We start from the raw sequence: 57,241 nt of genomic DNA, 5'->3' as shown, positions 1-57,241 counted from the left end.
GCCGGTGCCCGCCCCGGCCATCACGGTGGCCTTCACGGTGCTGTTGGCCTCCGGGGTGTAGGAGTAGGGGATCGCGGCCACGCTGCCGGGGTTGCGTACCTGCTCCGTACCCGAATTGACCTTGTAGTTGTTGAGGATCTTGATGTTGCCGGGGTCGGACTCGGCGACGGTGGTGATGGTCGGCTTGGCCACGTTCTCGAAGTAGTTGCGTTCGACGTAGACGCCCGCGTTCATGGCCGAGCCGACGCCGTACGAGCCGACGTTGCTGTAGTAGTTGTTGAGCACGTGGACCGGGTTGGCGAAACGCACCCGGGGGTGGCGCTGGTTGGTGCCGTCGAACCAGTTGTGCACGTAGGTGACGCGCAGGTGCCCGAGGTCCTCGGCGCCGTTGTCGTCGGAGTGCCCGAGCAGCATCGACTTGTCGTGGTCGTGCAGGTGGTTCCAGGAGACGGTGACGAAGTCCGAGCCGCGCTTGATGTCGATCAGTCCGTCGTAACCGTTGGACAGGTCGTTGTGGTCGATCCACACGTTGGTGGTGCTGGACTGCACGTTGATCGAGTCGTCGCCGGCGTTCTTGAACACCAGGTTCCGGATGATCACGTTCTTGACGCCGGAGAGGTTGAAGCCGCCGCCGGTGACGCCGGAGCTCGCGCCGGAGCCGAGGATCGTCTTGTTGGAGGCGACCGAATACATCCCGGAGATCGTGATCATCCCGGAGATCTTGACGGTCTGCGAGGTGCTGGCGGCCAGCGCGGTCTTGAGCGCGGCCGCGGTGCTCACGGTCACGACGGTGCCGCTCGAGCCGCCGGTGGTGCCGCCGTTCATGCTGGCGAAACCGACCGGGCTGGACTCGGCGGCGGACGCGTCGAGCTGCCCGAGGGCGAACACGGTGCCGGCGGCGAGGACGGTCGCCGCGACGGCAGTGATGGTGACTGCTTTTCGTTTCATGGGGATCTCCCTGGAGGACGGGTAGGAGCACCTAGTAGTGCGACCGCCCGGCGGGAGATAACGAAAAACGTCAATTTCGTTGGCGCGCCATCCACTCCCAGTAGTGCGCGTCGTTGCGGGCCACGTAGATCCACGACCAGTGGCCGGGGAACTGGTAGCCGTTCCGGATCACGTGGTCGTAGAGCGTGATCTTGGAGCGGGGGATCAGGTCGTGGGCGTGGACCGAGTTCGCGATCGGGTCGACCGTGTCGTCGTCGCGGGAGGCGACCAGCCACGTCGGGGTCGTGATCCGGGCCAGTTCGGCGTCGGGAATCACGGCGGGTGCGACCACGCCGCAGATCGGCACCGACGCGGCGAACAGGTCGCGGTAGACCGTGGTCATCTCCAGGCTCATGTAGCCGCCGTTGCTGCACCCCACGACGTAGATGCGCTGCCGGTCGACGTCGTGCCGGCGGCTGACGTCGCGGATGATCTCGCGGATCAGCGGGGCGAAGCGCGGGCCGTCCTCCAGCCAGTACGAGGTGCTCTGCGGGGCGACGACGTGGGCGCCGCCGAAGATCCGCTGGGCCTCGCGGGTGGCGAACCCGAGGGCGCCGCGGTTGGCCCGCAGCGTGGTCTCGTTGTCGTAGTAGTTGTCCGGCAGGGACGCGCCCTCGCCGCCGCCGTGCAGCCAGACGATCAGCGGCTTCCTGGCGGCATGCGCAGGGGAGTAGAGCCGGTACTTCATGCCCGAACCCGAGGTGTGGTAGCCGAACGCGTCCACCTCCGGGTTGACCAGCCGGCCCTGCGCGAAGCGGGAGATCGTGACCGGGCCACCGTGCCGCCGGGCGAGCGGCGTGTTCTGCGTGATCGTGTAGACGAGGTCGAGCCGCACGTTGCGGCCCTTGCTCGCGATGTAGCCGAGGGTTCCGCCGCCGGCCTGGCCCTCGGCGTAACTGAGCTCGAGGACGATGTTGCCGTGGTGGTCGAGCCGGGCGGCGGTCACCGGGCGGTCGAGGTCGTACTCGCTGAAGATCTGGTCGCCCGGGGCGATCGGGATCGGGCTGGTGGCTTTGGCGTGCACGCGGAAGGTGCCGGTGGTCAGGCTCGCCGGGTCGATCGGCCCGAGCCGGCCCAGGTCGAGCGTGACCGCCGTGACCTGTTCACCGCCGTCGAGAGTCACGGCGTTGAGGACGAAATGCACGGCGGCGGACGAGCGGCCGGCGGCGGGCGTGGCGCCGGCTGCCTGGGCGGCGGCCGGCAACGTCAAGCCGGCGGCGGCAGGCAAGAGCAAGCCGGCGCCGCCGGCCAGGACGGAACGACGGCTGAGAGGCGAGGTCATAGGGGAGTCCTATCGGTAGGAGAGACCGAAACCGCGGGGGAAGAGCGGGTGGGCGGAGTCGTCCGGGACGTCGGCCTGCTGGGCCGCCACCGCCGCCATCGACGACGGCAGCTCGAACGGCAGCCGGCCACCCGGCCGGCGCTCGCCGAGGATCGTCTCCAGCAGCACCTCGTCGGAGACGCCATAATTGGCCAGCACCGCTGTCGCACGGTCGGCCACATTGGTGAGAATGAGCGGGCGGTCGAGCTTGGGCACGGCCACGGTCGGCACGCCGGCGTCGATCGCGGCCTGCATCGCGCGGTAGTCGGCCTCCGCGCCGGTGAAGTTGAGATCGGTCAGATCGGTGCCGCCACGCGGGTCCGTCAGCCGGACGATCGCCAGGTCAGCATCCTCCGGGCGGGCGACCGAAGTGAATCCGGATTCGGCCAGCGCGGTTGCCGATATCCCGTAGGCGTAGACCTTTGTGCGGCGTACCGGGAGCAATTTGCCCTTGTTGGTCAGCAGCGTGAGCGAAGCCGCCTGGGCCTGGTCGCCGAGAGCCTTGAAGTGTGCATTGCCCGAGAGAGAATGCGGGTCGGCGTAAGGGTTCTCGAACAGGCCGAGCTCGAACTTCTGTTCGAGGATCCGCCGGGCCGCCTGGTCGACGCGGCCGCGCGACAGCAACCCGCTGCCGACCGCCTGAATCACGTAGGACGGCTCGTCGGATCCGCCGATCTGATCGACCCCGGCGTTGATCGACAGGGCGAATCGCTGCAGCACGGTGCGGTCCTCGACACCCCACGGCATGCCTACGCCCCACGGGCCGATGAATGACGCGGGCGGCCGGTTGTCGCGGCACGCCTGCGGGCAGTCGCCGGTGATGCCCCAGTCGGAGACGATCACGCCGTCGAACCCGTATCGACCCCGGAGAAGATCTTTCAGCAGGTACGGGCTGAAACCCGCGCCGGTCTGCGTGATGCCCTGAAGTATCGAGTACGTCGGCATGACGCCGGCCGTGTCCGCGGCGAAGGCGCCGGTGAACGGGATGATGTGCGTGCGGAACCGGTCGCCGGGGAAGATCGCGAACCGGCCGTAGTAGTAGTGGCTGTCGTAGCCGTTGGCCTGGGCGCCGTAGCCGACCCAGTGCTTGGTCACGGCGGCAACGCTTCCCGCGCCGCCTTGCAGGCCCTCGACGTACGCCTCCACCTGCTTTTTCACCGCGATAGGGTCGGCGCCGAAGGTGCCGTTGATTCTCGTCCAGCGCGGTTCGGTGGCCAGATCGGCCTGCGGTGACAGGCCCTCGGTGATGCCGACCGCGCGGTACTCCTGCCGGACGATGTCGGCCAGCCGGCGGGTCAGCCGCGGGTCCCCGGCCGCGCCGAAGCCGATCGCGTCGGGCATGGCGGTGGTGCCGACCCGCGGCACGGTCTGCCCGGCGGTGACCGAGAAACCGTTGCGCGGATCGGTGGAGACGACCACCGGAATGCCGAGCGGTTGTCGCTCGGCCAGTTCCTGCACGGAATTGTTCGCGGTGGCGAGCAGGTCGGGGGCGGCGGCGAGCCGGGTGATGAACGTGGTGATGCTGCGGTCGGCGACCAGCTGGCCGACACCGGCCGGGTCGTAACCGGTGCCGGCCACCGGCAGCGTGCCGTGCACCATGAGGCCGGCCTTCTGCGCGAGGGTCATCCGGGGGAGCAGGTCGGCGGCGCGCTTCGCGGCGGGCAGACGCCAGTCCTCGTACGGGGTGAGCCGGCCGTTGCGGTCGAGGTCGCGGAACTTCAGTTTGCCGATTTTGAGGATGGGCGCGCTGCGTGAGCCGAGAACCGGCTGGCGCACGTCGTGCGGGTGGTGGAGCGCGGCACCGGCGGTCATGACGACGGCGATGAGAAGTCGGCCGTTCATGAGCGTGAAGTTACGCCGCTGTTACAACTGTGTACATAGCTGCTCGTCGATCTTCCGGGGGCGTGGGGGAGCGGGGCGGCGCTGGCCGAGGAGGATTCCGGCGAGCACCAGGACGAGGCCGCCGGCCTGCCGGGCGGAGAGCGCCTCCCCGGCGACCAGGGTGCCGAGCAGGACGCCGGTGACCGGGTTGAGCAGCCCGACCAGGCCGACCGTCCCGGCGCTGAGGTGGCGAAGCCCGGTGAACCAGGCCGCGAAGGCGAGGGCGGTCGCGATCACCGTGACGTAACCGAACGCCGCCAGGGCCGGAGCGCCGAGCGCGGGCGGCGCTCCCTCCACCGCGACCGCGGCGACGGCCAGGATCAGGCCGCCCGCGATGAGCTGCCACGAGGTCAGCGAGAACACGTCGACGTCGGCGCTCCACTTCTTGGCGAGCACGTAACCCAGCGACGACATCACCATGGCGGTGACCGAGGCGAGCACACCGCGCATGTCGACCGCGACCGGGCCGCTCAACAGCATCAGGCAGACGCCGGCGACGCCGATGCCGGCGCCGGCCAGGTGCAGCGGCTGCGGTCGCTCGGCCAGCGCGAGCCAGGCGAACAGCATGAGCACGACCGAGGAGCTCGCCATGATCGTCGAGGCGATGCTGGTCGGGAGCAGCTGCGCGGCCAGGTAGATCAGGGCGAAGAACGCGCCCATGTTGAGGAAGCCGAGCACCAGCGACTTCCACCACCACGAGCCGGTCGGCAGCCGGCGGTGGACGAGCAGGAGCAGCAGGCCGGCCGGCAGGGCCCGGATCGCCGCGCCCCACAGCGGGAAGTCGGCCGGCAGGTAGTGGTGGGTGACGTAGTAGGTCGTGCCCCAGGAGACCGGGGCGAGCGCGGTGATCAGCGTCCACCGGTATTTAGCTTCCATGGAAGCTACTGTAGCTTCCCGGGAAGGTATCTTGGAAGCATGAGTTCTGACCACGTGGCCCGGATCCAGGCGGAATGGGCGCGGGAGCGGCCCGACCTCGACGTCACGCCCCAGGGGGTGATCGGCCGCCTGCATCGCCTGGCCGGGCATCTCACCGAGCAGCTGCTCGTCGTCTACCGGCGCTACGGGCTCGGCGAGGGCGAGTTCGACGTGCTGGCCGCGCTGCGGCGGGCCGGCGAGCCGTTCGAGCGCGCGCCCGGCGAGCTGGCCGCGTTCACCATGGTCACCACCGGGGCGATGACCAAGCGGATCGACCGGCTCGAACGCGACGGCCTGGTGACCCGGCGGCCCAGCACGACCGACGGCCGGGGCCGGGTGGTGGCGCTCACCCCGGCCGGCCGGGAGCTGATCGACCGGGCGTTCACCGACCACATGCGCAACGAGCGCGCGCTGCTCGACGCGCTCCCGCCGGCCGACGCGGCCCGCCTCGAGGCGATCCTGACGACCTGGCTGGCCGGATTCGAAAGCCCCCGGTGAGAGGGGCCCGGTGAGAGGCCCCGATGATCTGCAACCACGCCGCAACGGTGCGGAAGCTCACACCGGATGCGGGATCGCCGAAGCCTTCGACATGATGGCGAAGCTGGTCGGGGCGCTCCTGGCGGTCTTTGTCGTGTTCTGGTTCGGCGGCTGGGGCGACGAGCACACCCGGCGACTGATCACCGACGCGACCCATATCCCGATCATGGTGGTCGCCACCCTCTACGGCCTGCGGCTCGCGCGCAGCCAGGCGGGACGCAGCCGCCGCGCCTGGATGTTCATGACCGCGGCGTACGCCTGCCAGGTCGTCGCCGAGATCTCCTGGTTCTTCGAGGAGATCGTCCTCGGCACCCCGCCGTTCCCGGCCTTCGCCGACTACTGGTTCCTGGCGTTCACGCCGTTCATGTTCGCCGGGCTGCTGCTCCTGCCGGGCGCCCGGCGCACCCGGTTCGAGCGGCACAAGCTGATCCTCGACTCGCTCATCGTCGGCGCCGGCACGTTCATGGTGCTCTGGTACCTGGTGATCGGCCCGATCATGCCGGCCGGCGGCCAGGTCACGTACCCGATGGTGTTCTCCGCGATGCTCCCGATCGGCGACCTGCTGCTGGTGCTGGCCCTGGCCGCGGTGCTGCTGCGCCGTCCGCCCGGCTCGCGGTCGCCGCTGCTCCTGGTGGCCGGCGTCGCGATGTACGTGGTCGGCGACCTCGGCTACGCCTACCTCTGCCTGCACGCCCAGTTCACCGGCGGCACCTGGCCGGACCTGTTCTGGATGACCGGAAACTCCCTGTTCGTCATGGCCACCCACCGCGCCTGGCAGGAGCGCGACCTGCCCCGCCGCGAACGACCCAGCAAAACCCGGACAAATTTGCTTCCGTACGCCGCCGGCGTGCTCGCCTACGCCCTGCTCGCCTTCCTCGCGCACGACGTCCCGCTGTTCCCGCTGGGCGGCGTGATCATCGGGGCGATCGTGCTCACCTTCCTGATGATCGCCCGGCAGATGTACGCGCTGCGCGAGAACCGGATGCTCGCCGTCACCGACCCGCTGACCGGGCTGGCCAACCGCGCGCTGATCAACGAGCGCCTGGCCGAACTGGTCACCCAGCCGTCGCGCGAGGGTCGGCTGGGCGCGGTCCTGCTGATCGACCTGGACCGGTTCAAGCCGATCAACGACGCGTACGGCCACGAGGCCGGCGACGCCGTGCTGACCGCGGTCGCCACCGCGCTGCGGGCGGCCGTCCGCTCCGGCGACACCGCGGGCCGGCTCGGCGGCGACGAGTTCGCCGTCGTGCTGCCGAACCTGCCCGACCGGGACACCGCCGAGCGGATCGCCCAGCGGGTGGTCGAGGCCCTGCGCACCCCGGTGATCTTCGGCGACCTCGTGCTGGGCGTGGAGGCCAGCATCGGGGTGGCGTTCCACGACGGCAGCGACGCCGACGCGCTCCTCGCCCACGCCGACACCGCGATGTACGCGGCCAAACGGTCCGGCCGGGGCCGCTACCACGTGTTCACCGCGGAGCTGGACACCCGTGCCCGGGACGCCGAGCTGCGCCGGGCGGTCGAGCATGGCGAGCTGGTCGTGCACTTCCAGCCGATCGCCGACTTCGCCCAGGACCGGGTGGTCTCGGTCGAGGCGCTGGTGCGCTGGAACCACCCGGAGCACGGTCTCCTCATGCCGGACACCTTCATCGGGCTGGCCGAGGAGACCGGCGCGATCGTCGGGGTCGGCGAGTGGGTGCTGCGCGAGGCCTGCCGGCAGGCGGCGGACTGGCCCGCGGAGGTCTCGCTCAGCGTCAACCTGTCGCCGCAGCAGGCCGCCCAGAGCGGACTGGTCGAGATCGTCCGCGGCATCCTGAACGAGACCGGCTTCCCGGCCGGCCGCCTGGTGCTGGAGCTGACCGAGGGTGTCGTGCTGCAACCCGACGAGGCGACCGTCGAGCGGCTCGAGGCGCTGCGCGAGATGGGCATCCGGATTGCCGTCGACGACTTCGGCACCGGCTACGCGGCGCTGAGCTACCTGCGCCGGCTGCCGGTGAGCATCCTGAAGATCGACAAATCGTTCGTCACCGGGATCGACACCGATCCGCAGGCGTACGCGGTGGCCGAGGCCGTGGTGCGGCTGGGCCACGCCTTCGAGATGCGGGTGATCGCCGAGGGCATCGAGACGGTCGCGCAGTCTCGGCGGCTGCTCGAGATGGGCTGCCGCTACGGCCAGGGCTTCCTCTTCCACCACCCGGAGCCGGGCGACGTGATCGCCGCCCTGCTGCGCGACGCGGACACGCCGCTGCGCTGGGCCGAGACCGCCCGCCGCCGCTCAGTATCGGCCGTGTCGTAGCACGACCGGCAGGGTAGCCGCCGCAGGTTGCCGTCCGTCCACTGTGACCGGAGTCCGGGGTTGTCGATCTGGTGACAGTGGCCGGCCGCCGCGTGGTCTAGAAACAAGGCATGTCGTTCAGCTTCTTCGTCCTCATCATCGCGCCGCCGGTGGCCGGGGTGCTGCTGGGCTATCTGAGCGGCGGGCGGCTGTCCGGGTTCCGCACGGTGCGGGTGCGCGCGCTCTGGCTGGTCTGGCTCGCGGCCGCGGTGCAGTTCGCGCAGTACTACGTGCCTGGCGTGCGGCACCTCGTCGAGGACCGGGCCGGCCTCCCGATGCTCGCGCCGGTCTTCGCGATCGTCTTCGCCTGGCTGGCCGTCAACCTGCGCAACTGGCCGGGTGCGATCCGCGTGGCCGGCGTCGCGATCGTGCTCGGCGCGGCCATGAACGCCCTGGTCATCGGTTTGAACGGCCGCATGCCGTACGACCCGGCGGCGGCCGTGGCGGTCGGCAGCGCGCCCGACGCCGAGGGCCCGAAGAACGCTCCGGCCGGCGACCGCACCCGGCTGGCGTCGCTCGGCGATGTCATTGAAGTGCCGGTGCTCCGCAAAGTGGCGAGCCCCGGCGACGTCCTGATCAGCGGCGGCACGGTCGCGCTGGTCGTCCTGGCGATGCGCAGAGCACGCCGCGACGACGAGAAGCCGGCCCCCGCCGTCGTCCCGATAACCGCCTGAATGGGAGAGAGCTCCATGACCGCTCAACTCACCTGGCAGCGCCTCGTGCTGGCCGCCGCCACCCTGGCCACCCTGGCCCTGCTGCTCTACACCGTCGGCGCCCCGAGCCAGATGTCATGACCCACGCGATCTCCTGGCGAACCGTCGTCCTGGCCGCCTTCACCGTCGCCACCCTGGCCCTCCTCCTCTACACCGTCGGCGCCCCGAGCGAGATGAGCTGACCGCAGAGGTCCGCCGGATCTGCATTCGGCGGACCCCCGGCCGTTCGGCGGGAAGAATCCGTAGGCGTGCGCCCCCTGACCGTGGCGGCCGTTGTCTTCGCTGTTGCCACCGGCATCAGCGCTGTCGGTGCCGGGCTCGATGTGGCGCAAGTGCAGCACGGTGCCGAGGTGGCGGCGATGCTGGCGCTGGCCGTCTGCGTCGCTCTGGCCGGGGCGGTGGTGCCGCGGCCGTTGCGCCGGGCGCTGCTGATCTTCTGTCTGCTGCTGGCGGCCTCGGCCCTGGTCGACGTGATCGCCCATCAGCTGCACCGTCCCGCTCTGCCGGCCAGCGGCTCGAACGGCTGCCGTGTCGACTCCGGCTACTGGCGCAGCCGGCTGCGTTACGGGCAACTGGCCGAGATTCTGCGCTTCGTCGCCCTGGCGTGCGCGTTCCAGGCGATCCGCATGCTGCCCCGGTCGCCGCGACGGCGCCTCTGGCTGATCGTCACCGCGCTGCTGCTGACTCCGCCGGCGCTGATCGGTCTCTCCCCGTTCTCCTCGGGGTACCAGGCATCCGAGATTCCGGGCCTGCTGCGCGCGGCCGCGCCCGGCGTGCTGACGCTGGCGGCGGCGCTCGCCCTTGCCGCCCTGACCGTGACCCGGATCAGCGGCCGCCGCACGGAGAACGCGCAGCTCATCACCGGCGTCGTCCTGATGCTGCTCCCCGCGGTGGGCGCGGTGGAGACGCTGGCCGGCTCCTATCGTCAGGTCCTGTTCGCCGAACCGGGGGGCCTACTCACCTATTGCCTGGACTCCGTCGTTGTCATCCCGGGGCCCGCGGTTCCGGCCGTCGTCCTCGGGATCGCGGTAGCCGCGCTGTTCGGGACCGCCCCCGCCCTGATCGCGTTGTCGGCGCTCCGAGACCGCGAATAGAGGAATGCGATGGCACCGTCCGGATATTGCTTTTCCGCCAATCGTCCAGTGCATGATCAGCCGTCCGGATGACCTATGTCGGAATTGTTGAAAGATGCCTTCGACCGGCGAAAACGCCCAGCGAAAAGGACTTTGGTCCTCAGTTCGTGTCGTCAAGATCACAGACGATTAAGTAAGTGCACAGGTTCCTATTATCTTCCTCTGAGATTCGCGCCAGGGCGCTTGCCCGTCGCTTTTGCATGGGGGAGAAGCAGCATGTCGCCATTCCATCGAGAACCATTACTTGGATCGCGCGAATCGTGAGCACCACCTTTGCGACCCACCCCGAGGGCAGTGACAGCCCGACCCAGGTGATCACGCTCGACCGGGTCGTCCCGGCCGAGACGTCGCCGCCGGCCCGCCGTGACCCGGTGTGGCGGATTCTGCCGTGGGTCGTGCCGGCCCTGGTGGCCGTCGTGGTCCTGCACCGGTCGGGAACGCCCGATCGGCAGACCGCGCTGTACGCCGCCTACTTCGCCGCCGCCGTCATGCTGCCGGGCACGCTGGTGATGCGCGGGCTCTTCGGCAGCCGGGGTAACTGGCCCGAGGACCTGGGCCTGGGCGCGGCCGCGGGCATGGTGGTGCAACTGACGGGCTGGGCGCTGGCCGCCGCGACCGGGCTCCAGTCCCTGCTGCCGGTCTGGCCGGTCCTGGTGGTGCTGCCGTTCCTGCTGGTCGGCAAGCTGCGCCGGCATTGGCGGATCGCCTCGCCGCAACCGCTGCCGGTGGCGTGGTCGTGGGGCGTCGCCGCCGCGCTCGTGCTGGCCGGGCTGCGGGCGGTGAGCATCTTCCAATCCGTTCCGCTGCCCCCGGTGACCTTCACGTACTACCAGGACATCCTGTATCACCTCGGCCTGGTCCACGAGATGATGCGCTCGATGCCGTTCCAGGCGCCGCAGGTGGCCGGGGACACGCTGCGCTACCACTACCTGTCCGACGCGGACATGGCCGCCGCCAGCATGATCACCCACATTTCGCCGGAGACGGTCTACTTCCGGCTGTGGCTGCTGCCGGTGGTCGCCACCGCGATCGTGGTCTTCGCGGCGCTGGCCCGCACGGTGAGCCGGCGCTGGTGGGCCGGCCCGGTGGCCGCGCTGGCCGCCTTCGCCGGCGAGGCGCTGTCGCTCGGCGGCCCGATCGCCCCGTTCGGCGCGAGCGCGCCGGTCTCGCTGCTCAGCCCCTCGCAGACCTACGTGGTGCCGCTGCTCGGCCTGTTCGCGCTGGTCGCCATCGAGGCGTTGCGGGGCAGACGGCTGGGCTGGGCCTGGGCGGTGCTCCCGCTGCTGGCGGTGGCCTGCGCCGGATCGAAGTCCAGCGCGCTGCCGCCGCTGCTCGCCGGCGTCGCGCTGGCCGGGCTGGCCCTGCTCGTGACGCGCCGCCGGATGCCGTGGACCGCGGCCGGGCTGCTCGCCACGATCGGCTTCGGCATGGTCGTCGGCCTGCGCCTGTTCGCCGGCGGCGGCGCCGGAACGCTGGAGGTGCAGCCGCTGGGCCTGCTGCGCATCATGGCGCCCTACCAGCTGACGCTCGGCGGCGAGGACGGGATGACCCGGGGCGGGCTGCTGCCGCCGGGCGTCGCCGAGGCCGGCCCGGCCGGGCGCTGGTTCGTGGCCGGGATCGTGCTGTGGTGGGTGCTGATGGAGGCGCCCCGGCTGCTCGGCGTCGTCCTGCCCGCGCGCCGGACCGGCCCCCGGCCGGAGCGCGATGCCGGGTTCTGGGTGCTGGCCGGGATGGTCGTGGCCGGCGTGGGCGCGACGTGGGTCTTCTGGCACCCGTCGGCCAGCCAGGGCTACTTCTTCGCCGGAATCATCCCGATCGGCGCGGTGCTGACCGTCTGCGCGCTGGCCGAACGCACGGCGAGCCGCCGCGCGGTGATCGCCGCCGGGGTGGCCGGCGCCGTATGGGTGTTCGTCGGGCCGGCAACCGACCGGCCCATCGTGAACACACTCTCCGGCTGGGCCTGGGCGCTGGCTCGTCCGCTGCTGATAACCGCGGCGGTCACGGCCGTGGCCTGCGTCATCGTCATCGCTATAGGGAAAGGCCGGGCCACTCGGGCGCTGCCCGCGATGCTGATCGCGGCGATCGTCGGCGCCACCATCGCGACCGGGGCCGGCACCACGGCCGAGTCGCTGACCCGGCCGCAGCCGCCGGTGAACACCCGGGTGGCGATCAGCAAGGCCGAGATGCGCGCCGCGTTCTGGCTGGACACGCACGCCGGGCGGGACGATCTGGTCGCCACGAACGTGCACTGCATGCCGATCGACGCCAAGAAGGTCTGCGATGCCCGGGGGTTCTGGGTGACCGGGTTCGGCGGGCGTCGCGCCCTCATCGAGAGCTGGGGATATTCGGACGCCTCGGTCGCCGCCAACGGCGTGAACGGGCTGCGTTACACCCAGCAGCCCGCCCCCGACCGCGCGGTCTTCGACCTCAACCAGCGGGCGTTCGCGACCGGCGACGTGACGGACGTCGAGCGGCTCCGCGACGAGTACGGCGTGCGATGGCTCTTCGCCGACACCCGGGCCGGCCCGGTGGCGGACGCACTGACGGAGTCCGCCGACCTCCGGCTCGTCAGCGGCACCGCCCGGATCTACGAGATCCGCCCGGCCGCCTGACCGCCGTACCCCTAAGTCACCAGAAAGGTCGTCCCCATGCTGGCGTCGCCGATGACGTTGTCGGTGGTCACACCGATGTTCAACGAGCGCGAGGCGGTGGATCACTTCGTGGCCCGGCTCCGGCCGGTGCTCGACGGGCTCGGCGCGACGTATGAGGTCGTCGCCGTCGACGACGGCAGCACCGACGCCACCGTCTCGCGGTTGCTGCAACTGCGGGCCGACTGGCCCCAGCTGCGGGTGGTGGCTCTGCGGCGCAACGTCGGGCACCAGACGGCACTGCGCGCGGGCCTGCGGGCCGCGCGGGGTGACTACGTCGTGAGCATCGACGCCGACCTGCAGGATCCGCCCGAGCTGATCGGCGAGATGCTGAGCAAGGCCCAGACCGAGAAGATCGATGTGGTGTACGGCGTGCGCAGCGACCGCAGCACCGACACCGTGTTCAAGCGCCGGACCGCCGGCCTCTACTACTGGATGATGCGGCGCCTGGTCGGGCCGTGGGTCAGCGACCAGGCCGGCGACTTCCGGCTGATGAGCCGCGCGGTGGTCGACGTGCTCAACGACCTGCCCGAGCCCCGGCCGGTCTACCGCCTGGTGGTGCCGTCGCTCGGCTTCGCCAGTGCTGAGGTCGGCTACGTCCGCGAGGACCGCGTCGCCGGCCAGACGAAGTACCCGCTGAGCCGGATGATCCGGCTCACCGTCGACAGCGTCACCGGCTTCTCCGCCTCGCCGCTGAAGATCGCGACCTGGGCCGGGCTGCTCAGCTTCCTGCTGTGCCTGGTGCTGATCATCGCCGCCCTGGTGGCCTGGGCGGTCGGGGCCACCGTGTCCGGCTGGACCTCGCTCTACATCGCGGTTCTGCTGTTCGGCGGCATCCAGCTGATCTGCGTCGGCCTGCTCGGCGAGTACGTCGGCCGGATCTACGCCGCCACCCAGGGCCGGCCGGCGTTCCTGGTGGCGCTCGACACCGCGCAGCTCGACACCGCGCAGCTCGACACCGCGCAGCTCGACACCGCGCAGCTCGACACCGCGCAGGCGGAACCGGCCGGGTTCACCGCCATCCACCCGATCCCGGGCGGCCGGCCGCAGCGGGAACACGAAGTGATCTCCTGACCGAGGACCGGTAGGCACGGCTGAATAGCCGTGCCCACCGGCCGGGCGATCAGAAGCCGGAGTTGCCGGCGCCGCGGATCACGGTGAACGTGCTGCTGGTGTTGCTGAGGCCGCCCGACGGAGTGCCGGAGACCTTGGTGTTGCTGAAGGTCGCGCTGCCGGAGACGTTGTCGATCACGATGCCGTAGGTGCCGGTGTTGGCGATCGTCACGTTGGTGAACGTCGTCCCGGTGATGGTGCGGCCCCAGCTGAGCAGCACGCCCTGGTAGGTGCTGTCCTGGATGCTGACGTCGGTGACCTGGATCGGGGTGGTGATGTCGGCGGTGTCGGCATAGATCCAGAGCGCGCCGAGCTGGCTGCCCCAGTTGGGCTCGAAGCCGCCGGTGCGGGTCAGCGTGTTGCGGGCGACGACGGTGGTGCCGGACAGCGGCACCGGGTTGAAGCGGGTGCCGACCGCGATCCCGGCCGAGGCGGTCACCGTGTCGGACATCAGGTTGTCGGTGATCCGGTTGCCGTTGCCGCCGTAGATCCCGGCGGTGTTGGCCAGCATCGGCAGTTGCAGGGTGTTGAAGGTGAACGCCGAGTTGGTCACCGCCGATCCGTCCGACCACATGGCCAGCGCGTCGTCGCCGGTGTTGCGCACCGAGGACTGGTCGATGCGGGTGTTGCGCACGTTGCCGTGCAGGTTGACGCCGTCGGCGTAGGTGTCGCGGATGCGGGCGCCGACTACGTACAGGCCGTCGGTGCCGTTGTCGGCCCACAGCGCGACCTTCGAGTGGAAGACCAGGACGTTCTGCAGCATTGACCCGGTCCCGAAATTGCCCTCGAACGCGGCGTCGTCGCCGCTGTCGTTGCGGACGGTGGAGTCGCCGGAGACCGCCAGGTCGGAGATCTGCACGTTGCCGCCGGTGGCGAAGAAGCCGCCCTTGCCGTTGACTCCCTTGAGGATCGTGTTCCAGGGGCCGGCGCCGCGGATCGTGACGCCCTGCACGGAGATCCGGCCGGAGATCGGGTAGGTCCCGGCCGGGATCCACAGCCCCTTGCCGGCCGACTTCGCGGCATTGATCGCGCTGGTCAGGGCCGCGGTGTCGTCGCCACCGCCGGGCGCGGCGGCAACGGCGAACCCGGCCGGCACGGTTTCGGCCACCGCTTGCTCGGCATCAAGAAGATCGATGGTGTACGCCGAGGCAGTGTCGCCGGCGTCCTTCTGCAACTTCAGCACGGTCCCGGCCGGCCAGTCCCCGATCAGGGTGCGGCTCTCGTCGTAGAAGCGGTGCGCGTTCCCGTTCGCCGGGTCGTTGTTGTACGGGTAATCGCCGTAGACCCACGCGTAACGCGAGGTCAGCGCCAGGTCCCGGACGTGCGCGCCGTTGGCGTACAGCGAAAGGGTGGCATTGCTGCCGTCCGGAATGGAGTAGCGGACGGTGAGCGCGTTGGCCGGCTTGGTCAGAACGATCTGCACGTACGAGCCGGTCGCGCTCAACTGCACGGCCCGCCGCCCCGACGACTCCGAGGCGATCGTCTGGTAGGTGCGGTCGGCAGCGAGGATGGTGCCGTTGGTGGCGCCGCTCTCCGCCTCGTACTCCACATAGGGCAGGGTCGCGCCGCGCGTGGCCAGGGCCAGCGCCCCGGTGACGTTGAGCCGGTCGATCGCGACGTCGCCGCTGTCGGCCGCGTCGCGCTGGTAGGTGATGGTGTTGAGCCCGGCCCGCAGGGTGACGGCGGTGCCGGCGGTCAGCCATCCGCTGCCGGCCGGCAACTGCACCTGACCCGCCTTCACGCCGTTGGCGTAGACCGACAGCGTCCTGGTCGCGCCGCTGGTGTTGCCGTAGCGCAGGGTTGCCGTCCGGGCGCCGGCCGCGGGCAGGTTAGCGGTGAAGACGACCCGGGCGCCGGTCGCGCCGAACCCGGTGACGCTGTCGGCCCCGGCCGTCGGGCCGCCGGCGAAGAAGCTGGCTTCCGCCTCGAGGTTCGGCCCGTCGGAGCCGGTCGGTGGGGGAGTGGTGGTCGCGGTGGCGGTGCCGACGGTCAGGTTGTCGAGGTTGACGTTGCCCGAGTCGGTGCTGTCGAACCGGATCGCGATCGAGTTGGCCCCGGTGGCGAGCGTCGCGGTCGCGCCGGTCGTCGCCCAGGTGTCCCAGGTGGCCGTGGCCGGCAGCGCGAGCTGCGAGACCTTCGCGCCGTTGACGTACAGCGAGAGCGTCTGGGTGGCGCCGGTGCCGTTGGCGTAGCGCAGGGTCAGCGGGGCGCTGCCGGCGACCGTCGCGTTCGCCGCGAACGTGGTGGCCGCGTTGCCTTTGTTGCCGTCGATGAAGCCGCCGACGAAGCCGGTTCCGGTGTAGCCTGGGTGGTCGGTCTCCACTCGGGCGCCGCCGCTGAGCGCCGCCGATTCGGCCTCGAACTGCCCGGCCGGGGCCGCGGCGACCGGCGTGACGGTCAGGTCGTCGAGGTTGACGTTGCCGGAGTCGGTGCTGTCGAAGGCGTACGCGATGGCGTTGTTGCCGTTGATCAGATTTGCGGTCGCGCCGGTGGTGGCCCAGCTGTCCCAGTTCGCGGTAGCGGCGAGGGAGATCTGCTGGGTGCGAGCGCCGTTGACGTACACCGAAAGGGTTTGCGCCGAGCCGGTGCCGTTGGCGTAGCGCAGGGCGAGGATGTGCGGGCCGGCCGCGGTGGCGGTGACGGTGAAGCCGGTCCGGGCTTTGCCTTTGTTGCCGTCGACGTAGCCCCCGACGAAGCCGCTTCCGGCATAGCCGGTGTGGTCGGTGGCGACCACGGCCCCGCCGGCGAGGGTGGCGTTCTCGGCCTCGTAGACGACGGTGGCGGCGGAGGCGGGTTTGATCAGGACGACGGCGGTGAGGACGGTGAGGACGGCGGCCGAGACGGTGAAGATCTTCCTCATGAGGACTCCAAGAAAGAACGGGGATTGGGCCGGACATTAATCACCGTCAGTTCCTGGCCGCAAGAAAAGAGATGACCTTGCGAAAATGGCAGTCAGAAAAGCAGCAAGTTTTTGACTACCACGCTGACCTCGGGAAACACTGGGCCTGAGCTGCTTTCGGCGTCACGTAATCGCACGGCAACGCAGACGAAATTACGTTGTTTCCGGTGCCGGGCCGGTCGATCCACGAACGACCAGCTCGGGCTCGTGCAGCAATTCCTTGGGTGCGGTCGTGGTGGTCCGGCTGCCGATCTGGTTGACCAGCAGGGTGACCGCCGCCCGGGCCATCGACTCGATCGGCTGGCGCAGCGTGGTCAGCGGCGGGTCGGCGAAGTTCATGAACGCCGAGTCGTCGAAGCCGACGATCGACACGTCCTCCGGGACCCGCTTGCCGAACCGGCGGGCGGCCCGGGTCGCGCCGAGGGCGAGCACGTCGCTGCCGCAGATCACGCCGGTGGCACCGGCCTCGATCAGGTCGGTCGCGGCGGCGTGGCCGCCCTCGAACGAGAACATGGCGTGCGAGATCAGGCCGGAGACCGCCCCGTCCGAGCGGGCGGTCAGGTCGCGCATCGCCGCCACCTTGCGGTGCGACGGCTCGTGCCCCTCCGGCCCGACCAGCAGCCCGATCCGGCGGTGGCCCAGCGAGGTCAGGTGCCGGTAGGCCATCTGCACGGCCGCGACGTCGTCGGTGGACACCCGCGGGAAGCCGGGATAGGCGTTGGCGGCGTTGAGCATCACCACCGGCACGCCCCGGCTCAGCAGCTGCTCGTGTTCCTTCTCGGTCAGGCCGCCGCAGAAGACGACGCCGGAGACCTGCTGGTCGAGCAGCATCGTCGCGTACTCGGCCTCGGTCAGGCCGCCGACCGTGCGGGTGCACATCACCGGGGTGAGGCCGAGCTGCACCAGCGCGCCGCCGACCGCCTCGGCCAGGGCCGGGAAGATCGGGTTCTGGAGTTCGGGCAGCACCATGCCGACCAGGCGGGCCCGGACCCCGCGCAGCTTGGTCGGCCGCTCGTAGCCGAGCACATCGAGGGCGGTCAGCACCGACTGGCGGGTGGCGGCCGAGACGCCGGGCTTGCTGTTGAGCACCCGGCTGACCGTGGCCTCGCTGACCCCGACCTTCGACGCGACCTCGGCGATCTTCCTTGTCATGCCCGCAGCGTATTCACCGTCGCCTTTGTGACGACAGATTTCGAGACTTCTTGCGCGAAATTCAACGGTAATTACACGTCCTTGTCGTTCCGTTGCGCATTTCGAGCAAGTGACCGTAACTTGGCGCCACCGTCCTCCCACTCCCAGGAGCAGCGATGAAATCCCTCATATCCGTCGCGGCGACGGCGAGCCTCGCCCTCACGCTCGCCGCCTGCGGCTCCGGCACCGACACCGACACCGACGCGTCCGGTCAGGTGACGATCACCGTCAACAACATGCCGCCCGACACCGAGGCGTTGCAGCGCAAGAACTTCCTCGACGACGTGGCCGAGTTCGAGAAGACCCACCCGACCATCAAGATCGACCCCAAAGAGGGGAAGATGGATCCGGCGACGTTCTCCGCCAAGCTCGCCGGCGGCCAGCTGGAAAACGCGTTCTACGTCTACTTCACCGACCCGGCCGGGCTGATCGCCCGCAAGCAGGCCGCCGACATCACGCCCTACGTCGCCGGCTTCCCCGACATCCAGCAGATCAAGCCCAACCTGCTGCAGGTGTTCGGCGACGGCAAGGGCAAGACGTACGGCCTGCCCGAGGGCAACTACACGATGGGCCTGGTCTACAACCGGGCGCTGTTCACCAAGGCCGGCCTCGACCCCGACAAGCCGCCCGCCACCTGGGACGACGTCCGGGCGTACGCCAAGAAGATCGCCGCGCTCGGCGGCGGGATCAACGGCTACGGCGACTACAGCAAGAACAACACCGGCGGCTGGCACTTCACCGCCGAGATGTACACCCGTGGCGGCGCCGTGGCGAATCAAGGCAGCGACGGCAAGTGGAGCGCGGCGTTCGACAACGACACCGGCCGGGCCGTCCTGCAGCAGCTGCACGACATGCGCTTCACCGACAAGTCGATGGGGGAGCGGCAGCTGCTCGAATGGGCCGACCTGCTGCAGCAGATGGGCGCGGGCAAGCTCGGCATGTATCTGGCGACCGCCGACAACATCCCGACGATCGTCGCCCAGTACAAGGGCAAGGCCGAGGACTACGGCTTCGGCCCGGTCCCCGGCGGGCAGGGCACGCTGGGCGGTGGCGGCGGCTACATGTTCAGCCCCAAGAGCAGCCCGGCGCAGATCAAGGCGGCCATGGCGTGGGTGCTGTTCCGGCACGCGAACCCGGCCCGCATCGCCTTCGGCAAGGAACGCGACGCGCAGAACAAGCAGCCGGTCGGGCTGCCCGAGCCGGACATCTTCACCGGCGCGGCCGAGCAGTCGTACGTCGAGGCCGGCAAGAAGTTCGCCAACGTGCCGACCCAGAACTTCGCCCCGTTCGTCACCGCCCAGCCGAATATCCCGCTGAAGCTGGAGCCGCCGGAGGCCCAGAAGATCTACGCGATTCTCGACCCGGTGATGGCGAGCGTGCTGACCAAGCCGGACGCCGATGTGAACGCTTTGCTTTCTGACGCGGCGAAGCAGGTCAACGCCATCCTGGCGACCGTTAGATGAGTGCGGCTACCGCGGTCGCGCCGGCCCGGCTGCACTTGGCTCGCGGCCGGCGCCGGCTCGGGGACAACCTCACGGCGTACACCTTCCTCGCCTCCGGTCTGGTCTGTTTCGGTCTGTTCTCCTGGTACCCGCTGGTCCGCAGCATCACGCTGAGCTTCCAGCAGGACAACCTGGTCACCGATCCGGAGTGGGTGGGCCTGGACAACTACCGGGCCCTGTTCGCCGACCCGCTGCTCGGCACCGCGATCCGCAACACCCTCGAGTTCACCGGGCTGGCGCTGATCTTCGGGTACGCGGTGCCGGTCGCGATCGCGATCCTGCTCAACGAGCTGCGCCACTTCCGGACGTACTTCCGGCTCGCCGTCTACCTGCCGGTGATGCTGCCGCCGATCGTCTGCGCCATGCTCTGGCAGTTCTTCTACGACCCCGGCCAGGGCCTGTTCAACACCCTGCTGCACGGCGCGCATCTGCCCACCTCGCAGTGGGTGCAGTCGCCGCGCACCGCGATGCTGTCCCTGGTGCTCGTCTCCACCTGGTCGAACATGGGCGGCTCGACGCTCATGTACCTCGCCGCTTTGCAATCAACACCGCCTGAGTTGTACGAGTCGTCCGAGCTGGACGGCGCCGGCCTGTGGCGGCGGATCTGGCACGTCACGCTGCCGCAGTTGCGCTTCGTCATGCTGGTGATGCTCCTGCTGCAGATCACCGCGACCATGCAGGTGTTCATCGAGCCGTTCCAGCTGACCGGCTTCACCAACCCCGACACGATCACCGTGCTGACCCTGATCTACCGGTACGCGTTCGCGGTCAACCAGGACTTCGGGCTCGCCGCGGCACTGAGCGTGCTGCTGTTCGTGGTGCTGTCCGGGTTCGCCGCGCTCTACCTGCGGATCACCCGGGAACGGGCGGTCTGATGCGCACCCTGATCTCCGACCTCGCGCTCAAGCGCCCCCGCACCCGGGTCGTCTATTTCAGCGTCCTGGCCCTCACCACGGTGGTGGTCGCCGCGGTGTTCCTCTACCCGGTCTACTGGATGGCCACCTCAGGCCTGAAAACCCCGGCGGCTTTCGCGGCGAATTCGGTCACCCTCTTACCCCACGACCCCAGCGGTACGGCGTACGCCGACGCCTGGCACCACCTGCGCATCCCCCACTTCTTCCTCAACACCGTCTACTACGCCGCCGGCGGCTGGCTCGTGCAGCTCGCGGTGGACGTCAGCACCGCCTACGCGCTGTCCCGGCTGCGACCCGCGTTCGGCAAGGTGATCTTCGCCGGGATGCTGGCGACGCTCATGCTGCCGGTCGCCGCCCTGCTGGTGCCGGCCTATCTGACCGTCAGCGACCTCGGCCTGCTGAACAACCCGTGGGGGCTGTGGCTGCCGGCCGCCGCCAACGGCTTCAACATCTACGTTCTGAAACGCTTCTTCGACAACATCCCGCACGAGATCCTCGAGGCCGCCGCGGTGGACGGCGCGTCGCCGCTGCGCACCCTCACCCGGATCGTGCTGCCGCTCTCCCGGCCGGTCCTCGCCGTCATCTCGATCTTCTCGGTCATCGGCATGTGGAAGGACTTCCTCTGGCCGATGCTGATCATGCAGGACCCGGAGAAGCAGACCCTCTCCGTCGCGCTGCAGCGGCTGTCGGCCACCAGTCAGGTCCCGCCGACCGAGATGATCGCCGGCATGACCCTCGCGGCCGTCCCGATGGTCGTCGTCTTCGTGATCTTCCAGCGCCACATCCTCGGTGGCCTGGCCGCCGGCGCCGTCAAAGGCTGAACCCCCCTTTTCTTCCCAAGGAGCTCCCATGTGGTGGCGTGATGCCGTCATCTACCAGGTGTACGTCCGGTCGTTCGCCGACGCTGACGGGGACGGCGTGGGTGACCTCGCCGGGGTCCGGCAGCGCCTGCCCTACCTGGCGGCGCTCGGCGTGGACGCGCTGTGGTTCAACCCCTGGTACGCGTCCCCGCAGGTGGACGCCGGCTACGACGTGGCCGACTACCGCGCGATCGACCCGATCTTCGGCGACCTGGCCGAGGCCGAGGCGCTGATCACCGAAGCACACGACCTCGGCCTGAAAGTGATCATCGACGTCGTCCCCAACCACGTCTCCGACCGGCACGCCTGGTTCACCGAGGCGGTCGCGGCCGGCCCCGGCTCGCCGCAGCGGGACCGGTTCTGGTTCCGCCCCGGCCGCGGCGACCAGCCACCCAACGACTGGCAGTCGGTGTTCGGCGGGCCGGCCTGGACCCGGGTCGCCGACGGCGAGTGGTACCTGCACCTGTTCGCGCCGGAGCAGCCCGACCTCAACTGGAACAGCCCGGAGGTGGCCGCCGAGCACGAGGACGTGCTGCGCTTCTGGTTCGACCGGGGCGCCGACGGCGTGCGCATCGACTCCGCCACCATGCCCGCGAAGGACCCGGCCCTCGCCGACTTCGACCCGGCCGACCCGCCGCTGCCGCACCCGTTCATCGACCGCGACGACGTGCACGACATCTACCGTGCCTGGCGAGCGGTCGTCGATGCGTATGACCCGCCGCGCGCCCTGATCGGCGAGATCTGGCTCGACAAGCCGGACCGGCTGGCGCTCTACTTGCGACCGGACGAGATGCACACCGCGTTCAACTTCGACTACCTCAACTGCGCCTGGGAACCGAAGGCGCTGCGGCACGTCATCGACGCCACCCTGGCCGCGCACGCCCCGGTCGGCGCCCCCGCCACCTGGGTGCTGTCCAACCACGACGTCACCCGGCACGTCACGCGTTACGGCCGGGCGGACAGCTCGTTCGGCCACAGCATGCGCCAGCACCGCGCCCCCGCCGACCTGACCGCCGGCACCCGCCGGGCCCGCGCCGCCCTGCTGCTGAACCTGGCGCTGCCCGGCTCGGTCTACCTCTACCAGGGCGAGGAACTCGGCCTCGAGGAGGCCGAGGACATCCCCGACGCGTTGCGCCAGGACCCGATCTTCCACCGCACCGGCGGCCGCGACGTCGGCCGCGACGGCTGCCGGGTCCCGCTGCCGTGGTCCGGATCGGCCGCCCCGTTCGGCTTCAGCCCCGAGGCCGCCGCCGCCCCGCCGTGGCTGCCCCAACCGGCCGGCTGGTCGGCCCGCACCGCCGAGATCCAGGCCGGCGACCCGGGGTCGATGCTGGAGCTCTACCGCACCGCCATCCGCCTGCGCCGGACACATCTCACCCCGGTCGCACCCACCCTCGACTGGCTACCCACCGACCCGGAGCTGCTGTCCTTCACCCGCCCCGGCGGCTTCACCTTTGTGGCCAACCTCTCCGACCACCCGATCCCCCTGCCCACCGGCACCCTGTTGCTCTCCAGCGCCCCCCTGCCCGAAAACCTGCTCCCCCCAGACACCGCCGCCTGGCTACACACCCGGCCGACCCCGCACGCACGCACCGGCGGCGCCCTCCCGGCCGCCGCCGGCTGAACTCCTCCCGAAGCCAGGCCCCGTCCCGCCCCTCCCCGAGCCCTACGTCCCGATTTCCAGGAATCCAGGATCGCGGGGCCTGGACCCGTTGTCGGCGGCCGGGGAGGGCGTCGGGGCCGGGCCCGCCCGTAGCGGGCGCGCGGAGGGTGAGCTGCAACCTGCCGGGACCGACTGTCACGGGAGCAGGGCACCACGTACGCGAAAAGAGAGCGTGAGTGGAACGCGCGACGCCGCGGCAGGCCTTCAGCCCGAGCTCGGGAGACGCCACCTTTCTTGAATCGGGCCTTCGTGAGCCTCCGGGCGGAGCAGAGCCGGCGTGCGGCGCGCATGGGAGAGGGGAACCCGACCTTGACGGCGAAAAGTGCCTAGAACCGCTCTGCCGGGAGCTGCCGTCTGGCTGCGCGGTTGAGCCGCCACGTGCCGAGCAGGTTCGGAACTACACACCACAGGAGGACGACCACGGCGAAGGCCGGCACCGACGGTCTGCCCATGAGCAGAGCATGGGCATTTCCGTATGGCGTGAGCCACCGCACCAGGCCACCGCTGGGATCGATCGTTCCCAGCAGGACGGTTACGCCCATCGGCACGACGATCGTCGCGGCCATGGCCAGGGCGGGACGCCATAGCAACAGCCCGCAGCCGGTTCCGACCAACTGCGCGATCATCTGGACCAGGACGGAGGCCAGAAGCAGCGTCGCCGCTCGCGAGACCGGCGGCCACCCGGTCGCCATCGCGGCCAATAGGGTGCCGGCCACCGCGAAGCCGGCCGCAAGGCCCAGCGGCACGAGCAGCCGTGGCACGAGCAGATGGGCCGCGGGTGGTTGGGCTGCGGGTGGTTGGGCTGGTGGTGGCTGGGCTGTGGGTGGCTGCGGTGCGGGCCGGGGGTTTGTCGGTGGGCGGTGCAGGGTGGTTACGGCGAGGACGCCGAAGAACGGCACCAGGACTGACGTCGCCAGTTGCACGGGCTCGAGCACGTCGCGGAAGGCGGGGTGCGAACGGGCGGACAGCCATGCCGTCGCGGCGGCCAGCGGGAGGGTGGCGGCGGTGAGCAGGACGCCGCGCCGGGGCGTGATGTCGGTCCAGGTCATGTGGTGAGGGTGCGTTGCCGTCGGGGCGGTGTCGTCGTCTGTCGGTAGTGTCTGCCCCCTACTTCGGTAGGGGGCGTGCGCGGGTCTATCCGATTAGCCTGGCGGGGTGATCGGTGACGGGGTCCGGGATGTCGTCGCCGTCGTGGCCGCGCTGGCCGGCGGCGCGCTTCTGGTCGCGGTGGGGGATCCCACCGGGCCGGTGTCGGGTCTGGTGCCGTGGCCGGTGGATGTCGCGATCGGCGTGCCGGCCTGCTTCGCGTTGCTGCTGCGGCGACGATGGCCGCTCGGCCTGGCGCTGGTGGTGGTGCCGTTGAGCGCGGTCTCGGTGATGGCCGGCGGTGCGGTCCTGGGTGCGATCTTCGGGCTGGCCCTGCGCCGGGCGCTGCGGGTCGCGATGGGGTTCGCGGCGCTCTATCTCGCCACCATCCCGGTTTACCTTCTCTTGCAGCGGGATCCGCACCTTCCGCTGTGGACCGATCTGGTCGTCCGCGGCGTGCTGGTGACGGCGGCGGTGGGCTGGGGGCTCTACGCCCGGGAGCGGCAGGCGCTGATCCGGCACCTCGACGAGCGGGCGACCCGGGCCGAGACGGAGCAGGTTGCGCGGGTCGAGCGGGCCCGGCGCGACGAGCGGGACCGGATCGCCCGCGAGATGCACGACGTGCTGGCCCATCGGCTCTCGATGATCAGCCTGCAGGCCGGTGCGCTGGAACTGCACCCGGCCATGGCCCCCGAACTGCACACCGCGGCCGGTGTCATCCAGAGCGGCGCGCACGAAGCGCTCGACGAGCTGCGGGCAGTCATCGGTGTCCTGCGGCACGACGCCGGCGATCGGCCCGAGCCGCCGCAGCCGGGGCTGGCGGAGGTCCGCGAACTGGTGGCCGACGCCCGGCGTTGCGGCAGTGACGTCCGCTTCGACTCCGGCCTCGGCGCCCGGCAGCCGCCCGGCGTCACCGGCCGGATCGCCTACCGGGTGGTGCAGGAGGCGCTGACCAACGCCCGCAAACACGCGCCGGGCAGCCCGGTGCGGCTCGTGCTGGACGGTGGCCCCGGGGACGGTCTGCGCATCGAGGTGAGCAACCCGGTCGCGGCCGGCGCCGCGGTCGTCGCGCCGGTGCCGGGAAGCGGACTCGGGCTGGTCGGCGCCGCCGAACGGGTCGAGCTGGCAGGCGGCCGGTTGACACACGGCCTGGCAGCCGGCCGGTTCCGGCTGGAGGTGCGACTGCCGTGGCTCGGGTGAGACAGCCATGACCGACGTGACCGGCGGCGGGCCGGGGCGGCCGGTTCGGGTTGTGGTAGTCGATGACGATCCGCTTGTGCGCAGTGGGCTGCGACTGCTGTTCGCCGGCGCGCCCGACCTGGAGATCGTCGGCGAGGGTGCGGACGGTGCGGACGTTCCCGGGCTGGTGGACGCTCATCATCCGGACGTGGTTCTGCTCGACGTCCGGATGCCGCGCGTCGACGGGCTGACCGCGGTCGAACGCCTTGCCGCGCGGCCCCGGTTCCCCTACGTCGTGATGCTGACTACCTTCCACGCCGACGCGTTCGTGCTGCGGGCGTTGCGGGCCGGCGCCTGTGGCTACCTTCTCAAGGACGCCCCGCCGCGGGAACTGATCGACGCCGTTCGCCGTGCCGCCGCGGGCGAGCCGATTCTCAGTCCGGCCGTGACCCGCCGCCTCATCGAGCAGGTGGCCGATCCGGTCAGCCACGATCGCCGGGCGGCGGCCGTGGAATTGCTCGGCCGGGCGACCGGCCGGGAGCGGGAGGTGGCGGCGGCCGTCGCTCGTGGGCTGTCGAACGCGCAGATCGGCGCCGAGCTCGGCATGGGTGTGCCGACCGTCAAGGCGCATGTCTCGCGCCTGCTGACCAAGCTCGACCTGGACAACCGGGTGCAGCTCGCGTTGCTCGTGCATGATGCCGGGCGCTGACATCGTTCGATGCGGTGGCGCACGGCACAGGCCCAGGTCGGCGGCGAAATTGGACAGGAAGGAAAGTTAGCCTTACCTTACCGACGTGCGACCCAAGACCATCGGAAGACTCGGCGTCTTCGTCGTGGCGGTGGCCGTGCTCGGCGTTGTTGTCGTCCTCAGCCTCATGGTGGGCCGGCAGGCGATCTCGCCCGGCGAGGTCATCCGTGCGCTGCTGCCCAGCGCCCACGGCGACGCCGCTGACATCGTGCGCGGGCTGCGGCTCGAGCGCACGATCATCGGGCTGGTCGCCGGTCTCGCGCTGGGCGGCGCCGGCGCGCTCATGCAGGCGCTCACCCGCAACCCGCTCGCCGACCCCGGCCTGCTCGGCGTCAACGCGGGCGCGGCCGCCGCGGTGGTCACCGGGTTCTCGTTCTTCGGCATCTCCAACGGCTTCGCCCAGACCGGTCTCGGCCTGGCCGGGGCGGCCGCCGCGTCGGTCGTGGTCTACCTGCTCGGCAGCGGCGCCCGTGCGGCCGCCACGCCGGCCCGCCTCGCGCTGGCCGGCACCGCGCTGACCGCGGTGCTGTTCTCCTACATCAACGCCCTTGCCATGCGCGACCAGGCCAGCTTCGACCAGTTGCGGTTCTGGGTGGTCGGATCGGTCGTCAACCGCGGCTACGACCGGCTCCTGATCGCCCTGCCGCTCATCGTCATCGGCATCGTGGTCGCGCTGCTGATGACCCCGGCGCTCAACGCCCTCGCGCTCGGTGACGAGAGCGCCCACGCGCTCGGGCTCAGCGTCGGCCGGGCGCGGGTGGCCATCGCGGTGTCGATCACCCTGCTGTGTGGCGCCGCGACCGCGGTGGCCGGGCCGATCGTCTTCGTCGGACTCACCGTGCCGCACGTCGCCAAGATGCTGTGCGGCGCCGACCAGCGCCGGGTCATCCCGATGTCGATGCTGCTCGCGGCCGCGTTCCTGGTGCTGTGCGACACCCTCGGACGCGTCGTCTCGGGTGGCGCCGAAGTGGAGGTCGGCATCGTGACCGCCGTACTCGGCGCTCCGGTCTTCATCGCTCTTGTTCGCCGCCGGACCTTGGTGGCCGCATGAGCAAGCCCGGCGGCATGATCAGCGTGCCGGTGGTCAAGGCGGGTCCGTGGACGGTGCGGGTCCGGCGGCGGGCGGTGCTGGTCTCCGTACTCCTGCTGCTTGCCGTTGTTGTGATGATCGTCGTGTCGTTGTCCGCCGGGGTGAACTCGTTCCCGATCCCGCGGGTGATCGACGCGATCATGGGCAACGGCAGCCCGGCCGAGAAGCTCATCGTCGCCGAGCTGCGGCTGCCCCGGGCGGTCACCGCGGCGCTGGTCGGCATGGCGCTGGGCATCTCCGGGGCGATCTTCCAGTCGCTGACCCGCAACCCGCTCGGCAGCCCGGACGTCGTCGGTTTCACCACCGGCGCCTCGACCGGCGCGCTGGTCGTGCTGCTGATCCTGCACGGTGGCCTGGCCGCCACCTCGATCGGCGCGGTGGCCGGCGGCGCGATCACGGCCGGCGCGGTGCTGGTGCTCTCCTCTCGGCACGGCGTGGCCCCGCTGCGGCTGGTGCTCGTCGGGATCGGCGCCGCCGCCATGCTCAACGCGCTGAACTCGCTGCTCATCGTGCGGGCGCAGGTCTACGACGCGCAGAGCGCCTCGGTGTGGCTGGTCGGCAACGTGGTCGGGCGGGACTGGACGGACGTACGGCTGATCGGCGGGATCCTGGTGATCGGACTGGTGGCGTGCTTGGCGTTGTGGCGGCCGCTGTCGCTGAGCGAGTTCTCCGACGAGCGGTCGATGAGCCTGGGCCTGGCCGTCGGCCGTACCCGCCTGGTCGCGGTGGTTGTCGGCGTCCTGCTCGCCTCGGGCGCGGTCGCGGTGGCCGGCCCGATCCAGTTCATCGCGCTCACCGCGCCGCAGGTGGCCCGGCGGCTGACCGGCGCGCAGGGGGCCAACCTCACCGCCTCCGGGCTGACCGGCGCCCTGCTGCTGCTGGTCGCCGACCTGGCCGCCCGGGAGGCGTTCCAGCCGCGGCAACTGCCGGTCGGCGTACTCACCGGCATCGTCGGCGGTGCCTATCTCGCGTGGCTTCTCGGCCGCGAATGGCGAAGGGGAAGGACATGACCGCCTGCACCGAGCGGCACCGCCGCAGGTTGCCCACTCCGGCCGCAGGCGAGGGGGCTCAGGCGTGACACACCGTCTGGAGACCGCGAACGTCGCGCTCGGCTACGACGGCCGGCGGATCGTGCACGACCTCAGCCTGGCCATCCCGGACGGCTCGTTCACCGCCATCGTCGGCGCCAACGGCAGCGGCAAGTCGACGCTGCTGCGCGGGCTGGCGCGGCTGCTCAAGCCGGTGGGCGGCACCGTCCTGCTGGACGGCAAGGCGATCCACGACTACCCGGCGAAGGAGGTCGCCCGGCGTCTGGGCCTGCTGCCGCAGTCGCAGACCGCGCCGGAGGCGATCAGCGTCGCCGACCTGGTGGCCCGCGGGCGTTACCCGCACCAGTCGCTGCTGCGCCAGTGGTCGCCCGCCGACCAGGAAGCGGTGACCACGGCGCTCGAGCTGACCGGCACCGACGACCTGGCCGGCCGCCCGTTCGACGAGCTGTCCGGCGGTCAGCGGCAGCGGGTCTGGCTGGCGATGGCTCTCGCCCAGGAGACCGACATCCTGCTGCTCGACGAGCCGACCACCTATCTCGACATCGCGCACCAGATCGAGGTGCTCGACCTGTGCGCGCGGCTGCGTGCCGATCGCGGATCCACCCTGGTCGCCGTCCTGCACGACCTCAACCTGGCCGCCCGCTACGCCACCCACCTGGTGGCGATGAAGGACGGCGCGATCGTCGCCGAGGGCGAACCGGGCGTGATCATCACCGCCGAGCTGATCGAGCTCGTCTTCGGACTGCCCTGCCGCATCATCACCGACCCCGAGTCGAACACCCCCCTGGTAATCCCGCGGCACAACCCTGAGAGGACCCCCGTACCGTGAATAGCCGATTGACCCGCCTAGCCGGCGCCGCCATGGTTTTGACCGTGTCGTTCGCCCTGACCGCCTGTGGCGGCAGCGACGACTCCGCCGAGCCCGCCGCGAGCGCGACGGCGTCCGGTCCGTTCGAGTACAAGGACGCTCTCGGCAAAGACATCAAGCTCGACAAGACGCCGGCCACGGTGGTCGCGCAGAGCAGCGTCGCCGCCGCCCTGTGGGACGCCGGCTTCCAGGTCAAGGGCGCCTACGGCGAGCTCAAGCCGGACGCTGCCGGCAAGCTCAGCTACCAGGCGGGCTCGCTGGACCTGAGCAAGGTCACGGTCATCGGCAGCACCTACGGTGAGTTCGACACCGAGAAGTACGCCCTGATGAACCCGCAGCTGATCGTCGACTACACGTTCGACAACAAGAATCTCTGGTACGTGCCGGAGGCCCAGTCCGCGAAGATCCTCAGCCTGGCTCCCGGTCTGGCCGTGCCCGGCAACTACCAGACCACCGACGAGGCCATCGAGACCATGGTCGGTCTGGCCGGCAAGCTCGGCGCAGACACCAAGAGCGCCGCGCTGACCACGGCCAAGACCGACTACGCGGCCGGCCTCACCGCGGTCGGCGAGGCCGCGAAGGCGTCCGGTCTCAAGGTCGCCATCATGTCGCCCGGCAAGGACAGCCTCTACGTCGCGGACCCGGTGCAGCTGCCCGAGGGCAACACGCTGAAGAACCAGGGCCTCGACATGGTGAGCCCGCCGAACCCGAAGAAGGAGGTCTTCGCGCAGCTCAGCTGGGAGAAGGCCACCGACTACAAGGATGTCGACGTCATCCTGGTCGACGCCCGCACCTACGACGCGTCGAAGGCCGACCTCGCCAAGATCGCCACGTGGGCCAACCTCCCGGCGGTCAAGGCCGGTCAGATCTACCCGTGGTACGCGGCCGCGCCGTACTCGTACCAGGCGTACGCGAAGATCTACAACGAGCTCGCCGGCCAGCTGAAGACGGCCAAGAAGCTCTCCTGATGAGCGAATCCGAGTCCCGCTTCCTGACCCTCGACGGGGGTCGCCGCCTGCACTACCGGATGGCCGGCGACGGCGACGTCACGGTGGTCTTCGAGGCGGGACTCGGCATGTCCGGCGTGTGCTGGGGCCTGGTCGCCCCGGAGATCGCCACCCAGGCCCGCACGGTGGTCTACGACCGGGCCGGCATCGGGTCCAGCGACGACGGCCCGAAGCCGCGCACGCTCACCCGGCTCGCGGCCGACCTCGGCGCGCTGCTCGATGCCCTCCCCGGCCCGTTCGTGCTGGTCGGGCACAGCTGGGGCGGCCCGATCGTGCGCCTGCGGGCCGCTCGCGCCCGGGCCGTCGTTCTCGTCGACCCGTCCGACGAGTTCGCCACCCGGCCGGCCGCGTGGCAGATGGCGATCGCCGGACCGCTCACCCGCACGCTCGCCGCCGCCGGGATCTACCGGGCGGCGGCCCGGATCGGCAGCGCGCTGCCGCCCGAGCTGTTCGCACAGTTCCGCGACGAGAACTTCGGCCGCCGGGCCGCGCGGGCCCTGCACGACGAGGTGCGCCATTTCCGGCCCGGCCTGGCCGGGCTGCGCGCCACCCCACCGGACCGCGGCGGTGTGCCCCACACGATCATCTCCGCCGGGAACGGCGCGGCGCACACCGAGGTGGACCGGCACGTCATCGCGGCCGGGTCCGGGCACAACGTCATGTTCGACGATCCCGGCCTGGTGATCGACGAGATCCGCCGGGCAATAGCTCAGTAAGGGTCCTGCCAGCCGCCCGGGTCGACCATCGCGGCCGCCTCCGGCTTGCGCACTCCCAGCGGCAGCGCCGGCCCCTCGACCGTGGACCACGCGTGCGGGCCGTAGGTGATCACCCGCCGGATCTTCGGCGGCTCCTGGGCGGACCGGTCCAGCCGGATCGACCACACCGTCAGCTCGCCCGACGGCCCCACCTCGTACCGGTTGGCGACCTCGCGCACGCGTGGCTCGGATCCGCCTAGGTGGTGGTGCACGACGCCGTCCTTCAACTCGACGATCACGTCGAGAAGGTAGCCCTCGTCGACCTTCGCGAGTTCGCCGTGCAAGTACCGCTTGATCGTCGGCCGGCCCTGGTTGTCCGCTTTCGCTGGCTGCACCATTCAATGCTATGCACTGACGATGCGATCCAGTCTGGAGTTGGTCGTTGCCGTCGGTATCACCATCCTTGTGTGCAACGGTGCCGCGCGCCGATTGAGGGCGGCGCCGCCGGTGCCGCTGCTGCTGGCCGGGCTCCTGCTCGGCTTCCTGCCCGCGCTGCGCGCCGTCCACCTGCCGCCCGAGGCAATTCTGCTGCTGTTCCTGCCGGTGCTGCTCTTCTGGGAGGGCTTCACCTCCTCGATGCGGCAGATCCGCCGCGACCTGCGGGTGATCGTGCTGATGAGCACGGTGCTGGTGGTGCTGACGGCGGCCGGCGCGGCGGTCACCGCGCACGCGCTGGGCGCGGCTCGGCGCCCGGCCCCGCGCCGTGATGGCCTCCGCCGGCTTCCGGGGCGCGGTGTCGATGGCGGCAGCCCTGTCCGTGCCGGACAGCTTTCCCGACCGTGACCTGATCATCTCGGCCCTGCGACCGGCGGTCTCGGCGGCGGAGCCGGCCCGCTCCGGCCCAGCTGAGAGGGGCGCCGGCGAGTCCATGAAATTGCTGAAGATCTATTGCTCTTAGACAATTGTTGTCGATCTTTGGACGCGATTCGGTCAGCGCGGCACCCACGGGGGGCGCCGATATGCCATCTACGAGGTTGTCGTCTGCGCAGGGCATCTGATCCCATTTCGAGGGCGTGGGCAACTTCGGCATGAAGGACCTGGTCGACGTCACGGTCGACACGGACGGTGCGGCGGGAAATGCCACCGGAAGGGTCACCACCCCCGCGGGCCGTCCGACGAACCGTGCCTGCGTGCGCAGGCGCGCGTGGCATGGTCGATCTTCAATCGCTTCGACATCTCACCGGACGTCGCGCTGATTGATTGAGGACACCGGTCAGTCCTTCGCGAACTGGCGGGCGGCGTGCTTGCGTTCGATGTCGCGGGCGAAACCGGGGGTCTCGTTCCGCACGTGCCGGCGAATGAAGAACGGCGTCGCGGCCGTTGCCGCCAGGAGCCGCAGGAAGAACGACAGGGTGAGTTCCACCGTGCAGCGCAGCTGCGAATCACCATTGCGGCCCGGCTCGACGGCCATCGTCCACCGCACCCGCGCGGGAACCGGGACGACGTGGAACAGGTAGACCCGGCTGCGCTCCGACAGCAGCTCGAAGCCCTGCGCGCCGGACGTGACCTCCCGGTAGTGCTGAATGATGAGCATGCCGCCGATCGACTCGACATTGATCGTGCCGCGGATGCCGTTCGATCGCGTCACGCCCGCGGCGCGATGCTGGGGGGACGCCGCCCGATAGTCCTCGTCGCTGAGCGAAAATATCCATTCCTCGAGGTCGACTGCCTGAATCGGAACGTGCAGCGGGGTGCAGTGACTGGTCTTCACGAACGGGATCCAACACCGCCGGACTGGAGCATTGGTGAACGATCACTGGGCGGGGCGCCGCTAGGCGCCGAACGCGGTACGTGGATCGAGCGCCCGCCCGTGGGCGTACTCCGCCGCGAACCCGGCCGGACCCAGGGCGCCGATCGCGCCACGTCGCGCGGCGGCCAGCTCGGCGTCGTCGTTCGGGTCGGGCATCTGGCCGAGCGCGGTGAAGGCGGCGTCGGCGACACCGATCAGCCGGGCCGCACGCCGGTGGTCGGCCTCAGCGGCGGCCAGCGCGGCGCCGGCCACGCAGACGAATGGCACAAACCCGTCCCAGCCGTTGCTGAACACCTGTTGCCGGCCACGGGCGAACAGTTCGCGGGCCAGGTCCAGGTGGCCGAGGCGAAGCTCGCGGAACGCCCGGTCATGCAATTCGCAGTTGAGCACTATCGCCCGGCCGATGAAGTCGTCCGCACTGAAAGCCACCGGAGGAAGGGTAAGGAGCGCTTGTGGACGGCGACTTTCTTACGTAACCGGGCGTTGCCAGTATGGGGTCATGGTCAAGATTGTCGGGCGGGACGCATCGATCGGTGCGCTCGAGGAGCTGATCGACCATGCCGTCGAGCGGCGGGGCGCGGCACTGGCGCTGCGGGGCGAGGCCGGGATCGGCAAATCGGTGCTGCTGGAGCATGCCGTCCGGGCCGGACGTGAGCGCGGCATGCGCGTGCTGAGCGTGACCGGTGTGCAGGCGGAGGTGCAGATCCCGTTCGCCGGGCTCGACCACCTGCTCCGTCCGCTGCATCCCGCGCCCCGGTCCACCGAGTCGCCGTACCGTCTCGCCGTCGAGGTCCTGGAGATTCTCGGCGACCCCGACGAGCCGGCCCTGCTCGCCATCGAGGACGCACACTGGCTGGACGCGGCGAGCTGGGAGACGCTGACGTTCCTCGCCCGGCGGATCGAATCCGACCGGATCGCCGTGCTGATGGCGATCCGCGAGGGCGCGGACATCGACCGGCGGCTGGCCGCGGCCGGGCTGCCCGAACTGCGGCTGGAACCGCTGTCCCCGGCGGACGCCGAAACGCTGCTGGACCGGACCGCGCCCGGACTGGTGGCCGCGCTGCGCGCCCGGGTGCTGACCGAGGCGGCCGGAAACCCGCTGGGCGTCGTCGAGCTCGGGGCCGCGGTCGCCCGTTCCGGCGGCGCCGCGTTGTTGCCGTCCGCGCTCCCGCTGAGCACGCGGGTGGAACAGACCTTCGGCGGCCTCGTCGCCGAACTTCCGCCGCTCACCCGGGACCTGCTGCTGATCGCGGCACTGGACGACGAGGGCAACCTCGACGAGATCCTGGCGGCCGCCGCGGTCCTCACCGGTGCCCCGGTGCCGGCGGAAGCGGTGCAGCCCGCGGTGACGGTCCGACTGGTGATCGTCGACGAGCAGTACGAGCTGCGCTTCCGGCACCCACTGCTCCGGTCGGCACTGCGGCAGCAAGCCTCACCGGGTGACCGCCGCCGGGTGCACGCTGCACTCGCCGAAACGCTCTCGGACCACCCGCATCGCCGGCTCTGGCACCGGGCGTCGGCCGCGCCGGGACCGGACGAGGCGCTCGCCCGGGAGCTCACCGATGTTGCCGTCGGCGCCGCCGAGAGGCAGGCGGTCGCGCTCGCGCGGGCCACGATCAGCCGGGCGGTCCAGCTCAGCCAGGACCCGGCCGCCCGCGGGACGCGGCAGCTCTGGGCCAGTGACCAGGCACACGAGCAGGGCGACTCGCAGGCCGTACGCAAGCTCATCGGCGAGATCGACGAAAGCACGCTGCGGCCGGCCGATCGGGCCCGGCTGACCTGGATGCGCGAGACGTACTTCGAGAACGCCTGGTCCGGGCCGGAGCGGCTGCTGACCTACGCCGACCTGATCGACACCATGCGCCGGGAAGGCGAGACCGGCCTCGCCGCGAAAGCGTTGAGCGAACTCGCTCTGCGCATCTACTACTCCAGCCCGCCCGCGCCCGTCCGCGCCCGGTACGCAGAGGTCGCCCGCGCGCTCGGGCCCACCGAGAACGACCCGCGCCTGACCACGGCTCTACTGCACATCGCGCCGATCGAGTTCGGCGCCGAAGGGCTTGAGCGGTTGCGGCGGTTCGTGCACCGGATGGATCTGAATCCGACGTTGCGGGCCGAGCTCGCCGCGGGCGCCTATGCCATCGGCGCGTTTCGGATCGCCGTGACGTTCGCGCTGTCCAGCGCGGCCGAGCTGCGCGTGCAGGGCCGGATCGGCACGCTGGTCCATTCCCTCAACTCGGCGGCGTCGGCCACGGCGGCGCTCGGCGACACCCGGGCCGCATTGCCGCTGGCCGTGGAAGGGATAGCGCTGGCGGAGGAGACCGGACAGCCGACGTGGGTGCTGGGCGGCAACCTGGTCGCTGCGCTGGCCGAGGCGCTGCGCGGCGACGTCGCTGCCGCCCGCCGCCGGTGCGATGCCGCCGAGCAGGTGCTCCACGCCGCCCGCCGGTTGCCGATGCTGGCACTCGTGCAGCGCGCGCGGGGGGTCGCAGCGCTCGCCGAGGGCCACGCGGACGACGCGTTCCGGCAGCTGATGCGGGTCTTCGACCCGGGGGACAGCGCCCACTTCCCGAATTACCAGCTGTTCCTGCTCGGCGACCTGACCGAGGCGGCCGTGCTCGGCGGCTTCCAGGAGGAGCTGCGCCCGGTGGTGGCCGCTCTGGAACCGGTCGCCGCGCAGAGCCGGTCACCCGCGCTGCTGGTCGGTCTCGGCTATGCCCGCGCGGTACTGACCGGGGATTACGCTCCCGCGCTGGCCGACGACCTGACCGAGCATCCGTTCGACCGGGCCCGGCTGCAGCTGACCTACGGGGCATCGCTGCGCCGCTCGTACCGGGTCGCCGAGAGCCGGCCGCCGCTGCGGTCCGCCGCGGCCACCTTCGACGCGCTCGGGGCCACGCCGTGGGCCGACCGGGCCCGGGCCGAGCTGCGCGCGACCGGGGAGACGCGCCGCAAACCGATGGACGCGCTGGCCGCCCTCACGCCGCAGGAGCAGCAGATCGCCCGGCTGGTCGCGCAGGGTCTGAGCAATCGGGAAATCGGCGAGCGGCTCTTCCTGTCGCCGCGGACAATCAGCACCCACCTCTACCGGATCTATCCAAAGGTCCAGGTCCGGTCGCGTGCGGACCTGGCTCGGGTGATTACGTCATCCGACGCAAGTTGACCATCGGCCGCGCCTCCTACCGTCGTGCACATGGCTGGCCTGTCGAACCGCGATCCGGTGCACCTGCAGATCCTCGGCCCGGTACGCGTCCGCTCGGGAGATGCCGAATTGGACGCCGGGCCGCGCCAGCAGCGGTGCCTGCTCGCGCTCCTGCTCGCCCGGGTCGGGCACCCGGTCTCGATGAGCGTCCTGGTCGAGTTGCTCTGGGGCCACGACCCGCCGTCGAGCGCGGTGAACGTCATCCACAAATACGTCGGCATGCTGCGCCGTCTGCTCGAGCCCGGTCTGCCGCCGCGGTCCGGTGGTGTGTATCTGAGGCGACACGGGGACGGGTACCGCTTCACGGCCGGTCCGGAGACCCTCGACCTGGTCCTGTTCCGGCGGCTCGTCGCCGAGGCCAAGGCCGGCGCGGGCCGGGACGAGCTCGACGAGGCGCTCGACCGGTACGACGAGGCGCTGCGGCTCGTCCACGGCCCGGCCGCCGCCGGCCTCGCTGACACACCGGCGGCTCAGGCCACCTTCTCGAGCCTGGACGGCGAGTTCGTCGGGACGGTCCTCACCGCCGCGGAGATCGCGGGTCGCCTGGGCCGCCCTTCGCGACTGCTGGCGCCGCTGCGGCGGGCGGCGGAGATGGATCCGTTCAACGAAATCGTCCAGGCCTGCCTGGTGACGACGCTCGCCGCCGCCGGCTGCCAGGCGGAGGCGCTGGCGGCGTACCGGTCGGTCCGGGACCGCCTGGCCGACGAGCTGGGCATCACTCCGGGCCCGGACCTGCAGGCAGCGTATCGGCGGGTGCAGAGCGGGACCGCTCGGCCGCCGGCCCCGGCGGAGCCGTGCGGCTTGTTCCTTCGCCCGGCGCAGCTGCCGCCGGATCTGCATCTGTTCACCGGACGCCGGGCCGAGCTGGCCACGCTCGACCGGCTGGCCGCCCGGTTGCGCCACCCCGGGCGGGCCGGTCCGCTGGTGATCGCGATGGACGGCCCGGGCGGCGCGGGAAAATCGACGCTCGCCGTCCGATTCGCGCACCGTGTCGCCGGCGACTTCGACGATGGGCAGTTCTACCTCGACCTGCGTAGCGACCGGCCGGACGAGGAGGGCACCCCGGCCGGCCAGGCGCTGCGGTCGGTGTTGCACGGGCTGGGCGTGCGCGCGCCGGACCTGCCCGACACGCTGGACGCCCAGGTGGGGACCTATCGCAGCCTGACCGCGGGCAAGCGGATCCTGGTCCTGCTCGACAACGTGCGCGACGCCGCGCAGGTTCGCCCGTTGCTGCCGAGCTCCACCGGAAGCCTCGTGCTGCTGACCAGCCGGCGACCGCTCCTCGATCTGGTCGCCCGCGACGGCGCACATCTGTTGCGCGTCGACGTGCCCGACCTGCGGGCCGCGCGGGAATTGCTCGAACGCCGCCTCGCCGACCGGCTGGGCGAAACCGACCGGCTGGGCGAAACCGACCGTGTGGGCGAAACCGACCGGCTGGGCGAAACCGACCGGCTGGGCGAAAGCGCGAGTGGGAAGCTGATCGAGGAGGTCGTCGAGTTGTGCGGCCGGCTGCCGCAGACCCTGGCGATCCTGGCCGCCCGGCTGGCCGCCCACCCGAGCCCATCGCTGGCCACGGTCGCCGCGGACCTGCGAGACGGCGGCCACCGGCCGGGTAGGTTCAGGCCCAGTGGGTCTGGCCCCACCGACCACCGCACCATTCCGGCGTTGCTGACGGTGCGCCCCGATCGAGGAGTTGACTGATGGAATACCGCACCCTGGGTGGCACCGGCACAGTCGTCTCGACGCTGTGTCTGGGCACGATGACGTTCGGCAAGGAGAGCAGCGAGGAGGTGTCGAACGCCCAGCTCGACCGCTTCGTCGAGGCCGGCGGCAACTTCATCGACACCGCCAACGTCTACTCCCGCGGCCGGTCCGAGGAGGTCATCGGCCGCTGGCTCGCGGCCCGGTCCGGCGTCCGCGACCGGCTGGTCATCGCCACCAAGGGCCGCTTCCCGATGGGTGACGACCCGAACTCGGCCGGCCTGTCCCGGGTGAGCCTGTCCCGCGCGCTCGACGCGAGCCTGCGCCGCCTCGGCGTGGACACGATCGACCTCTACCAGGCGCACGCCTGGGACCCGCTGACCCCGATCGAGGAGGCGCTCGCGTTCTTCGACGAGGCCGTGCGGGCCGGCAAGATCCGGTACGTGGGCGTCAGCAACTTCCTCGGCTGGCAGCTGCAGAAGGCGGTGCTGATCACCCAGTTCCGCGGGCTCGCCCCGATCGTCACCCTCCAGCCGCAGTACAACCTGCTCGTGCGGGACATCGAGTTCGAGCTCACCGACGTGTGCCGCAACGAGAACATCGGCATCCTGCCCTGGTCACCGCTGGGCGGCGGCTGGCTCACCGGCAAATACCGGCGCGACAGCACGCCCACCGGCGCCACCCGCCTCGGCGAGGACCCGGAGCGTGGCATGGAGGCGTACGGTCCGCGCAACTCCGACACCCGCACCTGGCACATCCTCGACACCGTCCGCCGCGTCGCCGAGGACCGCGGCGTGTCGATGTCGCAGGTGTCGCTCGCCTGGCTCGCCGGCCGGCCGGCCGTCACCTCGGTGATCCTCGGCGCTCGCACGCTCGAGCAACTCGACGACAACCTCGGCGCCGCCGGCGTGCACCTGTCCGACAAGGAAACCACGCTGCTCACCGAGGCCAGCACCCCGGTGGTCGGTGAATATCCGTACGGTCCGCAGGGGGTCGCCCAGCGCGACCGCACGATCTGAGGCGGCGTCAGCGGTGCGGTGCCACCGTGTCCGGGAAGGCGATCACCGACAGGAAGCGGATGGGCAGCTCGATGAGGTCGGCGGGGCCGTGCGCGCCCTCGCCGTCCATCTGCAGCGAGTCGCCCGGCGTGAGGCGGTGGACGGATCGGCCGTGGGCGTAGTCCATCTGGCCCTCGAGCATGTAGATGAACTCGGTGCCCGGGTGCTGGAACAACGGATAGGTCTCGCTCTTCACGGTCAGCGTGACCTGCAGGCACTCGAGCCGGCGGTGCTCGCCGCGCAGCGACCCGAGCAGCTGATATTCGTGCCCGGCCTGGGAGCCGTCCCGGACGATCGCGGTGCCGCCGCCGGCCGGCACGAACGACGACGGCCGTTCCTTGTCGGCGCCCCGGAACAGGCTGGTGACCGGCACGTCGAGGCCGCCGGCCAGGGCGGCGAGGGTGCCGAGGCTGCACGACGTCTGAGCGTTCTCGATCTTGGAGAGCATCGCCTTGGAGATGCCGATCCGGGTGGCCAGCTCGGCCACCGTCAGGCCGTACTGATTGCGCAGCTCGCGCACGTTGCGCCCGATCGCCACCTCGAGGTCGAGCCCGCCGACCGGCTCGTCGGCCGCCCGTTCGCGCGCGGTGCCGGCGTCGTTGCGGAGCAGAGGGCTGTCGGTCACCCCGCCACCCTAGAGAACCGGAATCGCTCGGCCGGACGGGCCAGGCCCAGGGCGGCGCCGGCGATGATCGCGCCGAGCAGCGGGGCGAACTTGGCGCCGTGCCCGGAACAGGGCGACGCCACCGTGATCGGGCCCCGCGTGTCGATGATGAAGTCCTCGGCCGGCGTCATCGTGAACACGCAGGTGGTCTCGGCATAGGGCTCAGGGATCAACCCCGGCAAGACCCTTTCGACGTACGCGATGAGCCGCCGCCGATTGCCCGGATCGACCACGCCGTCGTTGCCGGCGGCGGAGGTGATCTCCGACCCGCCGAAGTACTCCGCGACCTTCTGCCCGCGATGCCCGGCGTCCCGGCCACCCGGCAGCCCGTAGGTCTGCATGTCCGGCTCCTTGTGAATGAAGCTCGGCCAGTCGAGGCCCGGGTCCGCGTAGGGAAAGTGGAACGCCTGCTCCTTACGGACCCGCAGCGGCGGCAGCACGGCCCGCAGTTCCGGCAGCCCAGCCAGCAGCTCAGGCAGCCAGCCCCCAGCCGCAACGACAACGTGATCAGCGGTCACCTCCTCGCCCCGCACCGACCGCAGCGTCATCTGTCCCGCGTGCTCATCGGCTTCGGCGACCGTCCAGTCCTCGTGGACGGTCGCGCCCGCCTCGCGGGCCAGGGCGGTCATGGCGTGCACGGCGGCTTCGGCGTCGACCACGCCGGCTGCCGGGTGCCACACGGCCGGCCCCGACGTGCGGATGCCGGGCCAGCGCGCGGAAACCGCGGCGGGGGACAGGATCTCGTGCTCGACGCCGACCTCGGCCAGGACCGCGGCCATCTTCTCCGGGCGGCGCATGGCGCCGAAGTCGAGCGAGCCGGTCGGCCGGAACAGGGTCTGCCCGGACGCATCCTCCAACTCGGCCCAGTGGTCGCGGGCCCGCGCGACGAGCCGCGCGTAGAAGGGGTCGGGGTAGGCGTACCGGAAAATGCGGGCCGAGCCGTGCGAGCTGCCCCGCGGATTGGCGGGCACCGCCCGCTCGAGGAGCGTGACCTCCACGCCCAGCTGAGCCAGCCGCCAGGCCGTCGCCGACCCGGCCAGCCCGGCCCCGACGACAGCAACCGACCGTGTCATCGAGGGCTTCCGGGGATCCAGTCGGTGCCGGCGAGGGGGACTCGGGCCATGGCGGCGGCCTCGATGGTGACCGCGACCAGGTCTTCCGGCTCGAGGTGGGTGACGTGGGCCTTGCCGCAGGCGCGGGCGATGGTTTGCGCCTCCATGGTGAGCACGCGCAGGTAGTTGGCGAGGCGGCGGCCGCCCTCGACCGGATCGAGCCGGTCGGCCAGGGCCGGGTCCTGGGTGGTGATGCCGGCCGGGTCGCGGCCGTCCTGGAAGTCGTCGTAGAAGCCGGCGGCCGAGCCGAGCGCCTCGTAGCCGGCGGCCCAGCGCGGGTCGTTGTCGCCGAGGGCGATCAGCGCGGCGGTGCCGATCGCGACCGCGTCCGCGCCGAGGGCGAGAGCCTTCGCGACGTCGGCGCCGGTGCGGATGCCGCCGGAGACGATCAGCTGCACGCCCTTCGCGCCCTGCCGGTGCACGCCCAACTCCTGCAACGCCTGAACGGCCTGGGGGAGCGCGGCGAGGGTGGGGATGCCGACGTGCTCGATGAAGACGTCCTGGGTGGCGGCGGTGCCGCCCTGCATGCCGTCGACCACGACCACGTCGGCGCCGGCGTGCACGGCCAGCTTGACGTCGTAGTAGGTGCGCGAGGCGCCGATCTTGACGTAGATCGGCTTCTCCCAGTCGGTGATCTCGCGTAGCTCCTGGATCTTGATGGTGAGATCGTCGGGGCCGGTCCAGTCCGGATGCCGCGAGGCGCTGCGCTGGTCGATGCCCTGCGGCAGGGTTCGCATCGCGGCCACCCGCTCGTTGATCTTCTGGCCGAGCAGCATGCCGCCGCCGCCCGGCTTCGCGCCCTGGCCGAGCACCACCTCGATGGCGTCGGCGCGGCGCAGGTCGTCCGGGTTCATCCCGTAGCGCGACGGCAGATATTGGTAGACCAGGTGCTTGGACTGGCCGCGCTCCTCCGGCGTCATGCCGCCGTCGCCGGTGGTGGTGGAGGTGCCGACCGCCGAGGCGCCCCGGCCGAGGGCTTCCTTGGCGTGTGCGGAGAGGGCGCCGAAGCTCATCCCGGCGATCGTCACCGGGATGTCGAGGTGCAGCGGGAACGCCGCGTTGCGGCCGCCGAGCACGACGTCGGTGCCGCACGCCTCCCGGTAACCCTCGAGCGGGTAGCGCGACATGCTCGCGCCGAGGAACAGCAGGTCGTCGAAGTGCGGGAGCGCCCGCTTGGCGCCCCAGCCCCGGATGTCGTAGACACCGGTGGCGGCTGCGCGCTGGATCGCGTGGATGGTCGCCCGGTCGAACGTGGCCGATTCGCGGAGACCGCGTGCTGCGTAGCTCATCAGTACTCGTTCCCTGCGTGGAAGTGGTAGAGCTGCCGGGCCGAGCCGTACCGCGTGTAATCGGCGGTGTCGTCGTCGTAGCCGGCTCGCTCCAGCAATGAGCGCAGCTCGGCGTGGTGCTCGGCGCGCATGTCCTTGGCGATGCAGTCGGCGCCGAGCGAGGCGACCTTGCCCCGCACGTACAGCCGCGCCTCGTAGATCGAGTCGCCGAGCGCCTCGCCGGCGTCGCCGCGCACGACCAGCCGGCCGGCCTGGGCCATGAACGCGCTCATGTGGCCGATGCCGCCGCCGACCACGATGTCCGCGCCCTTCATCGAGATGCCGCACCGGGCGGCGGCGTCGCCGGTGATCACCAGCAGCCCGCCGTGCGCGGTGGCGCCGGCCGACTGGGAGGCGTTGCCCTCCACCCGCACCGACCCGCTCATCATGTTCTCGGCGACGCCGACGCCGGCGTTACCCTCGATGACGACGTCGGCGAGCTGGTTCATGCCGGCGGCGTAGTAGCCGCAGTGGCCCGCGATGACCACGTGAAGCGGCGTTCGCAGACCGGCGGCGACACTGTGCTTGCCGTTCGGGTGGCTCACCTGCACCCGGCCGCTGCCGAGCCGGTGCAAAGTTAAGTTGACCTCGCGCAGCGGTGTTTCGGAAAGGTCGAATGTCAGCGAGTCCATGCGTAGATCCGTTCCGGCTCGGGTTCGAAGATGCGCGCCGTCTCGATCCCGGGCAGCCCGACCAGGGCGCGGTATTCCGACGCCATCGCCACCCACGCGCCGGTCTCGGCGATGACGGCCGGCTTGCAGGCGATCGCGTCCCGCACGACCGCGAACGAGTCGCGGTTGGAGACCAGCAGCGTGTAGAAGCCGTCGAACTCGGCGCACAGGCTCTTCAGGGCGCTCTCCACGTCGCGCCCGTCGGCCAGCGCCTGCGCGACGTAACGGGCGCCGACCTCGGTGTCGTTGTCGCTGTCGAAGACCACCCCGCGGGCCTTCAGGTGGCGGCGGATGGTCGCATGATTGGCGAACGACCCATTGTGTACGAGGCATTGGTCCGGCCCGACCGCATACGGATGCGCGCCGCCCGGGGTGACCGCGGACTCGGTGGCCATCCGGGTGTGGCCCACGCCCTGCCAGCCCTGCGCCTGTTCCAGCTTCCAGCCGGCCGCCAGCTCCCGCGGATGACCGACGTCCTTGAGCACGGTCAGTTCCGCGCCGAAGCCGGCGATCAGCGCATCCGGCAGCGCGCTTCGAACCGCGGCGACCAACTGGCCGACCGGGACCGGGGCGTGCACGACCTTGGTCTGGCCGAGGTCGATGACGGTCGCGCCGAGCTCGTCGAACGACGGCACCGCCGCGGCCAGCACGGTCACGGTCGCGTGCCCGGGCGGCGACCACCGTGGATCGCCGTAAACCGCCACGCCGGCCGAGTCGGCGCCGCGTTCGGACATCTCGCAGAGCATCCCGGTCAGCAGCTCACCGAGCCGCGGATACAGCTCCGGATCGCGCAGGTGCAGACCGACGATTCCGCACATACTGGGTCTCCCTCCTAGAACGCCGTCAGGTACTGGTCGATCTCCCAGGCCGACACCGCGCTGTGCCAGGCGAAGAATTCATCCCGCTTGAGCTGCGCGAAGTACGAGGCCACCCCGCCGCCGGCCGCGTCGAGCACGCCGGTGAGCAGGTCGTCGGCCTCGAACGCGGCTACGGCGTCGAGCAGGGTGCGGGGGAGCGGATCGCCCTTCGCCTCACCGGCGCCGGGCCGGCCCGGATCCAGCGCTCGCGCGATGCCGTCGAGCCCGGCGCCGAGCGCGCCCGCGATGGCCAGATAAGGGTTGGCCGACCCGTCACCGCCTCGCAACTCGACCCGCTGGTCGTCGGGTACCCGTACGTAATGAGTCCGGTCGTTGCCGCCGTAGGTGGCGAATTTCGGCGACCAGGAGGCGCCGGACGCGGTCGAGACGGCGCCGGTCCGCTTGTAGGAGTTGACCGTCGGCGCGAGCAGCGCCTGCAACGCGCAGGCGTGCTCCAGAACCCCGGCGACGAAGCCGTACGCGATGGGCGACAGCCCGAGCCCGCGGTCGTCGCCGCTCGCCGGGAAGACGCGCTCCTCGCCGGCGGTCAGCGACATGTGCAGGTGCAGCCCGGTGCCGGTGCGGTCGGCGAACGGCTTGGGCATGAACGTCGCCGTCATGCCACGCTGCTCGGCCAGCATCGTCAGCAGGTACCGCAGCGTGATGACCCGGTCCGCGGTGGTGAGCGCCTCGGCGTACGCGAAGTTCTGCTCGAACTGCCCGTTGCCGTCCTCGTGGTCGTTGGCGTAGTTGCCCCAGCCGAGCTCGTTCATCGCCGTCGACACGGCGGTCAGGTGCTCGTACATCCGGGTCACGCCGCGCGCGTCGTAGCAAGGCTGGGCGGCGACGTCGAGCGCGTCCGCGGGCTTGAGCCCACCCCGCCCGTCCCGCTCGACCAGGAAATACTCCACCTCGGCGCCGACCCAGGGCTGGAAGCCGGCCTCGGCCGCGCGGGCCAGCATCGCCTTGAGGATCACCCGCGGCGCGTACTTCCACGGCTTGCCCTCGACGTGCGGGTCGCAGTGGACGATCGCGAGCCCCGGCTTGAGGAACGGCACCGGGGTGAACGAGGCCGGGTCCGGCACCGCCATCAGATCGGGGTCACTGGGCTGCTGCCCGATGGCGCCGACGGCATAACCCGCGAAGCCCACCCCTTCGGTGGCCAGCGCATCGATGGCTTCGACCGGCACGAGCTTGGCGCAGGGCTTACCCCGCAGGTCAACAAAGAGCGCCAGAACGAATCGCACGCCGGCCGCCTCAGCGAGCCGGCCGAGCTCGGTTGCTTGCGACACGTGACCTCCCGATGTGATTCTTCACAAGAAACTCTGTTTCTCAAGAGTGAACAGAGCTTCTGTTTCAGAAAATCGCGAGTTCCGTGACGGTCAGATGTCCCGGTCTCGGTCAGCCGAAGTGATCAGCCGGGTCGGTTTGTAGTAGCCAGACCAGCGGCATCTTCGCGTGTTCGGCGTAGGTGTCTGCTCCGGAAAGCTGATAGAGGGTCACCGTCTGGGCGTCGTCGCGGTCGACGACCCAGTACTGGGGGATGCCGGCCGAGGCGTATTCACGGCGCTTGGTGACCTCGTCCATTGCTTCCGAACCGGGTGAGACGATCTCGATCACCAGGAGGAGTTCGGCGACCGGCAGCCAGACTCCGCGCGGCGGAGCTTTGCCCCAGACGCTCACGTCGGGGATCCGGCCCCCGTCCCGTCGGGATCCGGGAACGCGGATGCCGGCAACCTGAAGCACCTGCTGGGCCGGCCAGCCCGCCATGATCAGCCACGCGAGGAGGCGGCTGGCGATCTGCGCATGTTCCGAGTCCGCGGGCGGCATGACGGACAAGACTCCCTCAGGGCTGGTCTCGTATCGATGGCCGTTCTGATCCGAGGCGTTCATCGCAGCCAGGTCGTCGAGCGTCACCACGGCGGGCATGTGCATGCCGACAGTCTCCGCGCCCATGCGGTCATCGTACGAGACGGCGTTGCGTGCTCGCCGATTTCGCCCGGCAACGAGTTGCCGCCCAGGCGGTGAGGCGTTTGCTCGCAGTGGCTTGCTCATGCTCTGTGACTATAGTCGAGCGACAACCCGAAGTCGAGGCCTTCGACCGCCGCGACCGCGCGGTCGCGGCGGTGGTCGCCGCCGCCGCACCGATGAACCGCCGGTCAGCTGTTCTCCTCGATGTATTTGGCCGGGTCCTTGTCGGCGAACGACAGGCCCTTGCCCTGCGGGTGCTCTCCGAAGAAGCGCAGCCAGCGGGCCCCGAGTTCGAGGCGCAGCTCCTTGCTTGCGTGCTTACGGAAGTCGGGGAGCACCTCGTCCTCCTCCTCGGCCAGGTGCTCGCTGTTCTCGGTGCGCGCCTTCCACACTCCCTTCCACCAGGCGTCCGAGCCCACCGGGTGGTTACTAGCCTCGTCGATCCCGTCCCGGATCTTGTTGTGGTCGCGGATCGCGTCGTCCGTCTCTTCCTCGGCGTCATCGCCGCCCGCATCCGTGAGCAGGTGCGGGTAGAGGATCTCCTCCTCCTCCGCGTCGGCGTGGATGTCGAGATGCAGTGCGAGCGGCGTCCAGATCGCCTCCAGCTCCTGCGGCGACTGCGCATCGTCCAGCCGGGCGAACCCGAGCCGGAACCGGTGGTGGTCGTCGAGGATCAACGCGGTGATGTCATCCATGACAAGCACGCTAAGGCCCGGCGCCGGCTCACGCCCGCCGACAAGCTGGCCCGTCACCGCTGGGTGCCAGGAAGCCGCCGGGAAAGGCCGGATACCGCCCACTAATATGGCCGCGTCTGAGGTGGCGACGAGACGAGGCGACATGCGATGGTTCCGGCGGACACGTGACGAGCGGCTCGATCCACCGGACGCGGCCCGGCGGATGGTGATGATCAACGATGTCCGGCAGCGTTTCGGTGTTCATCAGCAGGGGTTGTTCCAGGACCAGGCGGCTGCGGTCGCGGAGGCGCTGACCGGGCCGGACGGCGTCGCGGCAGCGGCCGGAATCGTGCACGAGTTCGCCGATTCGGCGCATGCGGAGATCCAGCGGCTGGCCGCCGAGCTTTCCCGCCAGGTCAGGTACCAGTTCGTCGTGGACCGCGCCAACTACCGGCCGATGTGGCGGGAGGCCAGGCCGGATCTGCGGTGGCCGCTGTTCAACCTGCCGTGCGGTCTGTTCCCGTACATCCACGTCGCCGGGGCCGTCCGGGCGATCAGCGCCCAGGCGAAGCTCACGACCGACCAGAGCCGGCTGCACGATCATCTCTTCGAGATTCTCGACCTGACCATCGCGGGCTGGGAGTTCGCCTCGGTCCGGGTCGACACCGACGGCGCGGCGCTGGCCAGCCTGCTGATCACCACTGCCCGCGACCTCCGCACGACGATGAGCAAGGAGCCGCCCCTCCCGCTCCCGGTCCGCGAACTGATGCGCAACAACAACACCATCGAGGTGTACGCACCGGACGCGCACCGCATCGTCGGCGGCATCAACCCGGGCCGGGAGATGCGCGAGACTCTCCTGGCCTGACGCGCACCGGCCGGACGGCGTCGGCTAGCCTGTCCACATGCGACGCTTCCACGAGGAGGACCTCACCGGCGCGGAATTCCGCGAGAGCGACCTGAGCGGGGCGCGGATGGTGGGCGTGTTCATGCAGGGCGCCGAGATCGACGGCCTGGTCAGCGATCTGGTGGTCAACGGGGTCGAGGTGATGCCGTACGTGGAGGCGGAGCTCGACCGTCGTCACCCGGTTCGGCTGCTGATCCGCTCGGATGAGCCGGCCGACCTGCGGGAGGCCTGGCGGCAACTGCAGGACGACTGGGCGGCAACCACCGAGCGGGTTCGGTCCATGCCCGAGAACAGCGAACATCAGGGCGTCGACGGCGAGTGGTCGATGGTCGAGACCCTGCGCCACCTGGTCTTCGTGCACGACTCCTGGTTCCGGCGCTGCGTGCTCGGGCTCACCGAGCCGTTCACGGCCATGGGACTGGGCCCACCGTCGGTCACGGACCAGGACGCCCGGGCGAGCCTCGACGAGGTGCTCGCCGTGCGGGGCCGGCAGGCTTCAACAATCGAGACATGGCTGGCCGAGGTCGCGCCGGACCAGCTTGCGAAGACCGCGCCGGTCCCGGACGACGACAGATGGCCGCCGTACGCCAAGGGGCGGACAGTGCGGCAATGCCTCGGCACCGTGCTCAACGAGGAATGGGCGCACCACCGGTTCTGCGAGCGTGACCTGGACAAACTCTGAGCCGTCAGGTGGCCGCCAGGAGGGCGCCCAGCGCCGCGATGGTGGTCGCCTCGGTCAGGTATTTTGCGTTGCCGGTCAGGTCGTACGCCTGGATCCAGGCCAGCCCCCACCAGCCGGCGTCGTCGACGGCACGGCTGATGAAGTCGCCGTCGATCGGGTCGCTGCTGCGCGCACCGGCCGGGAAGGCGACCTTGTTGACGGTGAACGTGCGGTCGACCGCCCACAGGTAGTCGGTGCGGCCGGTGCGCTTCATCCAGCTCATCACCGCGGTGATGGTGTCGGCGGAGTTCCACCAGCTCGACGACCACCACGCGGTGTCCGGCCGGTAGGCCCACATGAGCGCGTCGGCGGCGGCCGCGGCCCGGTCGGTCGCGGGGCGGGCCCCGGCCGTACAACTGCCGTTGTTTCCGATCACCGCGCGGCCGCAGGCGCGCACCGCGCCGCCGTACAGCAGCGCCTTGGTGTCGCGGGTGGCGGCGAGGGCGGTACGGGCGCCGGTGACCCGGGTCGGGGTGGACCAGGTTGCGCCCTCGTCCCAGGTGCGGTCGAGCCAGACCTCGTCGCCGGTGGCGCCGCCGGTGATCGTCGCCCAGGCCATCCCGCGGCTGTCGGTGTGCAGGGCGATCGTCCGGCCGCTCAGCGTGGTGGCCGGCACCGGCTGGCTGTCCCCGCTGCCGGTGGCGCCGCCGTCGCAGACCGCGTCGCACGCCTGGAGGTGAACCCAGTCGGTGCACTGCACGCCGGCCGCGTCCCCGCAGGCCCGGATCATGCCGCGGCGGTGGGCGGCCGGGTCGGCGAGGTTGTACATCAGCGTGCGGGTGCCGCTCCAGGTGCTGGGGATGGACGCCTTCCCGAGCACCCTTCATGCCCTACATATTGATGATGGTGAAAGTCCTTCGGTAGGGATTGTTAACCGAGCCTGCCCTTTCGTCCCACCCTCTCCTAGATACGGAACGTGGAGACCAGGCGGCTCAGCTCGGTGGACATGCGGGACAGCTCGGCGGTGGCCTCCTGCGTCTCGGACACGCCATGACTGGTGCGCTGGGCCGCCGCCGCCACGCCGGTGATGTTCTGGGCGATCGCCACGGTGCCGCTGGACGCCTCCGACACGCTGCGGTTCATCTCGGCGGTGGTGGCGGTCTGCTCCTCCACCGCCGAGGCGATGGTCGTCTGGAACTCGCTGATCCGCTCGATGACGACCGAGATCTCCTCGATCGCGGTGACCGCCCCGCTGGTGTCGGACTGGATGGCCTGCACCCGGCGGGAGATGTCCTCGGTGGCCCGGGCGGTCTCCTGAGCGAGGTCCTTGACCTCGCTGGCGACCACCGCGAAGCCCTTGCCCATCTCGCCGGCCCGGGCGGCCTCGATGGTGGCGTTGAGCGCGAGCAGGTTGGTCTGCTCGGCGATCGAGGTGATCGTCTTGATGACGTTGCCGATCTCGGCCGACGAATCGCCGAGCTTGTTCATCGTGGCCGACGTCGCCGAGGTGACCGTGACCGCCTCGGCGGCGACCCGGGCCGCCTCGCTGGCGTTCTGCGAGATCTCCCGGATCGACGCGCCCATCTCCTCGCTGCCGGCCGAGACCGTCTCGACGCTGCGCGACACCTCGTCGGCCGCCGCCGACACCGCGTGCGCCTGCGCGGCGGTCTCGTCGGCGGACGCCGCGATCTGGGTGGTCGCGCCGGCCATCCGGTTGCTCGCCGCGTCCAGCGACGTCGACGCCCCGGCCATGGTCGAGACCGTGGCCTGCAGGGTTCCCATCGCCTCGTCCAGCGCGACCGCCATCTGGCCGACCTCGTCGCGGGAGGCGATGCCGGCCCGCGCGGTGAGATCGCCGCCGGCCAGGCGCCGCAGGGTGGCCCGGACCACCTCGAGATCACGCCGGATGAGATTGCCGATCAGCATGCCGAGCAGGGCGGCCAGCACCACCCCGGCGGCCAGCGCCACGATCATCCACACTCGCGCCGATCGGGCCGCCGCGCGTGACTCGGCCGCGTGCTTGGCCGCCGCGTCGGTCTCCGCTGTGTACAACGCATGCAGCGCGTCACCGGAGGCGATCGAGAACGGACGGGCGACGTCGAAGTTCAGCTTGTACGCCGCTCGCCACTTCCCGGCGGCGCTCAGTGGCAGGACCTGGTTCTTCACGACATCGACGAACTTCGGCCACTGTTCGTTGTAGGTGTCCAGCTGCTTGCGGGCCGCGGCGTCCAGCGTGGCCGGATCGATCGTGGCCATCATCGTGTCGATGTCCGCGACCTCGGTGTCGATCGCCGCCGAGAATTTCTGGAAACCGGTTGACGTCTGATCGAGGATGTGATCCAACATGTCGAGTCGCGTGCGCAGGCCCGCGGCCTCGACCAGGCCGAGCGTGGCCAGCGGTTGCGTGCGCTCAGCTGTTACCGGGGTCAGCATCCAACTACCCGTTCGTCCGCTGCTTCGAAAGACTTAGCAGCAGCCGCGAGGGGTTATTGATGGTTTTCGACGGGCTCGGCGTGCCGTCCGGGTTCGTAACGTCAGACCATGCGTATTGGACTCATCGGGCTCGGGCGCATCGGCGCCTTCCACGCCGGCACGCTCAGCGGCATCCCGGCCATCGACTCGCTCGTCGTCACCGACGTGGCGCCGGACCGGATCAAGCACGTCGTCGACCTCTACGGGGCCGAGGCCGCCGGCTCGGTCGGCGCGCTCCTGGGCGCGGACGTCGACGGCGTCATCGTCGCGGCCGGCACCGACATGCACGCCGACCTCATCCTGGCCTGTGTGGCGGCCGGGCTGCCGGTGCTCTGCGAGAAGCCGGTCGCGCGCAGCGGGGCCGAGGGCGCGGCGCTGCTGCGCCGGCTCGCCGGCTCCGACGTGCCGGTGCAGATCGGCTTCCAGCGCCGCTACGACGCCGGGATGGCCGCCGCCAAGGCCGCCGTCGACCGGGGCGAGCTCGGCTGGATCACCACGGTTCGCTCCACCACGCTCGACCCCGAGCCGCCGTCCGAGGCGTACATCGCGACGTCCGGCGGCATGTTCCGCGACTGCGGCGTGCACGATTTCGACACCATCCGGTGGATCACCGGACAAGAGGCCATCGAGGTGTACGCGGTGGGCAGCAACCGCGGCGACCAGTTCTTCACGAAGTACGGCGACGTCGACACCGCCACGGCCGTCGTCACGTTCGCCGACGGGGCGCTCGGCGTCGTTTCCAACACCCGTTACAACGGGCGCGGCTACGACGTACGCCTGGAAGTGCACGGCTCGCGGGACAGCGTCGCCGCCGGCATCGACGACAAGTGGCCGATCCGCTCCACCGAACCCGGCGCCACCCACCCCGGCGGTGAGCCGCACCGGTTCTTCATGGACCGCTTCCAGCCCGCCTTCCGCGCCGAGTTCGAGACGTTCCTCGACGTCGCCGCGGGCAAACTGCCGTCGCCGTGCACCGTGGCCGACGGCCTGGAGGCCGACTGGATAGCCGAGGCCTGCACCCGGTCCGCGGCCGAGCACCGCCCCGTGCGGATCGACGAGGTCCGTGTCTAAAAGGGCAACAATATTTACGGTAATGGATCCGTGTATTAACATCCTGTAACGCAAAGGCTCGAACATTTTCGAGCATAAGCGCACGCGGGAGGTCATGGTGGATCGTCGTTCGCTCCTGAAGGCGGCGGCAGTCGTGCCGCTGGCCCCCGCGCTCGCCGCGGCCGCCGCCCCCGGATACGTGACCAACCGGGCGCCGCTCCAGCCCGATGCCTTCCTGCGGCTGCCGCCCGGCGCGGTGAAGGCCGGCGGCTGGCTCGCCACGCAACTGGGCTACCAGCTGAGCGGGATCAACGGGCGGATGACCGAGATCTCGCACTTCCTGCAGTACGCCAACACCGGCTGGATCCACCCGGACCTCGCCGGCTGGGAGGAAGTCCCGTACTGGCTGAAGGGCTTTGCCAGTCTGGGTTTCGTGACCGGCGACGCCCGGGTGCAGACCGAGACCACCAAATGGGTCAACGGCGTGCTCGCCACCCAGTCCGGCGACGGCTTCTTCGGCCCTACCGGCCTGCGCACCAGCCTCGGCGGCGGCCCGGACTTCTGGCCGCACATGCCGATGCTGCACGCGCTGCGGTCCTACGGCGAATACACGAGCGACAGCCGGATCGTGCCGTTCTTCACGCGCTTCTTCCAGTTCGTCAACGCCCAGGGGGCGAGCGCCTTCAACCAGAGCTGGGGCAGTCAGCGGTGGGCGGACACCCTCGAGGTGGTGTTCTGGACCTACAACCGGACCGGCGACAGCTTCCTGCTCGACCTGGCCCGCAAGATCCACGCGAACTCGGCGAACTACCTCAACAACCTGCCGTCACTCCACAACGTCAACCTCGCGCAGGGTTTCCGCGAGCCGGCCGTCTACTCGGTCCTGTCCGGCGACACCGCCCACCGGCAGGCCAGCTACCACGACTACAACACGATCATGACGTCGTACGGCCAATTCGCCGGTGGCGGGTTCGCGGGTGACGAGAACGCGCGGCCCGGCTTCGGTGACCCGCGGCAGGGCTTCGAGACGTGCGGGATCGTCGAGTTCATGGCCAGCCACGAGATCCTCACCCGGATCACCGGCGACCCGGTCTGGGGCGACCGCACCGAGGACCTCGCGTTCAACTCGCTGCCCGCCGCCCTCGACCCGCAGCAGCGCGGCATCCACTACATCACCAGCGCGAACAGCATCGCGCTGCTGGACCAGCCCGGCCACTCGGGGCAGTTCCAGAACTCGTTCGCGATGCAGGCGTACATGCTCGGCATCGACAACTATCGCTGCTGCCCGCACAACTACGGCATGGGCTGGCCCTACTACGTCGAGGAGATGTGGGTCGCCACCCCCGACAGCGGATTGGCGGCGATCTTGCACGGCCCGTCGACCGTCACGGCCAAGGTCGGTGCCGGCACCACGATCTCGATCAAGACCGAGACCAACTACCCATTCAACGACACGATTGCGTACGCCGTGAGCACCCCGACACCGGCCTCGTTTCCGCTCTACCTGCGCATCCCGGGGTGGTGCGCCAACCCCTCGCTGACCGTGAACGGCGTGTCCTCTCCGGTCGCGGCCGGTCCGGCGTACGCAAAGATCTCGCGCAGTTGGGTCAATGGCGACAAGATCGTGCTGAAGCTCCCGATGCAGGCCCGGACCCGCACCTGGACGGCGAACCACAAGTCGGTGTCGGTGGATTTCGGCGCGCTCACGTTCTCCGCGGCCATCACCGAGAACTGGTCGCAGACCGGCGGCACCTCGACCTGGCCGACACGCGAGGTGCGACCGGGCTCGGCCTGGAACTACGGACTCGACGGCGCCACCTCGTTCGCGGTCACAACCGGCCTGGGCAACGCCAACGACCCGTTCACCCCGTCGACCGCGCCGATCAGGATCACCACCCCGGTGCGGAAGATCCCGGCCTGGCAGCCCGATGCAGACACGATCGTCACCCCGCTGCAGGACAGCCCGACGCCGTCGACCGAACCGGTCGAGCAGCTCACCCTGATCCCGATGGGCGCCGCCCGGCTGCGCATCACGTCGTTCCCGGTGATCGGCGCCGGCACTCCGTGGCAGACGGCCGGCGTCGCCTTCCGCATCCAGAACCAGAACAGCGGCAAGGTCCTCGGCGTCGACGGCATGTCGACCGCGAACAGCGCCCGCGTCGTGCAGTTCACCGACAACGGAACGGCCGACCATCGCTGGCGCCTGGTCGACAACGGCGACGGCTGGCTGAAGATCCAGAACGTCAACTCCGGCAAGCTCCTGGGCGTAGACCTGATGTCCACCGCCGACTCGGCGCAGGTCGTGCAGTTCGAGGACAACGGCACCGCCGATCACCTGTGGCAGGTGCTCGACAACGGCACCGGCTACGTCCGGGTGAAGAACAAGAATTCCGGCAAGGTCCTCGCGGTTTCCGGCGCGTCCACCGCCGACTCGGCTTCGATAACGCAGTTCACCGACAACGGCTCGGCCGACCACAACTGGCGCCTGATCCCGGACGGCAACGTCAAGCTCCAGGTCACCCACACCGGCCAGGTGCTGGCCATCAACAACATGTCCACCACGAACGGCGCCCAACTGCAGCAGTACCCGGCGGTGGGCTCGGCCGACCACGTCTGGAAGTTCCAGGACGCGGGCAGCGGCTGGTTCGCCGTCATCAGCACGATGGACGGCAAGTGCGTGGACATCGCCGCCCAGTCCGCGGCGGACGGCGCGAAAGCGGTGCAGTGGGACTACGTCGGCGGCACCAACCAGCAGTGGCGCCTGGCCTGGTCGTCCGCGAACGTCTTCGCCCTGGTGGCCCGGCACAGCGGCAAGCTCCTGGAGGTCCAGGGCCAGTCCACCGCCAACAGCGCCGACGTCGGCCAGTGGCCCGACCTGGGCCTGGCCAGTCAGCGCTGGCGCATCATTCCAGGCTGACTGCCGCTGGTGTCGGACTCGGAAGACCGGCCGATCAGCGCCGGTTCATCAACCCGGCCTGGGCGCGCAGGTGGACGGCGGCCCAGGTGCGATAAGGCCGCCACGCCTCGGCGAGCTCGTTGCGGTTGGCGTCGCTGCCGTAGCGGTCGGCGATCGCGGCGGCCAGCCGGGGCTCGTGCTGGGGCAGGGCGTCCGGGTGGTTGGCGCCGCGCAGCACGACCAGCTCGGCGGCGAACGGGCCCAGCCCCTTGACCTGCCGGACCTCGGCGATCGCCTCGGCCGCGCTGCTTTCCCGGAGCCGGGCGCCGTCCAGCACGCCGTCCAGGGCGGCCTCGGCGACCGCGTGCAGGTATTCGGTCTGGCGGCCGAACAGGTCGAGATCGAGCGACCGGAGCCGGGCAGGGTCGGGGAACGCGCCGTCGTGGCCGTGTCGGGCGATCAGGTCGGCACGGGTCTGGGCCGCCTGCGACATGCGCACCCGCTGGGTCAGCACCGCCCAGACCGCGGCCTCGTACGGCGAGTGGAAGCCGCACGGCCGGAAGCCCGGCATCTCGCGCTGGGCCTCGCCGATCACCGGGTCGCGCTCGCCGACCTCCGGCCAGCCGCGGCCGTCGACGTCGAGCGAGAGGAACCGGGCGACCTGCGCCGCGGCCGCGGTCAGATCACCCATCCCGTCGACCGTGAGGTGCGCGGTCGTGCCGTCCTGCCGGACCGTCGCGGCGGCCCGGGTCCAGTCGTCCTCGACCAGGAAGACGGTGCGCAGCGCTCCGTCGCCGGGCTGGCCGCGCAGCGCGGCGGGGGAGAAGCCCTCCCAGAACGCCCGGCTGGTGGCCAGCGACCAGGGGCCGGCCACCTCCCGCTCGGACGTTGCGGTGCTCACGCGCTCCGCTTCGGCAGCACCCAACCGGGCCGCGGGAAGTGGCATGTGTAGCCGTCGGGGAGGCGCTCCAGGTAGTCCTGGTGCTCGGGCTCGGCCTCCCAGAACGGGCCGGCCGGGACGACCTCGGTGACGACCTTGCCGGGCCAGAGGCCGGAGGCCTCCACGTCGGCGATGGTGTCCTCGGCGACGCGCTTCTGCTCGTCGCTGGTGTAGAAGATGGCCGACCGGTAGCTCAGGCCGATGTCGTTGCCCTGCCGGTTGAGCGTGGTCGGGTCGTGCACCTGGAAGAAGAACTCCAGCAGGTCGCGGAACGAGGTGACCGACGGGTCGAAGACGATCTCGAGGGCCTCGGCGTGGGTGCCGTGGTTGTAGTACGTGGCGTTCGGAACGTCGCCGCCGCTGTAGCCGACCCGGGTGCTGAGCACGCCGGGACGGCGGCGGATGAGTTGCTGCATGCCCCAGAAGCAGCCGCCGGCCAGGATGGCGGTTTCGGTTTCGCTCATGCCCGCAACGGTACCGCTGTGGCCAGGAGCATCCACAAAGTTCCCGGCCGTACTTTGTCAGGCTTTTGGGTCGGCTGTCCGTTTAGCGTCGGCATTGATAGCCGGGCCGGTGATGAGTTGATCATCACGCTTCACCGTCGCGGGGGAGCCGCACGGGGCCGCCATCCGGTTCCCGGTCAACGACCACCCGAGCGACAAGGCCACCTGGGGCCCGATGGCCCTGCAGGTGCGGCCGCCCGCTGGACGACATCTTCGACGCCTGGGTCTACGGCACCGGCCGGCCGAACGTGATTCGCTGAGTCAGCACCTCGAACGGGGTCAGCCGGAGCGGAATCTCGCCGGTCCGCACGGTTGGCCCCGCGGGCTGTTCGAGCAGCGACGCGGTGCGCACGTCGACCACCCCGGTGTGGACCTGCAGCGTGCCGGTCGCGCGCCGGCCGAGCGACTCGTAGACCCGGACGATCAGGTCGCCGCTGCGGTCGTCGGCCAGCTTCACCGCCGAGATCACGATGCCGTCGCCCTCGACCGACACCACCGGCTCGAACCCGTGATCGCCGGAAACGACCCGCAGCGGCAGGTTCATCGCGATGCCGGCCTCGGTGGCCTCGGCGATCCCGGCCCCGATGACCAGGCCGTAGGAGCAGGTCTGCAACCCCTGGTCGGTCTCCGGGTCGGGGAAGCGCGGCGCGCGCAACAACGACAGCCGTACGGTCGTGGTGGTGGCGGTGCGGGTCTGGTCGTAGCCGTAGGTCGAATCGGTGACCAGCGCCGCCCCGAAACCCGGTTCCTCGACCACGACGTACCGGTGCATGGAGGTCTCGAATTTCGCCGCCTCCCAGCTCGTATTGGTGTGCGTGACCCGTTTCTGATAGCCGAATTGGGTTTCCGCGGCGACGTATTCGGCGCGGATGTCGAACGGGAACGCCACCTTGAGGAACTTCTCCGTCTCGTGCCAGTCGGTCTCCTGGTCGATCCGCAGCATCCGGCTGCCCGGCGCGAGGGTGAGCGTCTGCTTGACCCGCGAATTGCCGAACGCTCGCACGATCGTGACGCGGTCCGGGCCTCGTTCCAGTGATTCCACCGCGCGCAGATCGGTCACCCGGTTGCGATAGAAACGGTCGACGTCCCAGGCGTCCCACATGTTCGGGAAATCCTGGTGGAGTTGCAGCAGATTGCCCTCCATCCCGGGCGCGATGGCGTCGCGCCCGGTGGCGATATCGATCGCCGAGGTGATCAGGCCGTCGTCCGAGATGGTCACCGAGACGATGCCGTTGGTGAGAGGCATGCCGCTCTTCTTTTCGTGCCGAGCCGCCGAAAGTGCCGCTACACCATTCTGTGAGAACGGCGCCGGATTCAACGCGATCTCCCGGTCACCCTCGCCTACCAGCGCGCGTTGCGCCCGGCCGATCAATTCTTCGGCCGCTTCGCGGATTCGGGCGTACGCCGCGACCGCCTCCCGATGAACCCACGCGATCGACGTCCCCGGCAGAATGTCGTGGAACTGGTGGAGCAGAACGTCCCGCCACAGCGCGTCGATCTCGTCGTACGGATAGGGCAGCCCGGCCCGGACCGCGGCCGTCGCCGCCCACAGCTCCGCCTCGATGAGCAGGTGTTCGCTGCGCCGATTTCCCTGCTTGGTGCGGTGCTGGCTGGTCAGCGTCGCCCGGTGCAATTCCAGATAGAGCTCGCCGACCCAGACCGGCGGATTCTCCACTTCGGCACGGGTCCGGTCGAAGAAGTCGTTCGGATGCTCCCAGCGCACGGTCGCGCTGCCCTCCAGATCGCGCAGCCGAACCGCCCGCCCGGCCATCTCCCGGGTGGTGCCGCCCCCACCGTCACCCCAGCCGACCGGCGCGATCGACCCGGACGCCACCCGGTTCTCCCGGAATTGCGAACTGGCCCGGGCCAATTCGGCGCCGGACAGCTGCGAATTGTAGGTGTCCATCGGCGGGAAATGGCTGAGGATGCGGGAGCCGTCGATGCCCTCCCAGAGAAACGTGTGATGCGGGAACTTGTTGACCTGGTTCCACGAGATCTTCTGGGTGAAGAACCAGCGGAACCCGGCCCGGCGCATCAATTGCGGCAGCGCGGGGGAGTAGCCGAAACTGTCCGGCAGCCACACCCCCTGGCACTCGACGCCGAACTCCTCGCGGAAGAACCGCTGCCCGTAGGTGAATTGGCGAACCATCGCCTCGCCGGTGGGCATCACGGTGTCGCTCTCCACCCACATGCCGCCGAGCGGGATGAACCGCCCGTCGCTCACCGCTTTGACGACCTGCTCCCACACCTCGGGGCGGTGCTCCTTGAGCCACGCGTATTGCTGGGCGCTGGACATGCCGTACCGGAAATCGGGGTCGAGTTCGAGAAGTTCGGCCATGTTGGTCGCGGTGCGCGCGACCTTGCGAACCGTCTCCCGGACCGGCCAGAGCCAGGCCGAGTCGATGTGCGCGTGCCCGATCGCCGAGATCCGGTGCG

General features: G+C 70.5%; 48 protein-coding genes (2 of these 48 cut by a window edge). 25 read left to right on the top strand and 23 right to left on the bottom strand.

The genetic code is table 11. From position 1 onward, the window contains the following. The 4 genes from AB0E90_RS00580 to AB0E90_RS00565 form a co-directional block, all read right to left on the bottom strand. Window positions 1-948, bottom strand: partial view of a pectate lyase gene (locus tag AB0E90_RS00580; RefSeq protein WP_360397428.1) — the 5' portion only. The gene continues 9 nt to the left of window position 1, outside the view; the window shows 948 of its 957 coding nt (coding positions 1-948); its start codon is at window positions 946-948; its stop codon lies beyond the left edge, outside the window. 70 nt (window positions 949-1,018) lie between these two features. Next, window positions 1,019-2,269 (bottom strand): PHB depolymerase family esterase, encoded by a 1,251-nt coding sequence (locus AB0E90_RS00575; protein WP_360397426.1) that lies wholly within the window; start codon window positions 2,267-2,269, stop codon window positions 1,019-1,021. 9 nt (window positions 2,270-2,278) lie between these two features. Further along, window positions 2,279-4,150, bottom strand: a complete 1,872-nt coding sequence (locus AB0E90_RS00570; RefSeq protein WP_360397424.1) for a glycoside hydrolase family 3 N-terminal domain-containing protein — start codon at window positions 4,148-4,150, stop codon at window positions 2,279-2,281. Window positions 4,151-4,171: 21 nt separating this feature from the next. Then, window positions 4,172-5,065 (bottom strand): DMT family transporter, encoded by an 894-nt coding sequence (locus tag AB0E90_RS00565; protein ID WP_360397422.1) that lies wholly within the window; start codon window positions 5,063-5,065, stop codon window positions 4,172-4,174. Between the two features lie 39 nt (window positions 5,066-5,104). Between AB0E90_RS00565 and AB0E90_RS00560 the strand changes: the two genes are divergently transcribed. The 6 genes from AB0E90_RS00560 (at window position 5,105) to AB0E90_RS00535 (ending at window position 13,541) form a co-directional block, all read left to right on the top strand. Next, on the top strand, window positions 5,105-5,602 hold the full coding sequence (locus tag AB0E90_RS00560; protein ID WP_360397420.1) for a MarR family transcriptional regulator: 498 nt from the start codon (window positions 5,105-5,107) through the stop codon (window positions 5,600-5,602). 10 nt (window positions 5,603-5,612) lie between these two features. Then, window positions 5,613-7,934: an EAL domain-containing protein gene (locus tag AB0E90_RS00555; RefSeq protein WP_360397418.1), complete on the top strand. Its 2,322-nt coding sequence runs from the start codon at window positions 5,613-5,615 to the stop codon at window positions 7,932-7,934. A 110-nt stretch (window positions 7,935-8,044) separates the two neighbouring features. Next, window positions 8,045-8,647 (top strand): DUF5317 family protein, encoded by a 603-nt coding sequence (locus AB0E90_RS00550; RefSeq protein ID WP_360397416.1) that lies wholly within the window; start codon window positions 8,045-8,047, stop codon window positions 8,645-8,647. A gap of 287 nt (window positions 8,648-8,934) precedes the next feature. Then, window positions 8,935-9,780: a hypothetical protein gene (locus AB0E90_RS00545; protein ID WP_360397414.1), complete on the top strand. Its 846-nt coding sequence runs from the start codon at window positions 8,935-8,937 to the stop codon at window positions 9,778-9,780. A 299-nt stretch (window positions 9,781-10,079) separates the two neighbouring features. Further along, a complete protein-coding gene (locus AB0E90_RS00540) occupies window positions 10,080-12,431 on the top strand; it encodes a hypothetical protein (RefSeq protein WP_360397412.1) in 2,352 nt (783 codons plus the stop codon). Window positions 12,432-12,467: 36 nt separating this feature from the next. Beyond that, window positions 12,468-13,541, top strand: coding sequence for a glycosyltransferase family 2 protein (locus AB0E90_RS00535; protein WP_360397410.1), 1,074 nt, complete (start codon window positions 12,468-12,470; stop codon window positions 13,539-13,541). A gap of 49 nt (window positions 13,542-13,590) precedes the next feature. On the opposite strand, the gene AB0E90_RS00530 is transcribed toward AB0E90_RS00535, so the two are convergent. Together AB0E90_RS00530 and AB0E90_RS00525 are read right to left on the bottom strand one after the other, a co-directional pair. Then, window positions 13,591-16,440 (bottom strand): CBM35 domain-containing protein, encoded by a 2,850-nt coding sequence (locus AB0E90_RS00530; RefSeq protein WP_360397408.1) that lies wholly within the window; start codon window positions 16,438-16,440, stop codon window positions 13,591-13,593. Between the two features lie 192 nt (window positions 16,441-16,632). Next, a complete protein-coding gene (locus AB0E90_RS00525; protein WP_360397406.1) occupies window positions 16,633-17,631 on the bottom strand; it encodes a LacI family DNA-binding transcriptional regulator in 999 nt (332 codons plus the stop codon). Window positions 17,632-17,786: 155 nt separating this feature from the next. Between AB0E90_RS00525 and AB0E90_RS00520 the strand changes: the two genes are divergently transcribed. Genes AB0E90_RS00520 through AB0E90_RS00505 form a run of 4 tightly spaced genes read left to right on the top strand, consistent with a single transcriptional unit; the run spans window position 17,787 to window position 22,570 of the window. Then, window positions 17,787-19,133 (top strand): extracellular solute-binding protein, encoded by a 1,347-nt coding sequence (locus tag AB0E90_RS00520; RefSeq protein ID WP_360397404.1) that lies wholly within the window; start codon window positions 17,787-17,789, stop codon window positions 19,131-19,133. Then, complete coding sequence (locus AB0E90_RS00515; protein ID WP_360397402.1) at window positions 19,130-20,047, top strand: sugar ABC transporter permease; 918 nt, start codon at window positions 19,130-19,132, stop codon at window positions 20,045-20,047. Before AB0E90_RS00520 ends, AB0E90_RS00515 begins: the two co-directional genes overlap by 4 nt. Then, a complete protein-coding gene (locus tag AB0E90_RS00510) occupies window positions 20,047-20,907 on the top strand; it encodes a carbohydrate ABC transporter permease (RefSeq protein ID WP_360397400.1) in 861 nt (286 codons plus the stop codon). The genes AB0E90_RS00515 and AB0E90_RS00510 overlap by 1 nt, the downstream gene beginning before the upstream one ends. Window positions 20,908-20,935: 28 nt before the next feature. After that, window positions 20,936-22,570: a glycoside hydrolase family 13 protein gene (locus tag AB0E90_RS00505; protein WP_360397398.1), complete on the top strand. Its 1,635-nt coding sequence runs from the start codon at window positions 20,936-20,938 to the stop codon at window positions 22,568-22,570. 365 nt (window positions 22,571-22,935) lie between these two features. Here the strand turns inward: AB0E90_RS00505 and AB0E90_RS00500 are convergent, their stop codons facing one another. Continuing rightward, window positions 22,936-23,658, bottom strand: a complete 723-nt coding sequence (locus tag AB0E90_RS00500) for a hypothetical protein (protein WP_360397396.1) — start codon at window positions 23,656-23,658, stop codon at window positions 22,936-22,938. A 106-nt stretch (window positions 23,659-23,764) separates the two neighbouring features. Here AB0E90_RS00500 and AB0E90_RS00495 point away from each other — a divergent pair, with 106 nt between their 5' ends. From AB0E90_RS00495 to AB0E90_RS00465, 7 genes are all read left to right on the top strand, one after another. Further along, window positions 23,765-24,895: a histidine kinase gene (locus AB0E90_RS00495; protein WP_360397394.1), complete on the top strand. Its 1,131-nt coding sequence runs from the start codon at window positions 23,765-23,767 to the stop codon at window positions 24,893-24,895. Between the two features lie 7 nt (window positions 24,896-24,902). After that, window positions 24,903-25,583: a response regulator transcription factor gene (locus tag AB0E90_RS00490; RefSeq protein WP_360397392.1), complete on the top strand. Its 681-nt coding sequence runs from the start codon at window positions 24,903-24,905 to the stop codon at window positions 25,581-25,583. Between the two features lie 85 nt (window positions 25,584-25,668). Beyond that, window positions 25,669-26,673, top strand: coding sequence for an iron ABC transporter permease (locus AB0E90_RS00485; RefSeq protein WP_360397390.1), 1,005 nt, complete (start codon window positions 25,669-25,671; stop codon window positions 26,671-26,673). Next, window positions 26,670-27,722 (top strand): iron chelate uptake ABC transporter family permease subunit, encoded by a 1,053-nt coding sequence (locus AB0E90_RS00480; RefSeq protein WP_360397388.1) that lies wholly within the window; start codon window positions 26,670-26,672, stop codon window positions 27,720-27,722. The genes AB0E90_RS00485 and AB0E90_RS00480 overlap by 4 nt, the downstream gene beginning before the upstream one ends. 64 nt (window positions 27,723-27,786) lie before the next feature. After that, the gene (locus tag AB0E90_RS00475; RefSeq protein ID WP_360397386.1) at window positions 27,787-28,590 is read left to right on the top strand and encodes an ABC transporter ATP-binding protein; all 804 of its coding nucleotides are present in this window, start codon (window positions 27,787-27,789) and stop codon (window positions 28,588-28,590) included. 44 nt (window positions 28,591-28,634) lie between these two features. Then, entirely contained in the window at window positions 28,635-29,597 is a 963-nt protein-coding gene (locus AB0E90_RS00470) for an ABC transporter substrate-binding protein (protein WP_360397384.1), read from the top strand. Next, window positions 29,597-30,352 carry an alpha/beta hydrolase gene (locus tag AB0E90_RS00465; RefSeq protein ID WP_360397382.1) on the top strand — a complete coding sequence of 252 codons (756 nt, stop codon included), beginning with the start codon at window positions 29,597-29,599 and terminating at the stop codon, window positions 30,350-30,352. The genes AB0E90_RS00470 and AB0E90_RS00465 overlap by 1 nt, the downstream gene beginning before the upstream one ends. Here AB0E90_RS00465 and AB0E90_RS00460 read toward each other — a convergent pair. Next, window positions 30,346-30,729 carry a hypothetical protein gene (locus AB0E90_RS00460; protein WP_360397380.1) on the bottom strand — a complete coding sequence of 128 codons (384 nt, stop codon included), beginning with the start codon at window positions 30,727-30,729 and terminating at the stop codon, window positions 30,346-30,348. The genes AB0E90_RS00465 and AB0E90_RS00460 overlap by 7 nt on opposite strands. A 19-nt stretch (window positions 30,730-30,748) precedes the next feature. Between AB0E90_RS00460 and AB0E90_RS00455 the strand changes: the two genes are divergently transcribed. Continuing rightward, window positions 30,749-31,174, top strand: coding sequence for a cation:proton antiporter (locus tag AB0E90_RS00455; protein WP_360397378.1), 426 nt, complete (start codon window positions 30,749-30,751; stop codon window positions 31,172-31,174). A 430-nt stretch (window positions 31,175-31,604) separates the two neighbouring features. Here the strand turns inward: AB0E90_RS00455 and AB0E90_RS00450 are convergent, their stop codons facing one another. Together AB0E90_RS00450 and AB0E90_RS00445 are read right to left on the bottom strand one after the other, a co-directional pair. Continuing rightward, on the bottom strand, window positions 31,605-32,102 hold the full coding sequence (locus tag AB0E90_RS00450) for a hypothetical protein (protein WP_360397376.1): 498 nt from the start codon (window positions 32,100-32,102) through the stop codon (window positions 31,605-31,607). 60 nt (window positions 32,103-32,162) lie between these two features. Continuing rightward, the gene (locus tag AB0E90_RS00445) at window positions 32,163-32,570 is read right to left on the bottom strand and encodes a hypothetical protein (protein WP_360397374.1); all 408 of its coding nucleotides are present in this window, start codon (window positions 32,568-32,570) and stop codon (window positions 32,163-32,165) included. A 70-nt stretch (window positions 32,571-32,640) separates the two neighbouring features. On the opposite strand from AB0E90_RS00445, the gene AB0E90_RS00440 reads away from it, so the two are divergent. The 3 genes from AB0E90_RS00440 to AB0E90_RS00430 are packed head-to-tail and all read left to right on the top strand — an operon-like array spanning window position 32,641 to window position 38,060. Continuing rightward, window positions 32,641-35,301 carry a LuxR C-terminal-related transcriptional regulator gene (locus tag AB0E90_RS00440; RefSeq protein WP_360397372.1) on the top strand — a complete coding sequence of 887 codons (2,661 nt, stop codon included), beginning with the start codon at window positions 32,641-32,643 and terminating at the stop codon, window positions 35,299-35,301. A 30-nt stretch (window positions 35,302-35,331) separates the two neighbouring features. After that, complete coding sequence (locus tag AB0E90_RS00435) at window positions 35,332-37,041, top strand: BTAD domain-containing putative transcriptional regulator (protein ID WP_360397370.1); 1,710 nt, start codon at window positions 35,332-35,334, stop codon at window positions 37,039-37,041. Beyond that, complete coding sequence (locus AB0E90_RS00430; protein WP_360397368.1) at window positions 37,041-38,060, top strand: aldo/keto reductase; 1,020 nt, start codon at window positions 37,041-37,043, stop codon at window positions 38,058-38,060. The genes AB0E90_RS00435 and AB0E90_RS00430 overlap by 1 nt, the downstream gene beginning before the upstream one ends. Window positions 38,061-38,067: 7 nt before the next feature. On the opposite strand, the gene AB0E90_RS00425 is transcribed toward AB0E90_RS00430, so the two are convergent. The 8 genes from AB0E90_RS00425 to AB0E90_RS00390 all read right to left on the bottom strand — a co-directional run bounded on the left by AB0E90_RS00425 (window position 38,068) and on the right by AB0E90_RS00390 (window position 45,397). After that, window positions 38,068-38,724, bottom strand: coding sequence for an XRE family transcriptional regulator (locus AB0E90_RS00425; protein WP_360397366.1), 657 nt, complete (start codon window positions 38,722-38,724; stop codon window positions 38,068-38,070). Further along, the gene (locus tag AB0E90_RS00420) at window positions 38,721-39,836 is read right to left on the bottom strand and encodes an FAD-dependent oxidoreductase (protein WP_360397364.1); all 1,116 of its coding nucleotides are present in this window, start codon (window positions 39,834-39,836) and stop codon (window positions 38,721-38,723) included. The genes AB0E90_RS00425 and AB0E90_RS00420 overlap by 4 nt, the downstream gene beginning before the upstream one ends. Then, entirely contained in the window at window positions 39,833-41,164 is a 1,332-nt protein-coding gene (locus tag AB0E90_RS00415) for an FMN-binding glutamate synthase family protein (protein ID WP_360397362.1), read from the bottom strand. Before AB0E90_RS00415 ends, AB0E90_RS00420 begins: the two co-directional genes overlap by 4 nt. Further along, on the bottom strand, window positions 41,164-41,835 hold the full coding sequence (locus tag AB0E90_RS00410) for a hypothetical protein (protein WP_360397360.1): 672 nt from the start codon (window positions 41,833-41,835) through the stop codon (window positions 41,164-41,166). Before AB0E90_RS00410 ends, AB0E90_RS00415 begins: the two co-directional genes overlap by 1 nt. Next, window positions 41,823-42,692 (bottom strand): hypothetical protein, encoded by an 870-nt coding sequence (locus AB0E90_RS00405; RefSeq protein ID WP_360397358.1) that lies wholly within the window; start codon window positions 42,690-42,692, stop codon window positions 41,823-41,825. Before AB0E90_RS00405 ends, AB0E90_RS00410 begins: the two co-directional genes overlap by 13 nt. A 14-nt stretch (window positions 42,693-42,706) precedes the next feature. Next, entirely contained in the window at window positions 42,707-44,023 is a 1,317-nt protein-coding gene (glnT, locus tag AB0E90_RS00400) for a type III glutamate--ammonia ligase (protein WP_360397356.1), read from the bottom strand. A gap of 109 nt (window positions 44,024-44,132) precedes the next feature. Next, window positions 44,133-44,786 carry a Uma2 family endonuclease gene (locus AB0E90_RS00395; protein WP_360397354.1) on the bottom strand — a complete coding sequence of 218 codons (654 nt, stop codon included), beginning with the start codon at window positions 44,784-44,786 and terminating at the stop codon, window positions 44,133-44,135. 104 nt (window positions 44,787-44,890) lie between these two features. Then, on the bottom strand, window positions 44,891-45,397 hold the full coding sequence (locus AB0E90_RS00390; protein ID WP_360397352.1) for a hemerythrin domain-containing protein: 507 nt from the start codon (window positions 45,395-45,397) through the stop codon (window positions 44,891-44,893). A gap of 142 nt (window positions 45,398-45,539) precedes the next feature. Between AB0E90_RS00390 and AB0E90_RS00385 the strand changes: the two genes are divergently transcribed. Together AB0E90_RS00385 and AB0E90_RS00380 are read left to right on the top strand one after the other, a co-directional pair. Beyond that, entirely contained in the window at window positions 45,540-46,244 is a 705-nt protein-coding gene (locus AB0E90_RS00385) for a hypothetical protein (protein ID WP_360397350.1), read from the top strand. A gap of 37 nt (window positions 46,245-46,281) precedes the next feature. After that, window positions 46,282-46,965: a DinB family protein gene (locus AB0E90_RS00380; RefSeq protein WP_360397348.1), complete on the top strand. Its 684-nt coding sequence runs from the start codon at window positions 46,282-46,284 to the stop codon at window positions 46,963-46,965. Between the two features lie 4 nt (window positions 46,966-46,969). Here AB0E90_RS00380 and AB0E90_RS00375 read toward each other — a convergent pair whose 3' ends face one another. Both AB0E90_RS00375 and AB0E90_RS00370 read right to left on the bottom strand, forming a co-directional pair. Then, complete coding sequence (locus AB0E90_RS00375; protein ID WP_360397346.1) at window positions 46,970-47,824, bottom strand: hypothetical protein; 855 nt, start codon at window positions 47,822-47,824, stop codon at window positions 46,970-46,972. A gap of 83 nt (window positions 47,825-47,907) precedes the next feature. Continuing rightward, window positions 47,908-49,377 carry a methyl-accepting chemotaxis protein gene (locus tag AB0E90_RS00370; RefSeq protein ID WP_360397344.1) on the bottom strand — a complete coding sequence of 490 codons (1,470 nt, stop codon included), beginning with the start codon at window positions 49,375-49,377 and terminating at the stop codon, window positions 47,908-47,910. Window positions 49,378-49,485: 108 nt separating this feature from the next. Between AB0E90_RS00370 and AB0E90_RS00365 the strand changes: the two genes are divergently transcribed. Together AB0E90_RS00365 and AB0E90_RS00360 are read left to right on the top strand one after the other, a co-directional pair. After that, entirely contained in the window at window positions 49,486-50,487 is a 1,002-nt protein-coding gene (locus AB0E90_RS00365; protein ID WP_360397342.1) for a Gfo/Idh/MocA family oxidoreductase, read from the top strand. Between the two features lie 94 nt (window positions 50,488-50,581). Continuing rightward, window positions 50,582-53,383 carry an RICIN domain-containing protein gene (locus AB0E90_RS00360; RefSeq protein ID WP_360397340.1) on the top strand — a complete coding sequence of 934 codons (2,802 nt, stop codon included), beginning with the start codon at window positions 50,582-50,584 and terminating at the stop codon, window positions 53,381-53,383. A 34-nt stretch (window positions 53,384-53,417) separates the two neighbouring features. Here AB0E90_RS00360 and AB0E90_RS00355 read toward each other — a convergent pair whose 3' ends face one another. The 3 genes from AB0E90_RS00355 to AB0E90_RS00345 form a co-directional block, all read right to left on the bottom strand. Beyond that, window positions 53,418-54,263 (bottom strand): hypothetical protein, encoded by an 846-nt coding sequence (locus AB0E90_RS00355; protein ID WP_360397338.1) that lies wholly within the window; start codon window positions 54,261-54,263, stop codon window positions 53,418-53,420. After that, window positions 54,260-54,766 (bottom strand): peptide-methionine (S)-S-oxide reductase MsrA, encoded by a 507-nt coding sequence (gene msrA, locus AB0E90_RS00350; RefSeq protein WP_360397336.1) that lies wholly within the window; start codon window positions 54,764-54,766, stop codon window positions 54,260-54,262. Before msrA ends, AB0E90_RS00355 begins: the two co-directional genes overlap by 4 nt. A 265-nt stretch (window positions 54,767-55,031) precedes the next feature. Continuing rightward, a protein-coding gene (locus tag AB0E90_RS00345) for a glycoside hydrolase family 38 C-terminal domain-containing protein (RefSeq protein ID WP_360397334.1) crosses the window boundary here: on the bottom strand, window positions 55,032-57,241 show its 3' portion. It continues 733 nt past the right edge of the window; 2,210 of the gene's 2,943 nt are visible here — the last part of the coding sequence; its start codon lies off the right edge, out of view; it ends in the stop codon at window positions 55,032-55,034.

The organism is Actinoplanes sp. NPDC026619, from assembly GCF_040638295.1.
GTDB lineage: Bacteria > Actinomycetota > Actinomycetes > Mycobacteriales > Micromonosporaceae > Actinoplanes.
The sequence above is the reverse complement of the archived record's forward strand: the minus strand, read 5'-3'. Positions and strand labels throughout refer to the sequence as shown.

Bases quoted from the DNA above. Each gene is read 5' to 3' on its own strand.
- AB0E90_RS00575 (WP_360397426.1), bottom strand. From the start codon at position 2,269: ATGACCTCGCCTCTCAGCCGTCGTTCCGTCCTGGCCGGCGGCGCCGGC.
- AB0E90_RS00570 (WP_360397424.1), bottom strand. From the start codon at position 4,150: ATGAACGGCCGACTTCTCATCGCCGTCGTCATGACCGCCGGTGCCGCG.
- AB0E90_RS00565 (WP_360397422.1), bottom strand. From the start codon at position 5,065: ATGGAAGCTAAATACCGGTGGACGCTGATCACCGCGCTCGCCCCGGTC.
- AB0E90_RS00560 (WP_360397420.1), top strand. From the start codon at position 5,105: ATGAGTTCTGACCACGTGGCCCGGATCCAGGCGGAATGGGCGCGGGAG.
- AB0E90_RS00550 (WP_360397416.1), top strand. From the start codon at position 8,045: ATGTCGTTCAGCTTCTTCGTCCTCATCATCGCGCCGCCGGTGGCCGGG.
- AB0E90_RS00535 (WP_360397410.1), top strand. From the start codon at position 12,468: ATGCTGGCGTCGCCGATGACGTTGTCGGTGGTCACACCGATGTTCAAC.
- AB0E90_RS00530 (WP_360397408.1), bottom strand. From the start codon at position 16,440: ATGAGGAAGATCTTCACCGTCTCGGCCGCCGTCCTCACCGTCCTCACC.
- AB0E90_RS00525 (WP_360397406.1), bottom strand. From the start codon at position 17,631: ATGACAAGGAAGATCGCCGAGGTCGCGTCGAAGGTCGGGGTCAGCGAG.
- AB0E90_RS00520 (WP_360397404.1), top strand. From the start codon at position 17,787: ATGAAATCCCTCATATCCGTCGCGGCGACGGCGAGCCTCGCCCTCACG.
- AB0E90_RS00515 (WP_360397402.1), top strand. From the start codon at position 19,130: ATGAGTGCGGCTACCGCGGTCGCGCCGGCCCGGCTGCACTTGGCTCGC.
- AB0E90_RS00510 (WP_360397400.1), top strand. From the start codon at position 20,047: ATGCGCACCCTGATCTCCGACCTCGCGCTCAAGCGCCCCCGCACCCGG.
- AB0E90_RS00505 (WP_360397398.1), top strand. From the start codon at position 20,936: ATGTGGTGGCGTGATGCCGTCATCTACCAGGTGTACGTCCGGTCGTTC.
- AB0E90_RS00500 (WP_360397396.1), bottom strand. From the start codon at position 23,658: ATGACCTGGACCGACATCACGCCCCGGCGCGGCGTCCTGCTCACCGCC.
- AB0E90_RS00490 (WP_360397392.1), top strand. From the start codon at position 24,903: ATGACCGACGTGACCGGCGGCGGGCCGGGGCGGCCGGTTCGGGTTGTG.
- AB0E90_RS00480 (WP_360397388.1), top strand. From the start codon at position 26,670: ATGAGCAAGCCCGGCGGCATGATCAGCGTGCCGGTGGTCAAGGCGGGT.
- AB0E90_RS00465 (WP_360397382.1), top strand. From the start codon at position 29,597: ATGAGCGAATCCGAGTCCCGCTTCCTGACCCTCGACGGGGGTCGCCGC.
- AB0E90_RS00460 (WP_360397380.1), bottom strand. From the start codon at position 30,729: ATGGTGCAGCCAGCGAAAGCGGACAACCAGGGCCGGCCGACGATCAAG.
- AB0E90_RS00455 (WP_360397378.1), top strand. From the start codon at position 30,749: ATGCGATCCAGTCTGGAGTTGGTCGTTGCCGTCGGTATCACCATCCTT.
- AB0E90_RS00440 (WP_360397372.1), top strand. From the start codon at position 32,641: ATGGTCAAGATTGTCGGGCGGGACGCATCGATCGGTGCGCTCGAGGAG.
- AB0E90_RS00435 (WP_360397370.1), top strand. From the start codon at position 35,332: ATGGCTGGCCTGTCGAACCGCGATCCGGTGCACCTGCAGATCCTCGGC.
- AB0E90_RS00430 (WP_360397368.1), top strand. From the start codon at position 37,041: ATGGAATACCGCACCCTGGGTGGCACCGGCACAGTCGTCTCGACGCTG.
- AB0E90_RS00420 (WP_360397364.1), bottom strand. From the start codon at position 39,836: ATGACACGGTCGGTTGCTGTCGTCGGGGCCGGGCTGGCCGGGTCGGCG.
- AB0E90_RS00415 (WP_360397362.1), bottom strand. From the start codon at position 41,164: ATGAGCTACGCAGCACGCGGTCTCCGCGAATCGGCCACGTTCGACCGG.
- AB0E90_RS00410 (WP_360397360.1), bottom strand. From the start codon at position 41,835: ATGGACTCGCTGACATTCGACCTTTCCGAAACACCGCTGCGCGAGGTC.
- AB0E90_RS00405 (WP_360397358.1), bottom strand. From the start codon at position 42,692: ATGTGCGGAATCGTCGGTCTGCACCTGCGCGATCCGGAGCTGTATCCG.
- AB0E90_RS00395 (WP_360397354.1), bottom strand. From the start codon at position 44,786: ATGAGCAAGCCACTGCGAGCAAACGCCTCACCGCCTGGGCGGCAACTC.
- AB0E90_RS00390 (WP_360397352.1), bottom strand. From the start codon at position 45,397: ATGGATGACATCACCGCGTTGATCCTCGACGACCACCACCGGTTCCGG.
- AB0E90_RS00385 (WP_360397350.1), top strand. From the start codon at position 45,540: ATGCGATGGTTCCGGCGGACACGTGACGAGCGGCTCGATCCACCGGAC.
- AB0E90_RS00380 (WP_360397348.1), top strand. From the start codon at position 46,282: ATGCGACGCTTCCACGAGGAGGACCTCACCGGCGCGGAATTCCGCGAG.
- AB0E90_RS00370 (WP_360397344.1), bottom strand. From the start codon at position 49,377: ATGCTGACCCCGGTAACAGCTGAGCGCACGCAACCGCTGGCCACGCTC.
- AB0E90_RS00365 (WP_360397342.1), top strand. From the start codon at position 49,486: ATGCGTATTGGACTCATCGGGCTCGGGCGCATCGGCGCCTTCCACGCC.
- AB0E90_RS00360 (WP_360397340.1), top strand. From the start codon at position 50,582: ATGGTGGATCGTCGTTCGCTCCTGAAGGCGGCGGCAGTCGTGCCGCTG.
- msrA (WP_360397336.1), bottom strand. From the start codon at position 54,766: ATGAGCGAAACCGAAACCGCCATCCTGGCCGGCGGCTGCTTCTGGGGC.